The sequence below is a fragment of the Erwinia aphidicola genome, from assembly GCF_014773485.1.
In the GTDB taxonomy this organism is placed as follows: domain Bacteria; phylum Pseudomonadota; class Gammaproteobacteria; order Enterobacterales; family Enterobacteriaceae; genus Erwinia; species Erwinia aphidicola.
In genome coordinates, this window is sequence record NZ_JACXBP010000005.1 from 282,160 (window position 1) to 338,342 (window position 56,183).

At 57.8% G+C, this 56,183-nt stretch carries 57 protein-coding genes, 1 other RNA gene and 1 other annotated feature (2 of these 59 only partly in view); of the genes, 26 read left to right on the plus strand and 32 right to left on the minus strand.

Annotated features, from left to right (window positions below):
* Positions 1-401 carry the 3' end of a 5-(carboxyamino)imidazole ribonucleotide synthase gene (purK, locus tag ID864_RS14220; protein WP_048916861.1) on the plus strand. Its footprint begins 667 nt before the window's first position, so the window shows 401 of its 1,068 coding nt (coding positions 668-1,068); its start codon lies off the left edge, out of view; it ends in the stop codon at positions 399-401.
* A 46-nt stretch (positions 402-447) separates the two neighbouring features.
* On the opposite strand, the gene ybbP is transcribed toward purK, so the two are convergent.
* Together ybbP and ybbA are read right to left on the minus strand one after the other, a co-directional pair.
* Positions 448-2,865: a putative ABC transporter permease subunit YbbP gene (gene ybbP, locus ID864_RS14225; protein WP_048916862.1), complete on the minus strand. Its 2,418-nt coding sequence runs from the start codon at positions 2,863-2,865 to the stop codon at positions 448-450.
* Complete coding sequence (ybbA, locus tag ID864_RS14230) at positions 2,862-3,548, minus strand: putative ABC transporter ATP-binding protein YbbA (protein ID WP_048916863.1); 687 nt, start codon at positions 3,546-3,548, stop codon at positions 2,862-2,864. Before ybbA ends, ybbP begins: the two co-directional genes overlap by 4 nt.
* Between ybbA and tesA the strand changes: the two genes are divergently transcribed.
* The 5 genes from tesA (at position 3,519) to ID864_RS14255 (ending at position 7,600) form a co-directional block, all read left to right on the plus strand.
* The gene (tesA, locus tag ID864_RS14235; RefSeq protein WP_048916881.1) at positions 3,519-4,142 is read left to right on the plus strand and encodes a multifunctional acyl-CoA thioesterase I/protease I/lysophospholipase L1; all 624 of its coding nucleotides are present in this window, start codon (positions 3,519-3,521) and stop codon (positions 4,140-4,142) included. The two genes, ybbA and tesA, sit on opposite strands and share 30 nt — an antisense overlap.
* 31 nt (positions 4,143-4,173) lie before the next feature.
* Positions 4,174-4,947, plus strand: coding sequence for an SDR family oxidoreductase (locus tag ID864_RS14240; protein ID WP_048916864.1), 774 nt, complete (start codon positions 4,174-4,176; stop codon positions 4,945-4,947).
* Positions 4,948-5,019: 72 nt separating this feature from the next.
* A complete protein-coding gene (locus tag ID864_RS14245) occupies positions 5,020-5,877 on the plus strand; it encodes a co-chaperone YbbN (protein ID WP_048916865.1) in 858 nt (285 codons plus the stop codon).
* A gap of 353 nt (positions 5,878-6,230) precedes the next feature.
* On the plus strand, positions 6,231-7,145 hold the full coding sequence (locus ID864_RS14250; protein ID WP_048916866.1) for an SPFH domain-containing protein: 915 nt from the start codon (positions 6,231-6,233) through the stop codon (positions 7,143-7,145).
* Between the two features lie 2 nt (positions 7,146-7,147).
* Positions 7,148-7,600 (plus strand): NfeD family protein, encoded by a 453-nt coding sequence (locus ID864_RS14255; protein WP_048916882.1) that lies wholly within the window; start codon positions 7,148-7,150, stop codon positions 7,598-7,600.
* Here the strand turns inward: ID864_RS14255 and cueR are convergent.
* On the minus strand, positions 7,597-8,007 hold the full coding sequence (gene cueR, locus ID864_RS14260) for a Cu(I)-responsive transcriptional regulator (protein ID WP_048916867.1): 411 nt from the start codon (positions 8,005-8,007) through the stop codon (positions 7,597-7,599). The genes ID864_RS14255 and cueR overlap by 4 nt on opposite strands.
* Positions 8,008-8,103: 96 nt before the next feature.
* Here cueR and copA point away from each other — a divergent pair, with 96 nt between their 5' ends.
* The 3 genes from copA to ybaK all read left to right on the plus strand — a co-directional run bounded on the left by copA (position 8,104) and on the right by ybaK (position 12,153).
* Positions 8,104-10,605, plus strand: a complete 2,502-nt coding sequence (copA, locus tag ID864_RS14265) for a copper-exporting P-type ATPase CopA (protein WP_191149975.1) — start codon at positions 8,104-8,106, stop codon at positions 10,603-10,605.
* A gap of 87 nt (positions 10,606-10,692) precedes the next feature.
* Positions 10,693-11,496 (plus strand): TraB/GumN family protein, encoded by an 804-nt coding sequence (locus tag ID864_RS14270; RefSeq protein ID WP_191150008.1) that lies wholly within the window; start codon positions 10,693-10,695, stop codon positions 11,494-11,496.
* Positions 11,497-11,673: 177 nt separating this feature from the next.
* Positions 11,674-12,153, plus strand: coding sequence for a Cys-tRNA(Pro)/Cys-tRNA(Cys) deacylase YbaK (gene ybaK, locus ID864_RS14275; protein ID WP_191149976.1), 480 nt, complete (start codon positions 11,674-11,676; stop codon positions 12,151-12,153).
* Here the strand turns inward: ybaK and ID864_RS14280 are convergent.
* Positions 12,150-13,016: a LysR family transcriptional regulator gene (locus ID864_RS14280; RefSeq protein ID WP_048916871.1), complete on the minus strand. Its 867-nt coding sequence runs from the start codon at positions 13,014-13,016 to the stop codon at positions 12,150-12,152. The two genes, ybaK and ID864_RS14280, sit on opposite strands and share 4 nt — an antisense overlap.
* A gap of 141 nt (positions 13,017-13,157) precedes the next feature.
* On the opposite strand from ID864_RS14280, the gene ID864_RS14285 reads away from it, so the two are divergent.
* Positions 13,158-13,601 carry a multidrug/biocide efflux PACE transporter gene (locus tag ID864_RS14285; RefSeq protein ID WP_048916872.1) on the plus strand — a complete coding sequence of 148 codons (444 nt, stop codon included), beginning with the start codon at positions 13,158-13,160 and terminating at the stop codon, positions 13,599-13,601.
* Positions 13,602-13,654: 53 nt separating this feature from the next.
* On the opposite strand, the gene ushA is transcribed toward ID864_RS14285, so the two are convergent.
* Positions 13,655-15,400 (minus strand): bifunctional UDP-sugar hydrolase/5'-nucleotidase UshA, encoded by a 1,746-nt coding sequence (gene ushA / locus ID864_RS14290; RefSeq protein ID WP_263575964.1) that lies wholly within the window; start codon positions 15,398-15,400, stop codon positions 13,655-13,657.
* A gap of 185 nt (positions 15,401-15,585) precedes the next feature.
* Here ushA and ID864_RS14295 point away from each other — a divergent pair, with 185 nt between their 5' ends.
* Together ID864_RS14295 and ybaL are read left to right on the plus strand one after the other, a co-directional pair.
* Positions 15,586-16,785, plus strand: a complete 1,200-nt coding sequence (locus tag ID864_RS14295) for an MFS transporter (protein ID WP_048916873.1) — start codon at positions 15,586-15,588, stop codon at positions 16,783-16,785.
* A gap of 216 nt (positions 16,786-17,001) precedes the next feature.
* Complete coding sequence (gene ybaL / locus ID864_RS14300) at positions 17,002-18,684, plus strand: YbaL family putative K(+) efflux transporter (RefSeq protein WP_048916874.1); 1,683 nt, start codon at positions 17,002-17,004, stop codon at positions 18,682-18,684.
* 421 nt (positions 18,685-19,105) lie between these two features.
* Here the strand turns inward: ybaL and ID864_RS14305 are convergent, their stop codons facing one another.
* The 7 genes from ID864_RS14305 to ID864_RS14335 form a co-directional block, all read right to left on the minus strand.
* Complete coding sequence (locus tag ID864_RS14305; RefSeq protein WP_048916886.1) at positions 19,106-20,410, minus strand: inosine/guanosine kinase; 1,305 nt, start codon at positions 20,408-20,410, stop codon at positions 19,106-19,108.
* A gap of 90 nt (positions 20,411-20,500) precedes the next feature.
* Complete coding sequence (hemH, locus tag ID864_RS14310) at positions 20,501-21,460, minus strand: ferrochelatase (protein WP_048916887.1); 960 nt, start codon at positions 21,458-21,460, stop codon at positions 20,501-20,503.
* Positions 21,461-21,588: 128 nt separating this feature from the next.
* Complete coding sequence (adk, locus tag ID864_RS14315; RefSeq protein ID WP_048916888.1) at positions 21,589-22,233, minus strand: adenylate kinase; 645 nt, start codon at positions 22,231-22,233, stop codon at positions 21,589-21,591.
* Positions 22,234-22,326: 93 nt separating this feature from the next.
* Positions 22,327-23,229: a DMT family transporter gene (locus ID864_RS14320; protein ID WP_048916889.1), complete on the minus strand. Its 903-nt coding sequence runs from the start codon at positions 23,227-23,229 to the stop codon at positions 22,327-22,329.
* On the minus strand, positions 23,226-24,095 hold the full coding sequence (locus ID864_RS14325) for a DUF6024 family protein (RefSeq protein WP_048916890.1): 870 nt from the start codon (positions 24,093-24,095) through the stop codon (positions 23,226-23,228). Before ID864_RS14325 ends, ID864_RS14320 begins: the two co-directional genes overlap by 4 nt.
* Positions 24,095-24,493: an NUDIX hydrolase gene (locus ID864_RS14330; protein ID WP_048916891.1), complete on the minus strand. Its 399-nt coding sequence runs from the start codon at positions 24,491-24,493 to the stop codon at positions 24,095-24,097. Before ID864_RS14330 ends, ID864_RS14325 begins: the two co-directional genes overlap by 1 nt.
* Before the next feature lie 58 nt (positions 24,494-24,551).
* Positions 24,552-25,256 carry a hypothetical protein gene (locus ID864_RS14335; protein ID WP_048916892.1) on the minus strand — a complete coding sequence of 235 codons (705 nt, stop codon included), beginning with the start codon at positions 25,254-25,256 and terminating at the stop codon, positions 24,552-24,554.
* 208 nt (positions 25,257-25,464) lie between these two features.
* Here ID864_RS14335 and ID864_RS14340 point away from each other — a divergent pair, with 208 nt between their 5' ends.
* The gene (locus tag ID864_RS14340; RefSeq protein ID WP_048916893.1) at positions 25,465-26,340 is read left to right on the plus strand and encodes a LysR substrate-binding domain-containing protein; all 876 of its coding nucleotides are present in this window, start codon (positions 25,465-25,467) and stop codon (positions 26,338-26,340) included.
* A gap of 134 nt (positions 26,341-26,474) precedes the next feature.
* Here ID864_RS14340 and htpG read toward each other — a convergent pair whose 3' ends face one another.
* The 5 genes from htpG to ID864_RS14365 all read right to left on the minus strand — a co-directional run bounded on the left by htpG (position 26,475) and on the right by ID864_RS14365 (position 32,326).
* Positions 26,475-28,343 carry a molecular chaperone HtpG gene (gene htpG, locus ID864_RS14345; protein ID WP_180276795.1) on the minus strand — a complete coding sequence of 623 codons (1,869 nt, stop codon included), beginning with the start codon at positions 28,341-28,343 and terminating at the stop codon, positions 26,475-26,477.
* A 106-nt stretch (positions 28,344-28,449) separates the two neighbouring features.
* Positions 28,450-29,055, minus strand: a complete 606-nt coding sequence (recR, locus tag ID864_RS14350) for a recombination mediator RecR (protein WP_048916895.1) — start codon at positions 29,053-29,055, stop codon at positions 28,450-28,452.
* Positions 29,055-29,384: a YbaB/EbfC family nucleoid-associated protein gene (locus ID864_RS14355; RefSeq protein ID WP_048916896.1), complete on the minus strand. Its 330-nt coding sequence runs from the start codon at positions 29,382-29,384 to the stop codon at positions 29,055-29,057. The genes recR and ID864_RS14355 overlap by 1 nt, the downstream gene beginning before the upstream one ends.
* Before the next feature lie 51 nt (positions 29,385-29,435).
* Positions 29,436-31,373, minus strand: coding sequence for a DNA polymerase III subunit gamma/tau (gene dnaX, locus ID864_RS14360; RefSeq protein ID WP_048916897.1), 1,938 nt, complete (start codon positions 31,371-31,373; stop codon positions 29,436-29,438).
* Positions 30,039-30,100: a sequence feature (DnaX frameshifting element), on the minus strand. Its footprint overlaps the gene before it by 62 nt.
* 653 nt (positions 31,374-32,026) lie before the next feature.
* Positions 32,027-32,326 (minus strand): hypothetical protein, encoded by a 300-nt coding sequence (locus ID864_RS14365; protein ID WP_191149977.1) that lies wholly within the window; start codon positions 32,324-32,326, stop codon positions 32,027-32,029.
* Positions 32,327-32,776: 450 nt separating this feature from the next.
* On the opposite strand from ID864_RS14365, the gene ID864_RS14370 reads away from it, so the two are divergent.
* On the plus strand, positions 32,777-35,299 hold the full coding sequence (locus ID864_RS14370; protein WP_191149978.1) for an autotransporter outer membrane beta-barrel domain-containing protein: 2,523 nt from the start codon (positions 32,777-32,779) through the stop codon (positions 35,297-35,299).
* Between the two features lie 48 nt (positions 35,300-35,347).
* Here ID864_RS14370 and ID864_RS14375 read toward each other — a convergent pair whose 3' ends face one another.
* The 3 genes from ID864_RS14375 to ID864_RS14385 form a co-directional block, all read right to left on the minus strand.
* Positions 35,348-35,950 (minus strand): Ail/Lom family outer membrane beta-barrel protein, encoded by a 603-nt coding sequence (locus ID864_RS14375; RefSeq protein WP_191149979.1) that lies wholly within the window; start codon positions 35,948-35,950, stop codon positions 35,348-35,350.
* 167 nt (positions 35,951-36,117) lie between these two features.
* The gene (apt, locus tag ID864_RS14380) at positions 36,118-36,669 is read right to left on the minus strand and encodes an adenine phosphoribosyltransferase (RefSeq protein WP_048916902.1); all 552 of its coding nucleotides are present in this window, start codon (positions 36,667-36,669) and stop codon (positions 36,118-36,120) included.
* A gap of 154 nt (positions 36,670-36,823) precedes the next feature.
* Positions 36,824-37,201 carry a DUF454 family protein gene (locus tag ID864_RS14385; RefSeq protein ID WP_133624261.1) on the minus strand — a complete coding sequence of 126 codons (378 nt, stop codon included), beginning with the start codon at positions 37,199-37,201 and terminating at the stop codon, positions 36,824-36,826.
* Positions 37,202-37,266: 65 nt separating this feature from the next.
* On the opposite strand from ID864_RS14385, the gene priC reads away from it, so the two are divergent.
* The 3 genes from priC to rsmS are packed head-to-tail and all read left to right on the plus strand — an operon-like array spanning position 37,267 to position 38,257.
* Positions 37,267-37,803: a primosomal replication protein PriC gene (gene priC, locus ID864_RS14390; protein WP_191149980.1), complete on the plus strand. Its 537-nt coding sequence runs from the start codon at positions 37,267-37,269 to the stop codon at positions 37,801-37,803.
* Between the two features lie 32 nt (positions 37,804-37,835).
* Positions 37,836-38,081, plus strand: coding sequence for a GlsB/YeaQ/YmgE family stress response membrane protein (locus ID864_RS14395; protein ID WP_191149981.1), 246 nt, complete (start codon positions 37,836-37,838; stop codon positions 38,079-38,081).
* Between the two features lie 26 nt (positions 38,082-38,107).
* On the plus strand, positions 38,108-38,257 hold the full coding sequence (rsmS, locus tag ID864_RS14400; RefSeq protein WP_099755085.1) for a pleiotropic regulatory protein RsmS: 150 nt from the start codon (positions 38,108-38,110) through the stop codon (positions 38,255-38,257).
* A 7-nt stretch (positions 38,258-38,264) separates the two neighbouring features.
* Here the strand turns inward: rsmS and acrR are convergent, their stop codons facing one another.
* Positions 38,265-38,903: a multidrug efflux transporter transcriptional repressor AcrR gene (gene acrR / locus ID864_RS14405; RefSeq protein ID WP_062818364.1), complete on the minus strand. Its 639-nt coding sequence runs from the start codon at positions 38,901-38,903 to the stop codon at positions 38,265-38,267.
* 141 nt (positions 38,904-39,044) lie between these two features.
* On the opposite strand from acrR, the gene ID864_RS14410 reads away from it, so the two are divergent.
* From ID864_RS14410 to ykgO, 4 genes are all read left to right on the plus strand, one after another.
* Entirely contained in the window at positions 39,045-40,244 is a 1,200-nt protein-coding gene (locus tag ID864_RS14410; protein WP_099755084.1) for an efflux RND transporter periplasmic adaptor subunit, read from the plus strand.
* Positions 40,245-40,260: 16 nt separating this feature from the next.
* Positions 40,261-43,410 (plus strand): multidrug efflux RND transporter permease subunit AcrB, encoded by a 3,150-nt coding sequence (gene acrB / locus ID864_RS14415; protein ID WP_048916909.1) that lies wholly within the window; start codon positions 40,261-40,263, stop codon positions 43,408-43,410.
* Positions 43,411-43,550: 140 nt separating this feature from the next.
* A complete protein-coding gene (locus ID864_RS14420) occupies positions 43,551-43,811 on the plus strand; it encodes a type B 50S ribosomal protein L31 (RefSeq protein WP_048916910.1) in 261 nt (86 codons plus the stop codon).
* Between the two features lie 9 nt (positions 43,812-43,820).
* Entirely contained in the window at positions 43,821-43,964 is a 144-nt protein-coding gene (ykgO, locus tag ID864_RS14425) for a type B 50S ribosomal protein L36 (protein ID WP_099755082.1), read from the plus strand.
* An 81-nt stretch (positions 43,965-44,045) separates the two neighbouring features.
* Here ykgO and ID864_RS14430 read toward each other — a convergent pair whose 3' ends face one another.
* The 4 genes from ID864_RS14430 to ID864_RS23860 are packed head-to-tail and all read right to left on the minus strand — an operon-like array spanning position 44,046 to position 46,602.
* Positions 44,046-44,924, minus strand: coding sequence for a metal ABC transporter solute-binding protein, Zn/Mn family (locus ID864_RS14430; protein ID WP_048916911.1), 879 nt, complete (start codon positions 44,922-44,924; stop codon positions 44,046-44,048).
* 9 nt (positions 44,925-44,933) lie between these two features.
* Entirely contained in the window at positions 44,934-45,791 is an 858-nt protein-coding gene (locus ID864_RS14435; RefSeq protein ID WP_099755081.1) for a metal ABC transporter permease, read from the minus strand.
* A complete protein-coding gene (locus tag ID864_RS14440; RefSeq protein ID WP_099755080.1) occupies positions 45,788-46,477 on the minus strand; it encodes a metal ABC transporter ATP-binding protein in 690 nt (229 codons plus the stop codon). The genes ID864_RS14435 and ID864_RS14440 overlap by 4 nt, the downstream gene beginning before the upstream one ends.
* Positions 46,477-46,602 (minus strand): hypothetical protein, encoded by a 126-nt coding sequence (locus ID864_RS23860; RefSeq protein ID WP_263575963.1) that lies wholly within the window; start codon positions 46,600-46,602, stop codon positions 46,477-46,479. Before ID864_RS23860 ends, ID864_RS14440 begins: the two co-directional genes overlap by 1 nt.
* A 287-nt stretch (positions 46,603-46,889) precedes the next feature.
* Between ID864_RS23860 and ID864_RS14445 the strand changes: the two genes are divergently transcribed.
* The 3 genes from ID864_RS14445 (at position 46,890) to ID864_RS14455 (ending at position 48,014) form a co-directional block, all read left to right on the plus strand.
* Positions 46,890-47,243 carry a hypothetical protein gene (locus ID864_RS14445; protein WP_048916914.1) on the plus strand — a complete coding sequence of 118 codons (354 nt, stop codon included), beginning with the start codon at positions 46,890-46,892 and terminating at the stop codon, positions 47,241-47,243.
* Positions 47,244-47,386: 143 nt separating this feature from the next.
* Entirely contained in the window at positions 47,387-47,767 is a 381-nt protein-coding gene (tomB, locus tag ID864_RS14450) for an Hha toxicity modulator TomB (protein WP_048916915.1), read from the plus strand.
* A gap of 28 nt (positions 47,768-47,795) precedes the next feature.
* Positions 47,796-48,014 (plus strand): HHA domain-containing protein, encoded by a 219-nt coding sequence (locus ID864_RS14455; protein WP_004156337.1) that lies wholly within the window; start codon positions 47,796-47,798, stop codon positions 48,012-48,014.
* A gap of 64 nt (positions 48,015-48,078) precedes the next feature.
* Here the strand turns inward: ID864_RS14455 and ffs are convergent.
* Positions 48,079-48,175: signal recognition particle sRNA small type (gene ffs, locus ID864_RS14460), an RNA gene on the minus strand.
* A gap of 131 nt (positions 48,176-48,306) precedes the next feature.
* Between ffs and ID864_RS14465 the strand changes: the two genes are divergently transcribed.
* A complete protein-coding gene (locus ID864_RS14465; protein ID WP_048916916.1) occupies positions 48,307-48,621 on the plus strand; it encodes an MGMT family protein in 315 nt (104 codons plus the stop codon).
* A 37-nt stretch (positions 48,622-48,658) separates the two neighbouring features.
* Here ID864_RS14465 and ID864_RS14470 read toward each other — a convergent pair whose 3' ends face one another.
* Positions 48,659-49,216: a YbaY family lipoprotein gene (locus ID864_RS14470; RefSeq protein ID WP_048916917.1), complete on the minus strand. Its 558-nt coding sequence runs from the start codon at positions 49,214-49,216 to the stop codon at positions 48,659-48,661.
* A 227-nt stretch (positions 49,217-49,443) separates the two neighbouring features.
* Between ID864_RS14470 and tesB the strand changes: the two genes are divergently transcribed.
* Positions 49,444-50,304 (plus strand): acyl-CoA thioesterase II, encoded by an 861-nt coding sequence (gene tesB / locus ID864_RS14475; protein WP_048916919.1) that lies wholly within the window; start codon positions 49,444-49,446, stop codon positions 50,302-50,304.
* Between the two features lie 87 nt (positions 50,305-50,391).
* Here the strand turns inward: tesB and amtB are convergent, their stop codons facing one another.
* The 5 genes from amtB to ID864_RS14500 all read right to left on the minus strand — a co-directional run.
* On the minus strand, positions 50,392-51,693 hold the full coding sequence (gene amtB, locus ID864_RS14480; protein WP_099754781.1) for an ammonium transporter AmtB: 1,302 nt from the start codon (positions 51,691-51,693) through the stop codon (positions 50,392-50,394).
* 19 nt (positions 51,694-51,712) lie between these two features.
* On the minus strand, positions 51,713-52,051 hold the full coding sequence (gene glnK / locus ID864_RS14485; RefSeq protein WP_007886947.1) for a P-II family nitrogen regulator: 339 nt from the start codon (positions 52,049-52,051) through the stop codon (positions 51,713-51,715).
* Positions 52,052-52,320: 269 nt separating this feature from the next.
* Entirely contained in the window at positions 52,321-54,084 is a 1,764-nt protein-coding gene (locus ID864_RS14490; protein ID WP_048916920.1) for a SmdB family multidrug efflux ABC transporter permease/ATP-binding protein, read from the minus strand.
* The gene (locus tag ID864_RS14495) at positions 54,077-55,846 is read right to left on the minus strand and encodes a SmdA family multidrug ABC transporter permease/ATP-binding protein (RefSeq protein WP_048916921.1); all 1,770 of its coding nucleotides are present in this window, start codon (positions 55,844-55,846) and stop codon (positions 54,077-54,079) included. The genes ID864_RS14490 and ID864_RS14495 overlap by 8 nt, the downstream gene beginning before the upstream one ends.
* A 46-nt stretch (positions 55,847-55,892) precedes the next feature.
* On the minus strand, positions 55,893-56,183 hold the 3' portion of the coding sequence (locus ID864_RS14500) for an Lrp/AsnC family transcriptional regulator (protein WP_099754779.1). It continues 183 nt past the right edge of the window; the window shows 291 of its 474 coding nt (coding positions 184-474); its start codon lies beyond the right edge, outside the window — the gene reads right to left on this strand; its stop codon occupies positions 55,893-55,895.

Here is a 56,183-nt window from a genome sequence, read left to right on the forward strand (position 1 = left end):
TGGCGATGGAGTGCTTTGTGGTGCCGGAAGGTCTGCTGATCAACGAGCTGGCCCCGCGCGTGCACAACAGCGGCCACTGGACGCAGAACGGCGCGTCTATCAGCCAGTTTGAGCTACACCTGCGGGCGATTCTTGGCCTGGCGCTGCCCACGCCAGTGGTCAGCACCCCGGCGGTCATGGTGAACCTGATCGGCACTGACCTGAACCTCGACTGGCTGAACCAGCCGCTGGTGCATCTGCACTGGTATGAGAAAGAGGTGCGCGCCGGGCGCAAGGTTGGCCACCTTAATCTGGCGGACGTCAGTCCGGCGGCGTTAAGCGCAGCGCTGAATGCGCTGGTACCGATGCTGCCGCCGGAGTACGCCAGCGGCATTGCGTGGGCGGTGGAAAAACTCGGGTAATCATCCGTCTTAAGTAGGGGAGAGGCATGCCTCTCCCTTCCGTGCTTTATTCCGCGTAATACCCTCTGAACAAGGCCTTGCCCTTCAGCAGACGAATACCCAGCCAGCCGCCGCAGATCGACAGCAGCAGCGCACCGGTTAACGGCAGCGCCCCCCACAGCACGTAATCCGGCTGCCACGGGAAGTCGAATACCTTGCGCTGCAGCCCCCACAGCGCCGCTTCCGCACCGATGGCGGCCGCCACGCCGGAAACCAGACCGAGTAGCGCAAACTCGCACCACAGCGTGCCGCGCAGCAGCCTCTTGCTGGCGCCGAGCGTGCGGTACACCACCAGCTCCTGACGGCGCTGACGCATCCCGACCTGGATCTGCGCCAGCAGCAGCAGCACGCCACAGGCCGTCACCAGCACCACCATAATCTCCAGCGCCTGGCTAACCTGCGCCAGCACCTGCCCTATCTGACGCATAATGCTGCCGATATCTAGCAGGCTGAGCGTCGGGAACTGGCGGTTGAGCTGGGCCAGCAGCGCGCTGTTATTATCAAGGCGGAAGCTGGTCAGCCAGGTCTGCGGCTGGCCGTCGAGCGCGCCCGGCGGGAAGATAAAGAAGAAGTTAGGCTTCAGGCTCTCCCAGTCGACTTTACGCATGCTGGTGATCCGGGCGCTGAACTCTTGCGTATCGCCGGTAAAAGTCAGCGTATCCCCAAGCTTCACCCCCAGCCGCCCGGCCAGCTCCTGCTCAATCGACACGTCACCGCGCTGCGGCGGCCAGCTGCCGGAGGTCAGCGGATTATGGTCCGGCAAATCTTTTAGCCAGGTGAGATTCAGCTCGCGATTCAGCGAATTATCCATTTCAGGATCGGCGGGCTGGTGGTTAATCCCGGTCAGGCGCACGCGGGCAATCGGGTAGAAGGTTTCCGGCTTCACCTGATGCTGTTCAAGGAAGGCCTGCACCTGCGGCACCTGCTGCCCGGTGATGTTCAGCAGGAAGTAGTTCGGGCTGCCCGGCGGCATCTGCTGCTGCCAGCGGTCCAGCAGATCGCCGCGCATTACCAGCAGCAGGGCCAGCAGCATAAACGACAGCGAGAACGCCGCCAGCTGGCTGAGGGTCGTCCACGGCTGGCGCAGCAGGCGGTTAACCGCCAGGCGGAAGGCCAGATTGCGCAGCGTCAGGCGGCGCAGCAGCAGCAGGCCCCCCCAGCCGATGGCACCCAGCAGCAGCGAGAGCAGCACAATGCCCGCCACCAGCGCCCACAGCAGCTTACTGCCGCCGACCAGCAGCGCCAGCAGGCCAATCACCACCAGCGCCATCAGCGGCAGGTAGATCTTCAGCGGCCAGATATCGGCGACCGCATCGCGCCGCAGCACGCGCAGCGGCTGGGTTGCCAGCAGCAGGCGATACGGGCGCAGGCCGACCAGCAGCGAAATCACAAACAGCGATCCCACCGCCCACAGCCACGGCCAGGCGCTGGCGGCAGGCAGTTCGCCGGGCAGCACCGGGCGCAGCATCTGTAGCAGCAGCGCTTCAAAGCCGAGGCCAATGGCGCTGCCGACGATCGCCGCCAGCAGCAGCACCGCCAGCCACTGGCCGACAATCAGCCGCCGCAGCGCCCCTCGATTGGCGCCCAGGGTTTTCAGCACCGCCACCAGATCGTAGCGGCTGCGGCAGTAGTGGCTCATGGCGACCGCCACAGCGGCGATGGCCAGCATCAGCGTCAGCAGCGCCGACAGCAGCAGGAACTGCTGGGCGCGCTGCATCGATTTACCCAGCGCATCCTCCGAGTTCTCCACGCTTATCCAGCGCTGTTCCGGGGTAATCCGCGACGCGATATAGCTGTCGTAGCGCGCCAGCTGCTGCGGAGTACCGGAGAATTTATAGCGCCAGGTGACGCGGCTGCCGGGCTGAATAGCACCGGTCTTCGCGACGTCGGCCAGGTTCATCAGCAGGCGGGGCGCGGTCTGGAACGGGTTAAAGCCGGCGTCCGGCTCCTGAATCACCTCGCCGGCAATGCGCAGCGTGGTATCGCCAACGTCGAGGTTATCCCCGGCTTTACGCTCGAGCAGCGCCAGCAGTCGCGGTGCGGCCAGCACCGTGCCCGCCGCCGGTTTTAACCCGGCTGGCGCAGTGCTCAGCTCACCAAACATCGGGTAGAGATCGTCAACCGCCTTCACCGAGGCCAGCTGGGGCGTATCGCCCGCGAACGTCATGGTCATAAAGGTCAGCTGGCGCCCGACCTGTAAGCCGTCGGCACGCGCCTGCGTCAGCCACTCCTCCGGCACTTCTTTGCCGCTGCGCAGCGTGCGGTCGCCGGCCATAAAGTCGCGGCTCTGCTGGCTCAGCCCTTTCTCCATGCGGTCGCTAAGCGAGCCGAGCGCCAGCACGCAGGCCACCGCCAGCGTCAGTGCCAGCCAGACAATCAGCAGCGAGGGCGACTTCCACTCGCGCCAGAACCAGCGCCAGATCATGCTTCCTCCCACAGCTTGCCGTCGCGCAGGCGCAGGCGGCGGTCGCAGCGGGCGGCCAGCTGTTCATCGTGGGTGACGAGGATCAGGGTGGTGGCGAAGTCGCGGTTCATGGAAAACAGCAGGTCGGCAATACGGTCGCCGGTTTTGCGGTCGAGGTTGCCAGTCGGCTCATCGGCAAACAGCAGCGCCGGGCGGCCGTTAAACGCGCGCGCCAGCGCCACGCGCTGCTGTTCCCCGCCGGAAAGCTGCGCGGGCAGGTGAGTCATGCGCTCGCCTAACCCCAGCTGGGCCAGCAGCGCGGCGGCCTGTTCGCGGCTCTGGCGGTCGCTGTCGCCGCGCAGCAGGGCGGGTAGCTGGACGTTTTCCTGCGCGTTAAGGGTCGGCACCAGCATAAACGACTGGAACACGAAGCCGACGTTTTTCGCCCGCAGCGCCGCCCGCTGCTCTTCGTTCATCTTGTGCAGTGGCTGGCCGAGCATCAGCACTTCGCCTTCGCTGCCGTCGTCCAGCCCGGCCAGAATTCCGAGCAGCGTCGACTTGCCCGATCCCGACTCGCCGATCAGCGCGAGGGTTTCAGCCGGTTTGACAACCAGCTCAACTCCGGTAAGGATGGAAAGATGATGATCACCCTGACCGACGGACTTACTAAGACGATGAACTTCAAGAATGTTTTCCGCTGGCATTACCCTGTCCTGTTATTATTAGCCTTGATGACGCTGCGTGCGACGGCGGCAGATACGCTGCTGGTGCTGGGCGACAGTCTGAGTGCCGGTTACCGCATGTCCGCCACGGCCGCATGGCCTGCGTTACTCAATGATAAGTGGCAAAAGTCGCCGTTGATTGTTAACGGTAGCATAAGTGGCGATACCGCGACGCAGGGACTGGCACGTCTGCCGGCGCTGCTGAAACAGCATCAGCCGCGCTGGGTACTGATTGAGCTGGGGGGCAACGACGGTTTACGTGGTTTCCCGCCGCAGCAGGTAGAGCAGGATCTGAACCAGATCATTAGCCAGGTAAAGGCGGCAAACGCGCAGCCGCTGCTGATGCAGGTGATGCTGCCCGCCAACTACGGCAAACGCTATACGCAATCCTTCGCCGCCATCTATCCCAAAGTGGCAAAGCAGTATTCAATCCCGCTGGTGCCGTTTTTTATGGAGCAGGTCTACCTGAAGCCGGAGTGGATGCAGGATGACGGGATCCACCCGAATCCGGCGGCGCAGCCTTTTATTGCCGAACTGATGGCAAAAGAACTGGCCCCCCTAGTTAAGCATGAGTAACCCGGCGTTGGGCGCCATAGCAGGTAAAGAAATGCAAAAATCGATAGTGATTACCGGGAGTTCCAGCGGTATCGGTCTGGTATCCGCCAACGATCTGCTGCGGCGCGGCTACCATGTGATTGCCGCCTGCCGTAAACCGCAGGATGTAGAGCGCATGAACCAGCTGGGTTTCAGCGGCGTGCTGCTCGACCTCGACGATGCTGCCAGCGTTGAGCGGGCCGCCGCGCAGATCCTCACTCTGTGCGGGGGCGATCTCTATGGGCTGTTTAACAACGGCGGCTTCGGGTTGTATGGCCCGCTGCAGTCGATCTCCCGCCAGCAGTTGGAGCAGCAGTTCGCCACCAATCTGTTTGGCACCCACCAGCTCACCACCCTGCTGCTGCCGGCTTTGATCAACGGCGGCAGCGGGCGCATTATTAACACCAGTTCGGTGATGGGATTGATCTCTACGCCGAAGCGCGGGGCTTACGCCGCCAGTAAGTATGCGCTGGAAGCCTGGTCCGATGCGTTACGCATGGAGCTGCACGGCAGCGGCGTGCGCGTCAGCCTGATCGAACCTGGCCCGATCCACACCCGCTTCACCGATAATGTCCATCAGTCGCAGCAGGACCAGCCGGTGAAGAACCCCGGCATTGCCGCGCGGTTCACGCTGCCGCCGGAGGCGATTCTGCCCAAGCTGCGGCACGCGCTGGAGAGCCGCCACCCGCGCCTGCGCTATCCTGTGACGCTGGTCGCACACGCGCTCAGCGCGTTACGCCGTTTACTGCCGGGCTGGATGATGGATCGGTTATTACGCCAGAATTAGCCTGCGGCCCTTGAAGCTGCGGCCTCTGCCCCCATACAGTTAGCAACATCAGTCATTAAAGAGATGAAATTCATGTCACCACAAGCCGCGATCGTCGAGATTAACGAAACCAACCTGCACCAGACGCTGGAACAGTCGATGCAGATCCCCGTTCTGTTCTACTTCTGGTCCGGCCGCAGCCAGCACTGTGAGCAGCTGACGCCGCTGCTTGACCGCCTGGCCCAGGAGTACGCCGGACAGTTCATTCTGGCGCGCCTGGATTGTGACGCCGAGCCGGCCGTAGCGCAGCAGTTTGGCCTGCGCTCGATTCCGACCGTGTACCTGTTCCAGAACGGCCAGCCGGTTGACGGCTTCCAGGGCCCGCAGCCGGAAGAAGCGGTGCGCGCCCTGCTGGAAAAAGTGCTGCCAAAAAAAGAGCAGCTGTTAGCGCAGCAGGCGATGCAGCTGATGGACGAAGGCAAGCTGATTGATGCGCTGCCGCTGCTGAAGGATGCATGGGCGCTGAGCAATCAGAATAGCGAGATCGGCTTCCTGCTGGCGGAAGTGCTGATTGGCCTCAACCGCAGTGAAGAAGCCGAAGCGGTGCTGAAAGTGGTGCCGCTGCAGGACCAGGATACCCGCTATCAGGGGCTGGTGGCGCAGATTGACCTGCTGAAGCAGGCGGCGGATACGCCGGAAATTCAGCAGCTGCAGCAGCAGATTGAAGCCGAGCCGGATAACGTCGAGCTGGCCACCCAGCTGGCGCTGCAGTTCCACCAGGTCGGGCGCAATGAAGAGGCGCTGGAGCTGTTGTTCAGCCATCTGAAGAAAGATCTCGGCGCGGCCGATGGGCAGGCGCGTAAGATGCTGCAGGAGATCCTCGCCGCGCTGGGGACCGGCGATGCGCTGGCCGCGAAATACCGCCGTCAGCTCTATTCTCTGCTGTACTAAGAGCGGGACGACCGAAAAAGAGGGTCGTCCCCTACAAATGATTCACATACCGGACGACCGAAAAAGAGGGTCGTCCCCGACAAATGATTCACATACCGGACGACCGAAAAACAGGGTCGTCCCCGACAAATGATTCACATACCGGACGACCGAAAAAGAGGGTCGTCCCCTACAAATGATTCACGCACCGGACGACCGAAAAACAGGGTCGTCCCCCACCGTTGCGCAAAGCATGACCCCGTAGGGGTTGACCCTCTTTTCCGGTCAACCCTCCACGGTTGGCACAGGTGCCAGACAGGGGCGGCAGGTAACGCCATCAGCCCCTACAATAATAACAATCCGGAGGTTATTTTATGTTTACTGTGATTCCCGTCATTATCGTTCTGGCACTGATCCTTGTCTGGTCCGGGATAAAAATTGTTCCGCAGGGCTACCAGTGGACCGTGGAACGTTTCGGTCGCTACACTAATACGCTGCAGCCTGGCCTGAACCTGGTGGTCCCGTTTATGGATCGCGTAGGTCGTAAAATCAATATGATGGAACAGGTGCTGGATATCCCCTCACAGGAGATCATCTCCAAAGATAACGCCAGCGTCACCATCGATGCCGTGTGCTTTATCCAGGTGGTCGACCCGGCGCGCGCCGCCTATGAGGTCAGCAACCTTGAGCTGGCGATCATCAACCTCACCATGACCAACATGCGTACCGTGCTTGGCTCGATGGAGCTGGATGAGATGCTGTCGCAGCGCGATAACATCAATACCCGCCTGCTGCATATTGTCGATGAAGCCACCAACCCGTGGGGCATCAAAATCACCCGTATTGAGATCCGCGACGTGCGCCCGCCTGCCGAACTGATTGCGTCGATGAACGCGCAGATGAAGGCCGAGCGTACCAAGCGCGCCGATATCCTCGAAGCGGAAGGGGTACGTCAGGCGGCAATCCTGCGCGCCGAAGGCGAGAAGCAGTCGCAGATCCTGAAAGCGGAAGGCGAGCGTCAGTCGGCATTCCTCGCGGCCGAAGCGCGTGAACGCGGGGCAGAAGCAGAAGCGCAGGCTACCAAAATGGTGTCCGAGGCGATTGCCGCCGGGGATATTCAGGCGATTAACTACTTCGTGGCGCAGAAATATACCGACGCGCTGCAAAATATCGGCTCCTCCAGCAACAGCAAAGTGGTGATGATGCCGCTGGATGCCAGCAGCCTGATGGGCTCCATCGCCGGGATCGGTGAATTGCTGGGCGAAAGCAAAGCGGAGCGTAAACGTTGATGCTGCTGGATGAGCTGTTAGCCAATCCGTGGTGGCTGTGGCTGACGCTGGGCGGCCTGCTGCTGGCCGCCGAGATGCTCGGGGCCAGCGGCTATCTGCTGTGGAGCGGCGTGGCGGCAGTGCTGGTCAGCCTGCTGGTGTGGCTGGTGCCGATGCCGTGGGCATGGCAGGGGCTGAGCTTCGCCGTGCTGACCATTCTCGCCGCGCTGTGGTGGTACAGCTGGCTGAAAGGCCGCGATCGCCACCAGCCCCCCTCCACCTTGAACCAGCGCGGGCAGCAGATGGTTGGCCGTCAGCTGACGCTGGATGCGCCGCTGGTCAACGGCTTCGGCCATGTGCGCATTGGGGACGGTAACTGGCGCGTGCAGGCGGAGGAAGATTTGCCTGCGGGAAGCGACATTGTGGTGGTGGCGGTGGAAGGGATCACGCTGCGCGTCGTGCGCCGCGCTGGCTAACTACGTTGCGCGCTGTGGCAGCAGCCCGCCAGATGATCGATGATTGGGCAGTCGGCCCCGTCATCACCGGGGCAGCTGGCTGCCAGGTCTAACAGCTTCTGGCGCATCAGCTGCAGCTCGGTGATATGCGCTTCAATCTCCGCCACTTTGCTCAGCGTGCGCGCTTTGACATCGGCGCTGTGGCGCTGCGGGTTGTTGAACAGGCTGACCATTTCACGGCACTCATCCAGAGTAAACCCCACCTGGCGGGCCTGGCGCAGCAGGGTCAGCTCCTCCAGCTGTTTGGCACTGTAGCTGCGATAGCCGTTTTCCGTCCGCAGCGGCGGCGTCACCAGCCCTTTCTCCTCGTAGAAACGAATCGCTTTACTGGTTAAGCCGGTTTTTTTTGCCACGTCGCTAATGTTCATTATCGCCCCCTTGACCTTCCCCTTGATGGAAGGTTTAACCTCCATAACTAATGCAAAAACAGTTCCGGGTCAAACCGGATTAACAGGAGTGATGATATGTCGCAAATAACCTTACTGGCTCTCGACGGTCTGACCTGCGGCCACTGCGTGAAGCGGGTGAAAGAGACGCTGGAAAAACGCCCGGATGTTGAACTGGCGGAAGTCAGCATTGATGCCGCGCGCATTTCCGGCGACGCCAGTGCCGATCAGCTGATCGCCACGATTGAGCAGGCGGGCTACCATGCCCGCGTGGCGCAGGACGGTTCGCACCCAAAGGCTGATCCGCTGACAGACTCAGAAACTCAGCCGGAAGCGCTGACAGCGGATGATGCCACGCTTCCGGCAGAGAGTTTTCACCTGCTGATTGACGGCATGAGCTGCGCCAGCTGCGTCAGCCGCGTGCAGCATGCGCTGCAGGAGGTGGACGGCGTTAGCCAGGCGCGGGTGAACCTGGCCGAGCGCAGCGCGCTGGTGCTGGGTTCGGCGCAGCCGCAGTCCCTGATTGACGCGGTGACGCGTGCCGGCTATGGCGCAGAAATCATCGAAGATGACGTTAAGCGGCGGGAAAAGCAGCAGCAGAGCGCGCAGGCCGCAGTGCAGCGTTTTCGCTGGCAGGCGGCGCTGGCGCTGGCGCTCGGTATTCCGCTGATGCTGTGGGGCATGGTCGGCGACAATATGATGTTGAGCGCCACCAACCGCAGCGGCTGGCTGATGGTTGGCGTAGTGACGTTGCTGGTGATGGCGATTGCCGGTGGGCACTTCTACCGCAGCGCGTGGAAAAGCCTGCGCAACCGTACGGCAACGATGGATACCCTGGTGGCGCTCGGCACCGCGGCGGCCTGGCTTTACTCCATGGCGGTCAACCTGTGGCCCGACCTGTTCCCAATGGCCGCCCGCCACCTCTACTATGAAGCCAGCGCGATGATCATCGGCCTGATTAACCTTGGGCATATGCTGGAGCAGCGCGCGCGCCAGCGCTCGTCGCAGGCGCTGGAAAAGCTGCTGGACCTGACGCCACCGACGGCGCGCGTGGTCACTGACCGGGGCGAGCAGACCCTGGCGCTCAGCGCAGTGACGCTGGGGATGACGCTGCGGGTCAACACTGGCGATCGCGTGCCGGTTGACGGCACGATTATCCAGGGCGAAGCCTGGCTGGACGAGGCCATGCTGACCGGGGAAGCGGTTCCGCAGCAGAAATCCGCAGGCGATACGCTGCATGCCGGAACGGTGATGCAGGATGGCAGCGTGCTGCTGCGGGCCGATGCGATTGGCAAAAATACCACCCTGTCGCGCATTATCCAGCTGGTGCGCCAGGCGCAGAGCAGCAAGCCGGCGATCGGCCAGCTGGCGGATAAGATCTCGGCGATCTTTGTTCCCACCGTGGTGGTGATTGCGCTGCTGAGCGCCGCCGTCTGGTATCTGTTCGGCCCCGCCCCGCAAATCGTTTACACGCTGGTGATCGCCACCACCGTGCTGATCATCGCCTGCCCCTGTGCGCTCGGTCTGGCCACGCCAATGTCGATTATTGCCGGCGTCGGGCGCGCCGCCGAGTTTGGCGTGCTGGTGCGCGATGCCGATGCACTGCAACGGGCCAGCACCCTCAGCACGCTGGTGTTCGATAAAACCGGCACCCTGACCGAGGGCAAGCCGCGCGTGGTGGCGATTCAGTTGTTTAACGGGGCCGATGAGCCGTCGGTATTACGCCAGGCTGCCGCGCTGGAGCAGGGTTCCGGCCATCCGCTGGCGCAGGCAATCGTCGCGCGTGCGGGCCTTAGCTCCCTGCCGGACATTGCGCAATTTCGTACAATACCGGGCCAGGGCGTCAGCGGCATACTCGACGGCATTCCGCTGCTGTTGGGTAACCCCGCGCTGATGGCGCAGCAGCAGATTGCCACCGATAGCGTGCAGCAGCAGATGGATAAGCTGGCAGAGACGGGGGCTACTCCGGTGCTGCTGGCCGCCGACGGCCACATTGTCGCCCTGTTTGCCATCCGCGATCCGCTGCGCCAGGAGAGCGTCGGCGCGCTGCAGCGCCTGCACCAGCGCGGTTATCAGCTGGTGATGCTGACCGGGGATAACCCAATCACCGCCTCTGCCATTGCGCGCGAAGCCGGGATCGACAGGGTGATTGCGGGCGTATTACCGGCGGGTAAAGCCGCAGCGATCGCCCACCTGCAGCAGCAGGGTCAGCAGGTGGCGATGATTGGCGACGGCATCAATGATGCCCCGGCGCTGGCGCAGGCCGATGTCGGCATTGCCATGGGCGGCGGCAGTGATGTGGCGATTGAAACGGCGGCGATTACCCTGATGCGCCAGGATCTGAATGCGGTGGTCGATGCGTTATCCATCGCCAAAGCGACCCTGCGTAATATGAAACAGAATCTCCTTGGGGCGTTTATCTATAACGCGGCGGGGATCCCGATCGCGGCCGGGGTGCTCTACCCGCTGACCGGCACGCTGCTCAGCCCGGTGGTGGCTGGCGCAGCAATGGCTCTCTCTTCGATTACCGTGGTCAGCAACGCCAACCGCCTGATCCGCTATCGTCCGCCGCAGCACTGAATCCTCGCGGCTGCGCTTCGTTTTGCCCTGTCCGTCAGCGAGTTATCGCGTTAGCATGGTGGCACTAAACGGATGAGGCGGGAAATGATGAGGAATCTTGTGCAGGTACTGCGGGCGCTACGCGACAGGTTCTGGCCGGTGAACTACAGCTATCCGGCGCTGGACGTCACGCTGGGCGATTGCCGGCTGCATCTGGTCGGCAGTATTCATATGGGCACGCGCAATATGCTGCCGCTGCCTGCCGTGCTGATGGCGCGTTTACGCCAGGCCGACGCATTGATAGTGGAGGCCGATATTACCGCCGGTGGCTCGCCGTTCAGCGACAGCGCAGTCTGCCCACCGCTGGCAGAGCGCCTCAGCGCTGAGCAGCTCAGCCCCCTGCAACAGCGGGCGGCAGAGCTGGGGATCTCCCCGGAGCGCATCGACACGCTGCCCGCCTGGCAGGTGGCGCTGATGCTGCAGGCGCAGCAGGCTCAGCGCCTTGGGCTGCACGCCGACTGCGGCATCGACTATCAGCTGCTGCAGGCCGCGCGCGGGCTGGAAAAAAAGGTGATTGAGCTGGAGGGGCCGGAAACCCAGCTGGCACTGCTGAACTCCCTGCCGGACAACGGACTGCCGCTGCTGGAGGACACGCTGGAGCACTGGCACACCAACGCCCGCCTGCTGCAAACTATGGTCAGCTGGTGGCTGGAAGCGCCGCCGGGCAGCCTCGGCAAGCTGGAGCTGCCGAACACCTTCAGCAGCAGTCTGAACGACCTGCTGATGCATCAGCGCAATCAGCAGTGGAGCCAGCTGCTGCGCCAGCTCCCGCCGGGACGTTACGTGGTGGCGGTCGGCGCGCTGCACCTTTACGGCGAAGGCAACTTGCCCGGCCTGCTGAAAAAAGCATAAAAAAAAGGCCGATGTTGAAATCGGCCCGTCAATAACAACATTTTTATGATTTTTGTTATCGTCTCAGCCCTCGGGCTGACGCGGGCCAGATTGTCGCTCAAAGCGCAAAATTTCGCCAGTTTTTTATTCATCAGAGGTTCACTCTTTTATCATATCGCGCAAAGAAGGTGAGTGATTATGACACCCGCAGTAAAACTGCTTGAAAAACAAAAGGTCACATTTACGCTGCACCCTTACGAGCACGACAGCAGCGAAACGCATTTTGGCGATGAGGCGGTGCGCAAGCTCAATCTCAATGCGGATCAGGTGTATAAAACGCTGCTGATCGCACTAAATGGTGACAATAAGACGCTGGCCGTGGCGGTCACCCCGGTTGCCGGACAGCTGGATCTGAAAAAGGTGGCGAAAGCGCTGGGGGCGAAAAAGGTCGAAATGGCCGATCCGCAGTTTGCGCAGCGCAGCAGCGGTTATCTGCTGGGCGGCATCAGCCCGCTGGGGCAGAAAAAACGCCTGCCGACGGTTATCGACCAGCTGGCGCAGCAGGTTGCCACCATTTATGTCTCCGGCGGCCGCCGCGGGCTGGATATCGAGCTGGCCCCGCAGGATCTGGCGCAGCTGCTCGACGCCCGCTTCGCCGATATCGCCAAACGCGATTAGTCCGATCGCTGGGCAATCAGCTGATCGATCATCCAGCGCCCTGCCGGCCCCGGCGGCGCCCGGCGTGACCAGACGGCATCCACCTGAATATTCTGCGGCCAGCCCGCCACCGGCAGCTCGCGCAGCAGCTGATGACCAAACTGTTCGGTGAGCCAGCGCGGCAAAATACTCCAGCCAAAGCCCTGCTCGGCCATCTCCAGCAGCAGCAGATACGACGGTGCCAGCCACACTTTTCCGGCCGGTGCGGGCTGCTGCTCCACCCAGGTATTGAGCCGCAGCTGGCGCAGCTGTTTTAACTCCGCTTCACTGACCTGCGCCTGCTGCGCCAGCGGATGATCCTGATGCAGATAGATCGCCATCTGCGCTTCAACCTGCAAGCGCTGCACGCAGATATCCACCGGGTAGTGCTGCTGCACCCGCACCACGCCAATGTGCGCACGGCCATTTTGCAGCAGATCGATAACGTCGGCATCCTCGGCAATCATGCACTCAAACTCAATGTCCGGGTAACGCGCAGAGAGGCGCTGCAGCAGCGATTCATGATAATCGGCCTGCCAGAAATCGGAGATCGCCAGCCGCAGACAGGGTTCCACCTCCCCCGCCAGGCGCATTGCCAGCTCATCCAGCTGTGATGACGCCGCGAGGATCTCTTTCACCTGCGCCAGCGCCCGTTGGCCGTTTTCGGTCAGCACCGGGGTGCGCGCCTCGCGGTTAAACAGCGTGAAGCCAAGATCGCTTTCCAGATTGGCCACCGCCGTGCTGACGGTGGACTGGCTTTTGCGCAGCGCACGCGCCGCCGCCGAGAACGAACCGCTTTCTACAGTCTGAACGAAGGCTTCAAGAGATTCCGGGGAGTAGCGCATAGATATATCGCTTTTATCGATGGATAGTCATTTTATCTTAGCAAAAAAACGGCGGATAATGACCAACATATTTGGGCCAGGCATGCCAGGCCCCAACGGCAATTTACTAGCCCTGTTTTACTGAAAATAATGGAGTTCACTATGTCTGGTCGTTCCCTGAAAGAACGGTTCTTTCACGCCGCAGGTTTTGAGGTTCTGGCGATTGCGATTGTTTCGCCGCTGGCCGCGTGGGTGATGGATAAACCGTTATTCCAGATGGGCGCGCTGGCAATTATGTTGTCAACGGTAGCAATGGTCTGGAACATGATTTATAACGCCGGTTTTGACCGCTTGTGGCCGCGTAATAAGGTTAAGCGAGGAGTGGGATTACGCGTGCTGCACGCGCTGGGCTTCGAGGGTGGATTTATTCTTATCGGCCTGCCGATTGCAGCCTGGATGCTGGGCATTTCGCTGTGGCAGGCATTCCTGATTGAAGTGGCGTTTTTCCTGTTCTTCCTGCCTTACACCATGTTGTATAACTGGCTGTACGATAAAGTGCGCGAACGGATTTGTCGGGGCGGCCCCTCTGTTTCGGTCCGCCCGTAGGCTGACGTTTGGGTCGACCCAAAAAGCGGCCGACCCCTGGAGAAAAAAATCCATTAACGCATGACAGTATCGATTTTCGCCTGGCGCCATTTCTTCGGTGCCAGCGGCTTCTCATCCTCTACCGGCTTTGCACTCTCGGCCGGTTGCTCTCCGCCCTTTTGATAGACAATTTCTCCGGCAGGCTGGTATTTCGCCACGTCGAGCGGTGAGTGGCTCTCAATGTACTGTTTCAGCACTTCCGCATCGACAAAGCCGGTATTCACGTAGCCCGGCAGCTTATCAATCACCGGGTAACCGTCACCGCCTGTGGCGTTAAAGCTTAGCGTCGCCATGCGGTAGGTTTTCTCCGCATCCAGCGGCTGACCATTGATCTTCACCGCGCTGACGCCCGTACCGTCGGCCACCAGGCTGACGCGGGCAAACTGAGCGTAAGCCCCGGAATCCACCTGCTTATTGGCCACCACCGCCAGATATTTTTCCACCTCGCTGCCTTTCATATCGACATACACCAGCGTGTTGCCAAACGGCTGCACCTTGAGCACGTCTTTATAGGTTATTGCGCCCTCTTCAATCGAATCACGCACGCCGCCACCGCTCATCACCGCGAAATCGGCTTTGGTGCGGTCGATCTGCCCTTCAAGGATCAGGCGTGCCATGTTGGTCTGTACAAAGCGTACCTTGCTGCGATCCCCCTCCAGATGGCCATTGACGCTGCCGATTTTTACGCCGAGCTGCGCTTCGCCTTTTTTCTGGAACGGCGTCAGCAGTTTCTGCATCGCGCTGTTTTTGACAATTTCAGGCGTGTAGTTCACCCAGCTGCTGCTGCCGTCAGCATTGGTAATCTTATGTTTCAGGTTGATCGGCACCAGTTCGTAGTGCTCCAGCGTCAGCTTGCCGTTCAGGAAGGTAAAGTCGGCGCGGCCAATATATTTGCCCCACTCGTGCGCCTGCACAATCCAGGTGCCGTTCTGGCGGTCCGGCGTACAGGGGGTGCCCGGTACATAGTCGGCCTGCTTCACATTCTCTTTCGCCATACACACCGGGTCCTGCGAGTGGCCGCCGACGATCATATCGAGATAACCGGCAGGCAGCTCGCGCGCCATCTCCACATCGCCCGGGGCGTTGGAACCGTGCTGACCGTTGTCATAGTGCCCCATATGGGTGGCAGCAATAATCACGTCAGGCTTCTCTGTTGCACGCAGCTCTTCCACCACCGCTTTCGCTTCGGTGGCCGGTTTATGGAACAGAATGTCGGTAAAGTTCTCCGGGTTGCCGATCTTCGCCGTGTCATCGGTGGTCAGGCCGATCACCGCAATCTTCAGGCCCATGCGGTTGAACAGTGCATAGGGCTGGAACAGGCGCTTGCCGGTGCTTTTCTGATAGATATTGGCGGAAAGCAGCGGGAACTTGGCCCATTTTTGCTGCTGGCGCAGGACGGAAAGCGGGTTATCAAACTCGTGATTGCCAATCGCCATGGCGTCGTAGCCAATCAGGTTCATGCCGCGAAAATCCGGTTCGGCATCCTGCAGGTCCGATTCCGGTACGCCGGTATTGATATCGCCGCCGGAGAGGATCAACGTCGCGCCGCCGTGCGCCTGCACTTCATAGCGGATCTGGTCCATCATGGTTTTTTGCGCCGCCAGACCATACTCATCATGCTCGTTTGGCCAGAAGCGCCCATGGTGATCGTTGGTGTGCAGGACGGTAAATTTATAGGTGCGATCTTTCACCCACGCCTGCGCCATCAGCGGGGTGGATAACAGCGCTACCGTCAGCACGCTGATTAAACTTTTTTTCAGTACTGGCACTCTGCCTCTCCTTGTTGAACAACTGCATTAGGTAACAAAGTTTTAATTTTTTGTGACTTCCGGCTGATTATGCAGCAGGATGAGGTCTGAAGGGTAATCTCTCCGTCTTATATTGCAGGCAGGGGCACACCCTTGAACTTCTCTAATAAAAACAAATTTCGATGACAGGTTAATTTATGGCAAGTAATGACACCCTCGCTTCAGCGAATCTGCCGGTGAAGCGTACCGCTTTTGGCATTCTCGGCGCGATCAGCGTTGCCCATCTGCTAAACGATATGATCCAGTCGCTGATCCTGGCGATTTACCCGCTGCTGCAGAGTGACTTCTCGCTGAGCTTTGTGCAAATCGGCATGATCACCCTGACCTATCAGGTGACCGCCTCGCTGCTGCAGCCGCTGATTGGCTATTATACCGATAAACACCCGCAGCCGTGGTCGCTACCGATTGGCATGGGCTTTACCTTGTCCGGGCTGGTGCTACTGGCGATGGCGAATAACTTCCCCATGGTACTGGTCGCGGCGGCGCTGGTGGGTACTGGCTCGTCGGTGTTTCATCCCGAGTCGTCACGCGTGGCGCGCATGGCATCCGGCGGCCGTCACGGCCTTGCGCAGTCGCTGTTCCAGGTGGGCGGCAATCTGGGTAGCTCACTCGGCCCGCTGCTGGCCGCGCTGATCATTGCCCCTTACGGGCGCGGTAACGTCGCATGGTTCTCGCTGGCCGCGCTGCTGGCGATTGTGGTGCTGTTGCAGATCGGCCGCTGGTATCAGACTCAGCATCGCGCCAGTAAAAGCCATGCGCAGAGTGCCGTTAGCCCGCTGCCCCGCCGTCAGGTGGCGTTGGCCATTTCGATTCTGCTGGTGCTGATTTTCTCCAAATACTTCTATCTCACTAGCCTGAGCAGCTATTACACCTTCTATCTGATGCACAAGTTTGGCCTGACGGTGCAGAGCGCGCAGCTGCACCTGTTCGCGTTTCTGTTCGCCGTGGCGGCCGGGACGGTGATTGGCGGGCCGATCGGCGACCGTATTGGCCGCAAGCGCGTGATCTGGGTGTCCATTCTCGGCGTGGCGCCGTTTACGCTGCTGCTGCCGCACGCCAACCTGTGGTGGACCGGCGCGCTGTCGGTGGTGATTGGCTTTATTCTCGCCTCAGCCTTTTCCGCCATTCTGGTGTATGCCCAGGAGCTGATGCCAGGGCGTATCGGCATGGTTTCCGGTCTGTTTTTCGGTTTTGCCTTCGGCATGGGCGGGCTGGGCGCGGCGGTACTGGGCCTGGTGGCTGACCACAGCAGCATTGATGTGGTCTATCAAATCTGTGCTTATCTGCCGCTTCTTGGCATCCTGACTGCTTTCCTGCCTGATAACCGCCGTAAATAGTCCCAGCCCGGTGCGATAACTGTATTTCGCGCCGGGTTACTCTCCTGCAAAGCCTGCTCCGCACACTGATAAGTGGGATAAATCGCACTTTCTGGCGACTTCATCTCAATGATTCAGATTTTTTGCCGTTATTACCAATTATGACAAGCGCCCCGTCAGAATTTGCCATACACTAAAAACTTACAATCGGACACATTTCCATTCAAAGGAGAGGATATGCACCACACCACACCGCTTATCACCACGATTGTCGGAGGCTTAGTCCTTGCGTTCCTCTTCGGTATGCTGGCGAATCGCCTGCGCATCTCTCCTCTGGTCGGTTATCTGCTGGCTGGCGTGCTGGCCGGGCCATTTACCCCGGGTTTTGTCGCCGATACCAACCTGGCGCCAGAGCTGGCCGAGCTGGGCGTGATCCTGCTGATGTTTGGCGTTGGTCTGCACTTCTCGATGAAAGATTTGATGGCGGTAAAGTCGATAGCCATCCCGGGGGCGATTGCGCAGATCGCCGCCGCCACGCTGCTCGGAATGGGGCTGTCGTGGGCGCTGGGATGGCCAATGATGACCGGGCTGGTGTTTGGACTCTGCCTTTCCACCGCCAGCACCGTGGTGTTGCTGCGCGCGCTGGAAGAACGACAGCTGATTGACAGCCAGCGCGGACAGATTGCGATTGGCTGGCTGATTGTGGAAGACCTGGTGATGGTGCTGGCGCTGGTGCTGCTGCCTGCGGTGGCCGGGCTGTTTGAAGAGGGCAAAGCCAGCGTCGGTATGGTGCTGTTCGACCTGCTGATCACTATTGGTAAGGTGGTGGCGTTTATGGTGCTGATGATGGTGGTGGGCCGGCGCGTGGTGCCGTGGATCCTCGCCCGCAGTGCCGCCACCGGCTCGCGCGAGCTGTTTACCCTGGCGGTGCTGGCGCTGGCGCTGGGTATCGCCTTTGGCGCGGTAGAATTCTTTGATGTCTCCTTCGCGCTCGGTGCCTTCTTCGCTGGCATGGTGCTGAATGAATCGGAGCTGAGCCACCGGGCGGCGCACGATACGCTGCCGCTGCGCGATGCGTTTGCGGTGCTGTTCTTTGTCTCGGTCGGGATGCTGTTCGACCCGATGATCCTGATCCAGCAGCCGCTGGCGGTGCTCGGCGCACTGGCGATTATCGTACTGGGCAAATCGCTGGTGGCGCTGCTGCTGGTCAGCATGTTTGGTCACTCAAAGCGAACCGCGCTGACCATCTCCGTCAGCCTCGCACAGATTGGTGAGTTCGCCTTTATTCTCGCCGGGCTGGGGATCTCCCTGAATCTGCTGCCGGACAGCGGGCGCAACCTGGTGCTGGCGGGAGCTATCCTGTCGATTATGCTCAATCCGATTCTGTTTGCTCTGCTGGAGAAGTATCTGCAAAAAACCGAAAGCATCGAACAGCTGACGATGGAAGAGGCCGTAGAGGAAGAGAAGCAGATCCCGGTGGATTTGTGCAACCACGCGGTGATTGTCGGCTTTGGCCGCGTTGGCAGCCTGCTGGGTAGCCGCCTGATGGCAGCCGGCGTGCCGATTGTGGTGGTGGAGAACAGCCGCCCGCGCGTGGAAGCCTTACGCGAGCAGGGCATCAAAGCGGTGCTGGGTAACGCGGCGCGCATCGATACCATGGAGCTGGCGCGTCTCGACTGCGCACGCTGGCTGCTGCTGACTATTCCGAATGGCTATGAAGCGGGGGAGATTGTGACGGCAGCGCGTGAGAAGCGCCCGAACATTGAGATTATCGCCCGTGCGCACTATGACGATGAAGTGGATTACATTATGGAGCGCGGTGCGGATCGCGTGGTGATGGGCGAACGTGAGATTGCCAATAGCATGTTGAATTTACTGCTGCTAAACACGGAAGAAGCCCCCCAGGAGTGCCCGATTTAATCCGCCGGGATCTTATGGAACGACCGTTAACCCATTTCACCATTGCGGGCTGACCGAAAAAGAGGGTCAGCCCCTACCAGGCCGGGACCAGTTGTAACCCGTAGGGGTCGACCATTTTTTCCGGTCGACCCGAAATAATGACACCGCTGCGGGCTGACCGAAAAAGAGGGTCAGCCCCTACCAGGCCGGGAGCAGTTGTAACCCGTAGGGGTCGACCATTTTTTCCGGTCGACCCGAAATAATGACACCGCTGCGGGCTGACCAAAAAAGAGGGTCAGCCCCTACCAGGCCGGGAGCAGTTGTAACCCGTAGGGGTCGACCATTTTTTCCGGTCGACCCGAGATAATGACGCCGCTGCGGGCTGACCGAAAAAGAGGGTCAGCCCCTACCACGCCGGGAGCGGTTGTAACCCGTGATGAATTTACCGCTCCCAGTATGACTCTTCCAGGCTATCTTCCCGCTCCGGCAGGCCGCGCGTCAGGCGCGGTGAATGCTGATTCAGCACCTGATAGCTGACGCGGTTGGCGTATTTACACACCTGCGCCAGCGAAGAGTAAGTCAGGTAACTGCGCGCATGCTTGCTGGAGTTCGGCACGTTCACCCGGTGGAAGTTGTTGGCGGTGATGTCGTGCAGCAGCGCGGCCAGTGCGCCATCCCCTGCCCCGTTAGTGTTCATAATCTTCTCCGGCCCGCCCATGTACGGCGCGATATGCGAGAAAATACGCAGCGGCTGGGTGCAGTCCTGATGGCGCATGGCGCGGCTGAACTCATACTGGTTAAACTCCGGAATGGCCCCCGGCAGCAGCGGATGCTGGGTCACGCGCTTGCCGGACTCTTCGGTAAACGCCGCCATATACAGGCCGTTTGGCCCGGCGGTGCACAGCACCAGATCCACCCAGTCGAGGGCGATATTCGCCGCCTGTAACGGGTCGCTCTCTCCGGTCAGCTCAAACGCCTCATCCTCATTCATCGCCACTACCGAAACATGCTCGCGCAGGAAATCGCGCCAGAACTGTGGGTTATCGGCGATCACGTATTTGGTGCCGAGCGTCAGTACCACCGGGACATCATGCTTTTTGGCATAGCTAATCGCCTGCATGGTGGCGGCGGGCATCGGCTCGCCCGGCTTGCAGCGCACCAGATAGGAGGTCAGCACCAGCGCAGATGCTCCGGCGATCACCTCTTCCGGGATGCTCTCCGGGCGCAGCTGGTTCATCATGCCCGGGCTGATGGCGAAGGTGCGTTCACCGTTATCACCAATCAGCGTAAAGCAGCGGCCAATCGCCCCCTCCACGCCCTGCAGATAGTTCAGGTCGGTGCGGCTGGAAGTGTTGCACAGGTAACGGTAGGCATAGCCACCGATCTGCACGTTTTCACACATCACGCCGAGCAGGACCGAGCGGTCATCCGCCAGTACCGAGTAGTTATGCAGGGTGTTGCCAATGGTGCCGCCGGCAAACTGATGGGTGATCAGGTTTTCGCGGTGCAGCTCGGCGTACAGCGCTTCCGCCACGTCATCTTCAATGACCAGCGAGTGCCCGAGGCTCAGGCCGTAACGGGCCACAAACTCGTCGTCCACTTTGGCTTCAATATCCACCAGGATCTGATCGATACCGACGATCCAGCTGTTGGCGGCATCATTGACCGGCTGAACCGGCTGCAGCAGCGGATCGCGCGCGCTGACGGGGAAATAGTGTTTGGATTTACGCTTACCGGGGAATTTCATATTTGCGGACTACGGGCAGGGGATCAGAGCGCAATGATAACATAAATGCGCTCTGAGACGATCGCTGTGGGGCGTTACCGCCCCGTGGGATTAGCGATACTGATTCACCAGTTCCATCATCATGGTGATGTGGGCTTCATCATCATTCAGCGCCGGGATGTACTCAAAGCGCGTGCCGCCCGCGTGCAGGAAGATTTCGCGGTTCTCGCCGTTGATCTCTTCCAGCGTCTCCAGGCAGTCAGACGAGAAGCCCGGGCTCATGATCTGCACATGCTTCACGCCTTTCGCCGGCAGGGACTTCATCGTCTCATCGGTGTAGGGCATCAACCACGGCTCGCGGCCAAAGCGTGACTGGAAGGTGAGCATCGCCTCACTGCTGCTGAGACCGAGCGAGCTTTTCAGTGCCTCAAAGGTGTCATGGCAGCGCTGCGGATAGTCGTCACCCTCATTAGCAAAGCGCTGCGGGATGCCGTGGAACGAGCCCACCAGCAGATCCGGCTTGCCGTGCTTAGCAAACGAACGCTCAACCGAGGCTTTCAGGGCGGCGATATAGGCCGGGTGCTCAGCATAATCGCGGATAAAGTTTACCGACGGCAGACTGCGGTAACCGGCAAACACGCTGGTGATCCCGTCCCACACCGCGGCAACGGTAGAGCAGGAGAACTGCGGATACAGCGGCAGTACGATCAGGCGGTTAACGCCCTGCTCCATCAGGCTGTCGATGGCGCTTTTCAGGCTCGGATTTCCGTAGCTCATTCCCAGTGCCACCGGCATATCCAGCCGTGCCGCCAGTGCCGCACGCTGGCGCTGGCTATACACCATCAGCGGTGAACCTTCGTCCATCCATACTGAAGCATACAGCTTTGATACGCGCGGTGAACGAAGCGGCAAAATAGCGAGATTGAGAATCGGCCACCATAGCCAGCGCGGAGTATCGACCACGCGCTTGTCGCTGAGGAATTGCTTAAGGTAACGTTTTACGGCTGGTGTGGTCGGGGCATCAGGTGTGCCTAAGTTAACCAACAGTACGCCGGGCTTATCTTGCCTCATTGTTATTCCTTGATTTCAGGCATGGTGCGAAATGCAAACGAGACTTATTTTAGCGGAAAAAGACGGGGGAGAAACCAATTGCTGCAATTGAGCCAGGTTTTCCTGGCTCAATGAGCACTAACCAGGGATTAACCGAGGATTTTAGCCAGTTCAGCGCTGACTTCAGACACTTTACGGGTGCCGTCGATCTTGTGGTAAGCGGTGTTACCTGCTGCGGCTTCTTTGCTGTAGTAAGCAATCAGCGGAGCAGTCATCTGATGATATTCCACCAGACGCTTACGCACGGTCTCTTCCTGGTCATCTTTACGCGTGGTCAGCTCTTCGCCGGTCGCGTCGTCTTTCCCTTCCACTTTTGGTGGATTGAACGTCACATGGTAAACGCGGCCAGACGGCGCGTGTACGCGGCGACCAACGATACGCTCAACGATCAGTTCATCAGGTACCGCGAACTCCAGCACGTTGTCGACTTTGATGCCCGCTTCCTTCATGGCATCAGCCTGAGGAATGGTGCGCGGGAAACCGTCCAGCAGGAAGCCGTTGCGGCAATCTTCCTGGGCGATACGCTCTTTAACCAGTGCGATAACCAGTTCGTCGGTAACCAGTTTACCGGCGTCCATAATCTCTTTGGCTTTCTGACCCAACTCCGAACCGGCTTTCACCGCGGCGCGCAGCATGTCACCCGTGGAGATTTGCGGAATACCGTATTTCTCCATAATGAACTGAGCCTGAGTCCCCTTACCTGCACCCGGAGCTCCGAGCAGAATAATACGCATTGCGTAAATCCCCTTGCGAATTGCTTAAATGATCACGTTATCCAAGGGCAAGAACATACCATTATGGCCCGGTATCCACAAGGAAGGGAGCGGTTAACCCGCACCCGCGTAGTCCTGTAACGCCACCTGGCGCCGCGCATACAGCGACTGCGAAATCACCGCGATGATAATGATGGCCCCACCAATAACTGCATGAATTGTCGGCACTTCCCCAAGGAACAGATACATCCATAGCGGCGCAAGTGCGGTTTCCAGCAGTAAAAACAGGCCCGCATTCGCCGGGGAGACAAAACGGGTCGATAAGGTGATTAAACCCATAGCCAGCGGCATGATCAGCGCCCCTTCGGCAATCACCCAGCCATATTGCGCCAGCGATAACACTTTCAGACTATCGACCATGTTAGCGTCCGGCCACAGCATGATGATGAGCGAAGCCAGCATCGCGCCGAGCGAAGGCAGGCCAGCACTACCGCCGCTAACGCGTGAGGTGAAGATAAACGCCAGCGCCATCGATACGGCGGTGGCCAGCGCATAAAGATTGGCCACGCCATCGCCGCTCAGCCCGCGTCCTGACATCACAATCGCGACGCCGGCAATCCCCGCCAGCGCCGCCAGCATCACGCTGCGATCGATAGCGACTTTGAACAGCAGGCGCGAGATCAGCGCGGAGATAAACGGCGTGGAGGAGATAATCACCAGCACCGTAGCGACATTGCCGCGGTTCAGCGCGTTAACGAAGCAGGCAGAAGCGATGCAGAAAAACAGCGTCGACAGGATATTATCCTTGGTCAGCCAGGGCGTACCAATGGTTGACCGGCTCTGACGCCAGAAGGTCCAGATTAGCAGGCAGATCCCCCACATGCAGATACCGCGCAGCGCAACGATCAGCCAGGAGTTCTCGATGCCCATCATGCGGATAAACACCGAATCGGTGCTGAGGATCAGCCCACCGAGCAGGCCAATCATGTTGCCGTTTAAAGCGAAGCCGTTTTTCATTTTGCCTCCCACAGGGTGTGGAGATGACGTTCGACCTGTTCGGTCATGTCCACCGATTGCTGCCCGTCACCGCGCGCCCAGCACGACACACGCAGCGTTTTGGTCTGCGGGAAATAGCTGGCACCGGCATCTTTGACCTGTTGCTGCAGGTTTTCGCTGAGCGCAGGCACCGGAAAACAGCTGAACGGCAGGCCCGGTTCGCTGATGGAGGTAAAGTCCATGCCCGCCACATCTTTCAGCGCTACCCTGCTGACCTGCGCCACGTTGTACGGCTGCCAGCTTTTGCTGCGCACGTTTTCCAGCGCCTCTTCCAGCGGCTTAGCCGAAGAGGTCGAGTCCTCAAACAGCCGCAGTTCGCTGCGCATCAGCGTGCTGAAATGCTCCGGGCGCAGCGCAATAATTGCCAGCCCGACGGTCAGAGAGGCATGTTTATGCAGCGGCGCGACAAAGATCGAGCTGTCCTGCGTCAGTTCCGCGTGACGGGTGGTGGCAAAACTGTGGGAAGCATCGACCACCCCTTTTCCTTTGCAGTCTTTCAGACTGTTCACTTCGCCAGTGTAGGGGTTGACGTGGGTGATAATCGGCACGCTCCCCGGCCCGGTTTGGGTCGCCATGCTGAACAGTTCACTGATGGGCTGGTAGTGAGCGTGTTTCGCCAGGCACAGCGTGGTTTCCTGTTTATGGAACAGGTGCGACAGGATCACCAGCCCGACGCGCACCGACTGCACAAAGAACAGATCGTAGTTCTGCAGTTGGTACACCTCGGTCAGTTCATCGCGCAGTTCGTCTCTCAGCATATGCACTCGCTTGTAGAATCGATCGCCGTGGATCTGCTGTAGCTGGGGGGAAAGTGAGGATGCGTCCATTAGTTAATCAACTCTTGCTGGAAAAGCAGTGGCATAACGTTATCGCGGAAGATGGAGCCAACCGGGATTTCACAGGGAGGCTTGCGGTAATTCACCCACGCAATCTCCTCAATTTCGCTTCCGGCACGCGGCTGCCCGGCGATCTCCACGTGATAAACGTGGTTCTCAATGGCCATGGCTTCAAACTCGGCGCGGCCGTGAAACAGGCCAAACGGCCGGAAGCTTTTAATCTGTACGCCCAGCTCTTCCTGAAGTTCGCGCTTCAGGCAGCTGAGGTGATCTTCACCGGGCAACGGCTTGCCACCGGGGGAGATAAAAATCTCTGTACCGCTTTTGCGGGTCAGTAATAGCGAACGCTGATTAATGATAATGGCCGCACACTTAACGATTATTTTCATCTCAGGCTCCGAACGGGCGACGCAGCCCGCAGGGCGCGTCACCGTTGCTTATTCAGTTTCAGGCGGCGGCGCTGGTTTTCAGCACTGGCGTCATCAGGGTTTCACCCGACAGGAAGCGCACGATATTCTGTGCCAGCGGCGCCTTATCGCGCAGATAAGCGAGGATCACCTCATCATTCGGCGTGGAGAAGCTGTCGGCAAAGATGCTGATCCCCTCGAGTGATTTGGTGGAGATCCCCAGCTGTAACAGGCGATATTTCACATCGTCCGCCGACTGGGCAAATTCATAGATTGGTGACTGATAGTTGATGTCGTACTGCGCCATCATTTCCATCAGGAAGGTTTTTGCCACCTGGCGCTGCTCCGGGAACTCCATCTGATAATGGGTAATGCCATCGTTAATAGTGTTGATGTCGTTGCGGTGGCAAAAATCCACCAGATGCGCGTGGATAGCCAGTTTCTCCCCCAGCAGCACCAGGTTTTTGCGGTATTTCAGGATGTCGGTTTCCAGATGTTCGATAGCAATAGAGCGGAACGCCCCGCTGATGTCGGCAATGGTGTGACCGACAACGAGATCCCCAAACCGGTTTTTCAGTTCTTCAACGCGGTGCGACAGGATGCCGCGATGCAGTGAACATCCACTGTTTCCTGACCAGAGGTGTACAGGGATACCCTGTAACATCAGATAACAAGCCGCCAGGGTGCTATCTCGACCGCCGGTAAACATGACGAGCTGTGGTTTGATGGAGTGCTGGTTTGTCATTTTCCTTTCCTTCACATAGCAGTTGTTCGTTATTGTGGGCTGACAAGAGGAAAATACGGCTGTGTCGCTGGAGCCTCAATCCTGGGGTGTCCGCTGGTCGCTGGCAGGACAACGCTCCCGACTCCGCAGCCAGAGTAGGGAAATCGTGCTGGACTTTAAAATGATATAAACAGACACTTGCTGTTAGATTTTCTCACAGGGTATTTTTATGTCCGGCCTCCCTTCTCTGCGCGCTTTACGCTATTTTCATCAGGCAGCCCTGCACCAAAGCTTTAGCCTGGCTGCACAATCACTGAACGTGACGCATAGCGCAGTCAGCCATCAAATCAAGCAGCTTGAGGAGTGGTTGGGCAAGCCGCTGTTTCTGCGGGCAAATGGTCGGGTTCAGCTAACATCCGACGGCGAGCGCCTTAAGGTTTGCTGCATGCAAACCTTTCGTGAAATTGAAGTAACCTGTGAGAAAATCAGGGCCAGAAATTTGCACAGCCTGACGATCTCCTGCGCGCCGAGCTTCCTGGCGCAGTGGTTGATTCCACGCATCAGCCGCTTCACCGAACGCCACGCCGAAATTGCCCTCACCTTTCAAACCCATGTGGATATTGAACGGGTGCGTAATGAGTACACGGATATTTTGATCGTCAGCCACGAGGAGTCGCTGCAGGAGGACATTGCCGCTACGCTGATCACCGTCGACTATATTGGCCCGGTCTGTTCGCCGCTGTTCGCTAACCGCTTCAACTACGAGACCGATTTTTCTACTCTGCCGCTGCTGCATGCCGATACTAAACTGCACGCCTGGGCCGAATGGGCGAAGAAAACCGGCGCGCGCGGCGATTTCTGGGCAGGCAGGCATTTTGATAATCTGACGCTGGCGATTCAGGCGGCGCGTAATGGACTGGGAATTATTATGACGCCGCAGATCCTGGTGAAAAAAGAGATCCGGGACGGATCGCTGATTGCACCGCTGGGCTTTGCCGAAGTGGACCGCGCCACCTGGATGATGGTGAAAGCGTCGCGTAAAGAGGAAACCGAGATCGACCTGTTCCGCCGCTGGCTGTTAGAGGAAGCATCGATCGCGGGTTAATGAGGGGCCGGGCGTGCTGCGGGTCGGCGAGTTTGCGGGAATAAAGCAGGATAAAAAAAGGGTCAGGCACTTGCCCGACCCTTACTGCGATCTGCCCAGCTGCGAGGCATACCTCGCCCGTTGGACAGAGGCGATTAACCCAGCAGCAGCTGGTTCATGCGGCGGATAAACTGGTTAGGATCGTCCAGCGTGCCTTTCTCGGCGAATAGCGCCTGGTCCAGCAGCAGCTCAACCCACTCGGCAAAGCGGGCTTCATCCTGCGTATCGGCGGCGCGTTTCACCAGAGCGTGATCCGGGTTCAGCTCAAACAGATACTTCACTTCCGGCACGTCCTGGCCAGCAGCAGCAAACAGCTTCGCCATCTGGGTGCTCATTTCGTCCGCTTCGGTGGTGACAATCGCCGGGGTGTCGGTCAGACGATGCGTCAGGCGCACCTCTTTCACGCGCTCACCCAGCAGCGTTTTCACGCGCTCCACGAACGGCTCCAGCGCTTTCTCCGCTTCTTTCTGCTCTTCGGTCTCTTCATCGGCCAGTTTGCTCAGCGCGTCATCCGCTTTGCTCACCGACTGGAAAGACTTACCGTCGAATTCGGTCAGATAGCTCATCATCCATTCGTCGATGCGGTCGGAGAGCAGCAGCACTTCGATGCCTTTCTTACGGAACAGCTCCAGATGCGGGCTGCTTTTCGCCGCGGCATAGCTGTCGGCAGTGATGTAGTAAATCTTCTCCTGCCCTTCCACCATGCGGCTGACGTAATCTTCCAGCGACACGGTCTGCGCCGGACCTTCGCTGCTGGTGCTGGCAAAACGCAGCAGTTTGGCGATAGTCGCCACGTTGCCGCTGTCTTCTGCCGGGCCTTCTTTCAGCACCAGACCAAACTGCTGCCAGAATTTCTGATATTTCTCTTCATCATCCTTCGCCACTTTCTCCAGCATCTGCAGGGAGCGCTTGGTCAATGCGCCGCGCAGGGTCTGCGTGATGCGGCTGTCCTGCAGGATTTCACGCGAGACGTTTAGCGGCAGGTCGTTAGAGTCGATCAGCCCTTTGACGAAGCGCAGATAGTTCGGCATAAACTGCTCGGCGTCGTCCATGATGAACACGCGCTGCACGTACAGTTTCAGGCCGTGCTTGTGATCGCGGTTCCACATATCCCACGGCGCCTGCGCCGGGATGTAGAGCAGGCTGGTGTACTCCTGCTTGCCCTCAACGCGGTTGTGGCTCCACGTCAGCGGGTCGGTATAGTCATGCGCGACGTGTTTGTAGAACTCTTTGTATTCATCTTCGCTGATATCAGACTTATTACGCGTCCACAGCGCCTGCGCTTTGTTGATCTTTTCCCAGCTGGTGGTGTTGTCTTCTTCGTTATGGCTTTCAATCTCTACCGGCAGGGCAATATGGTCGGAATACTTGCTGATAATGCTGCGCACGCGCCATGCATCAAGGAACTCATCTTCGCCTTCGCGCAGATGCAGCGTGATTTCCGTGCCGCGATCTTCTTTATTGATGTCGGCGATCGTGTATTCGCCCTCACCGGCAGATTCCCAGAACACGCCTTCATCGGCGGCAGCGCCGGCTGCGCGGGTGCGGACTGACACTTTATCGGCCACGATAAACGCCGAGTAGAAACCAACACCAAACTGGCCGATCAGCTGGCTGTCTTTCGCCTGGTCTGAACCCAGTGATTCAAGGAAGGATTTGGTGCCTGACTTGGCAATGGTACCGAGGTTTTCAATCACTTCGTCACGACGCATCCCGATACCGTTGTCGCTCAACGTCAGGGTGCGTTTTTCCTTGTCGACCGAAACCCGTACGCGCAGCTCGCCGTCACCCTGGTAAAGGTCCGGGGTGGATAACGCACGGAAGCGCAGCTTGTCGGCGGCGTCAGAGGCGTTTGAGATCAGCTCACGCAGGAAGATTTCTTTATTTGAATAGAGGGAGTGGATCATCAGGTGCAGAAGTTGTTTTACCTCTGACTGGAAGCCACGGGTCTCTTGTCCTTTCATGGTCATTGCTACCTCAACTAAGAACAGGTTGATGAACGTTGAGGATATAAGTGGGGGGATATTTGGGGATTTCAAGACGGCACGATCAACTCGTGCCGTTGATTGTTCAGAATTTAATCTTGAGGCGCCCGGCCAGAGAGTGCGACAGCGTGGTGCCGTCGACCATTTCCAGCTCGCCGCCCACCGGCACGCCGTGCGCGATGCGGCTGGCGTCCACACCATACTGTTCACACAGGCTGGCAATGTAGTTGGCGGTAGCTTCGCCTTCAACCGTCGGGTTGGTGGCGAGGATCACTTCCTGAATTGACTCTTTTTCCAGCCGCTGCTCAAGGCGATCGAGGCCGATATCATTCGGTCCGATGCCATCCAGCGGCGACAGATGGCCCATCAGCACAAAGTAGCGCCCGGCAAACTGCCCGGTCTGCTCAATGGCGTGAATATCTGCCGGGCTCTCCACCACGCAGATCAGGCCGTTCTGCTGACGCCGGGGATTGGCGCAGATGGTGCAGGTTTCCTGCTCGGTGAATGTCCGGCAGTCGGCACAGTGACCAATCTCCGACATCGCCCGCGTCAGGGCCTGCGCCAGTCGCATACCGCCACTGCGGTCGCGCTGTAACAGCTGGAAAGCCATGCGCTGTGCCGACTTCGGCCCGACGCCCGGCAGGCAACGCAGCGACTCCATCAGTGCTTCAAGGAGCGGGCTGGTTTGCATCAGAATGGCATCTTGAAGCCAGGTGGCAGAGACATTCCGCTGGAAACGGCCGCCATTTTCTCTTTCTGGGTTTCAGCAACGCGACGTGCGGCATCATTGAATGCCGCAGCAATCAGGTCTTCCAGCATGTCTTTGTCATCTTCCAGCAGGCTTGGATCCACTTCCACGCGGCGGCAGTTGTGCGCACCGTTGATGGTGACCTTGACCATGCCAGCGCCAGATTCACCGGTCACTTCCATCGCAGCGATCTCTTCCTGCACCTGCGCCATTTTGTCCTGCATTTGCTGGGCCTGCTTCATCAGGTTGCCCAATCCGGCTTTACCAAACATAAGTTCTCTCTCTTCAGCTCAGGCCACATCATCACGTGATAATGCGGCGGGTTAAACAGGTCGGATACTCTCTTCGTCTACGTCAGCGTCGAAAAATCGCTGCAGCGTCTGGATATGAGTATCCGTGATAATCGACTGACGCGCCTGCGCCAGTTTCTCTTCGTAAATTTTTTGCCGCCACTCCAGCGGGGTCAGCACCGCCGGATTATCATCTTCCACCACGGTTAATTCAATGGGGTGTGCGGAAGCAGCATTCAAGGCATCACTCAGCGCTTTCTGCGCCGAGGGCGAATTCAGATGGCGCTGGCTGGAGCGCAGATGCAGGCAGATGCCGTTTTCGGTCGGCTCTTTCCAGGCGTTGAGCGCCAGCTGCTGCACCAGTTTTGGCATCGTAAGCGCAGCGATCTCGGCAGCCCAGGCATCACGCTGTAATGACTCAGCAACCAGCTTCGCCACCAGTTCCGGATGTTTTTCCAGCTCAAGTGCGGTGCGCAGCGCTTTTGGCGTGGCGACCTTTTCCGTTTTTACTTCTGTCGGATTGAGCGCTTTCCAGCGGTAGGCCTCTTCCTTTACCGGCGCGGCGGGTTGCGCTGCGGCCTGCTGCAGGCGCTGCTGCCCGCGTTCGGTAACGGCGGCCAGGCGCTCCAGTGCCGAGCTTGCCGGCCGCGCACCCTGCGCCGCCGGCTCACTCTTTTTTGGCTTACTCGCCCCCTGATGGCGCAGCAGCTGCGTGCGCGCCTGAAGGAGCTGGCTGGTGGTATCCGGTAATCCCTGCGGTGGCGGGGACTCCACGGTATGCGCTGCAGGCGGGCTGGACGGCGGCGCGGCATCCGGTGCAGGCATCACCGCAGCAGTCGCCTGTGGCGTCATGGTCGGGCGTGCAACCGGTTCAGCAATCACCGCTTTCGGATGAAAAGCCAGCGCGCGCAGCAGCGTCATCTCGACGCCCATGCGGCGATCCGGCGCCAGCGGCAGCTCTTTGCGCCCCATCAGCAGCGTTTGATAATAGAGCTGCACATCTGCCGGTGGCAGCACCCGCGCCAGTTCACGCAGCCGCTGTTCAATCGCGGCCATGTCATCACCGAGCGCTGAAGGCAGCAGTTGGATCATCGCCACGCGGTGCAGCAAGGTAAGCATCTCCACCAGCAGCGCTTCCCACTCCACGCCACGCGATGCGGCCTGAGTCAGCAGCGCCATCACCTGTTCACCGTCGGCATTAACCAGCGCTTCAATCAGCGCCAGCGGCTGTTCGTCGTCAAGGGTGCCGAGCATGTCATTCACCGTGGCGGTGGTCACCTGCCCCTGCCCCATGGCGATGGCTTGATCGGTCAGGCTCAGCGCGTCGCGCATACTGCCGTCTGCGGCACGCGCCAGCAGCTGCAGTGCACGCGTTTCCGCAGCAATCTGTTCGGCCTTCAGCACGTGCTCAAGCTGGCCGCGAATCTGTTCCTGATCGAGCGCCTTGAGGTGGAACTGCAGGCAGCGCGACAGAATGGTCACCGGCAGCTTTTGCGGGTCGGTGGTGGCTAGCAGAAATTTGACGTGCTCCGGCGGCTCTTCCAGGGTTTTCAACAGCGCGTTAAAGCTGTGGCGCGAGAGCATGTGAACTTCATCGATCAGATAGACTTTAAAACGACCACGCGCCGGAGCGTACTGGACGTTATCCAGCAGATCGCGCGTGTCTTCCACTTTAGTACGGGAAGCGGCATCGATTTCAATCAGATCGACAAAGCGCCCCTGTTCGATTTCACGGCAGTTGTCACACTGCCCGCACGGGGTAGCGGTTATGCCGGTTTCACAGTTCAGCCCCTTTGCCAGCAGGCGGGCAATGGTGGTCTTACCAACGCCACGGGTGCCGGAGAAAAGATAGGCGTGATGGATGCGGCCAAGGGACAAACCGTTAGCCAGCGCGGTCAGAACATGTTGCTGACCGACAACATCAGTAAACGCTTGCGGACGCCACTTGCGGGCCAGTACCTGATAGCTCATTAAGACTTCATCATTGTTTTTTAGTCGAGGGTAAACCTAAACAGTGAGAAACCGTAGTTTAGCCTGTTAATGGATATCGGCAAAAACGGCCGGTTAGCGGCAGTTCAGCGGATTAAGGAGAGGTACTATAACAGATGGCCTGGCTGTCGCCATGCTGTTGGCCGCTTTATTTTGTCTTCAGGCACCCTATGATTTTTATTCGACCTGACAACCAAAAACCAGCACATTACTATGGATAAATTACGAAAATCAGCATTAAACACCATGATTAACACGATCTGTTCATTTGCGGCAAAACGATTATGTCAGATTGAGCGCGCGATTCACTTCCAGGGCACATGAGGTGCCTTTCCCCGGCATACAAGGAACGACAGTGCCTAATAATCCGATTATCCCCTGATAAAACCAATCTGCATCTCAATGTACCGAAGAGCGATGCCGCCTGTTTTTCATCCAGTTGCTGCATCACAAGGATTTCACCGATAAAGGATTAATTTATGAAACAGACAACGATTGGACAACTCAGCAATATCCCGTTTAGAAAGTCTCGTCTGGTCAATTCTCTTCCTGCGCTTGTACTGCTCTCACTGCCTGTTTTCAGCACTTATGTCTCAGCAGCGGGTAATCTCCCCGCCGCGAACGAACCCCCTGCCTCAAGCCAGACCATCACCCTTGGCAGCAAAGGCGGAAGTGGTGAAGATGGAGAGAATGCGGGCCTCAGCGCCAGCGCAGGAAATGGGGGGAGCGGGAATAAGGGCGCTAATGGAAGCCGGGGTAACAACGGCGGCTCGGGCGGCATCGGGTTTAACGGCGATAACGGTAGCAACGGGGTTGCAGGTGCTGCTGCCGCTGCGGCTTTGAATGGCAGCAGTGGCAGTAGCGGCCGCTTGGGCGCTAAGGGTGCCGCCGGGCAGCCCGGCGCCTCGGAAACGCTCTCCATAGACAAGGATCATGGCTCCTTTAGCACTATTGCGCTCGGAGCTAACGGCGGGAATGGCGGTGCAGCAGGCGTCTCTTCCGCTGGCGCAGCGGGTGGAACAGGCGGTGATGGCGGAGCCGGTGGCGATGCGGGCAATGGCGGCTCGGGTGGCGATGCCGGTAGCGGTTCATCCGGCGGCAATGGCGGTAATGGTGGCAACGGCGGCAACGGAGGCAGCGGTGCGTCAGGCGGCCACGGAGCTAACGGCGCTGCAGGTTCTCGCGGGGGTGACGGGGGTGACGGCGCTACAGGAGGGAATGGAAAACTCAGCCTCAACGGAGGTGATTTTAGCGCTGATAATATCATCCTCGGCGGTAGTGGCGGCCAGGCTGGTGCCGCCACTGAGGGGACTGCCGGTGGCCAGGGTGCTGATGGTGGTCTGCAAGGAGCAAGGGGGCAGAGCGGCTCAAGCGGTGCCAGCGGGGTGGATGGTACTAAAGGTTCTGGCGGCGAAGGCGGCTGGGGAGGCAGCGGCGGTAGCGGCGGCCCAGGTGGCAACGGCGGTCATGGCGGCGCGGGAGCAGCAGGCGCCAACGGTGGCAACGGCGCACAGGGAGGTCATGCTTTATTGAGCCTCAACCACTCGCGCCTGACAGTCAATAACCACTTGCAGGCCGGTGGGGCTGGCGGTGAGGGTTCCCGTGGCGGCAACGGTGCGCAACAGGGCAACAATGGAGTGACCTATTCCGGCAAGGGTGGCGAGGGCGCAAATGGTGGCATGGGCGGAGCCGGTGCTGCTGGAGGGAATGGCGGCAATGCTCTTATCCATGTCACTGACAGTACCCTAAGCCTTCACTCAATCACGCTAGGGGGTGATGGCGCCAGCGGCAGCCAGGGCGGCGATGCTGCGCTGAATGCGCCTGGCGGACTGGGTGGTGCCGGCGGTCACGGCGGTCACGCTAGCCTGAGATTTGAGAACAGCAAGATCCTGAACGGCGGAATTATGCAGCTGGGCGGCAACGGCGGTAAAACGGGTAGCGACGGCAGTGACGCCGGCGCGACTGCCGCAGGACGCGGCGGCCAGGGCGGTAACGCTGGCAACGGCTATGCGCAGTTCAATGGCGGCAGTGGACAGATCGCCACGGATATCCAGCTTGGTGGTAAAAATGGCGGCGCAGGTCAGGCTGGCAGTGGACAGCTTACGATTACTGCGGGGAGCTTCAGCGCAAACAGTCTATCCATAGGCCAGGCAGACACTCAAAACAGCTGTGACAATCAGTATCTGCAAACCGGGGGGATCTTTACCACCGAACGTAGCGCGCTTCACGCCGGGGCGCTGCGCATTGACGGCGGGCTGTATGCCAGCAGCTTGCTCGATGCTTCACGGGGTCTGATTGAGGTAACAAAGCAGGCAGCGGCGATCATTGGTACGCGCCAGCTGAATGCGGAACGCTGGCAGCAGGGGGCTGAATGGATGGCTCAGCAGCAGGCTGCGCCATTTGACGGCACCCTGGTGATTGCTGCTGGTCAGAGTGCCAACCTCTCCAGCGCGGATGTTGGCTGGAGTGTAGGCAGCAATGATCATCAGCAGCATTTTGCTGGCTCATCGCTGACGGTCATTTCTGCCAAACCGTATGTTGGCCAGCGTTCAGCCCCCCTTCTGACCGGCGAGGGGCGCATAGACACCAACGCCAAAATGATGGTGATCGCAGATGATAATCTGAAAACCACTGAAGCTTTCACCGCCAGCCTGGGCGGTAGCGCCCGGGATGGATTCTGGCAACAGCAGAACATTGTCAGTACCAGCCGACTGTTAAATATGATCGCCAGCAGCAGTGGCAATGCCCATCGCCTCAGCGCGGAGCAAGCGGCACTCCCGCTACTGCCGCAGTACACTGCCGATCTGCTGGCGGATATGGCGAAACAGCAGGGGGTCAATACCCACTCTGCCGATGCCAGCCAGCGTTTTGTTTCGCAGGTAATGGATATCCGCTTCATTCGTGACAGGGTGGTGGCCAGCCGGGTGGTGCAGTCTGCCCTGCATATGGCTTCGGTGATTGGCGTTCAGCACACGACCTTTATGGCGCTGTCAGCCGCGGAACAGGCGGTTGCCCGCCATCTCGCCTCTGACCTGCATGACAGCAGCAGCGGGGGTAATCTGTGGGCCACGCTATTGTCAGATAACAGCAGTTCCCATGGATTCTCTTCGGGAGAGTGGCAGGCGCGTGCCGCCACTCACCTCGGTGGAGTGGCGCTGGGCAGTGATTACCGGACAGATGGCGGCGATTATGGAAGTTTAACCAGCGGTATAGCGCTGAATGCTGGCGGGGGGAAAAGTTCCAGCCGGGGGAATGTCAGCCCAACGCGGAATGACTTCAATTTCTGGGGGACCACGCTTTACAGCAGCTGGCAGCTGGATGCGGCGAGTGTGATGGCAGATGTTAGCTACACGGGCAGCCATAACCGGCTGAAACAGCAAACTCCTGCGGGCGTTGATGGCTCGGCGCTGCGTGCGGGTGTGAACAGTTGGGCCGTTAGCAGTGGTATCAAGGTAAATTACCTTTGGCAGAGTGGCCTGGCGGATGTAGAACCACACGCTGGAGTGCGCTACACCCTGCTTAAGAGTGAAGGTTTTAAAACGCATAATGAGCTGGGTAACCTGTTCGATACCGCTAGCGGTTCACAAAGTATCTGGTCATTCCCGCTGGGCGTTTCGCTGTCTAAAGCGTTCACCACCTCAGCTGGCTATCAGATTAAACCCACTATTGACCTGACGTGGACTGGGAATAGTGGCGATGTAACAGCAAAGAGCCGTAGCTGGATGCCTGGTGAGGAAGGCAGTTCTTCAACGACACACTCAACTATCACTGACCACTCAGTGTTTAGCGGTAACGTAGGTATTGAGCTGTCGCACCAGCAGCTGGGGTATAGCCTCAACTATCAGTTGAACGAGTCATCCCATACCTCCGACAACATTATTCAGGCGGGAGTTAAGTTCTCATTCTGATAACACAGGGGCAGCATTCGCTGCCCTTTCCACGTTCTGTTGAACAAATCAGAAACGATACCCCACGCCAACGTTGAAGCCGTGACTGGACGTATTCTGCAGGTGACCGCCCTGATAACCGACGTCCAGCGCCAGGTTATCAATCAGGTTGAACTGCATTCCCGCCCCCCAGGCAAAACGCGAACGGGCCCTTTTTTTGCGCCCGGAATGTTCACCAGCAGCATCTCGAAGGTGAGTGATGTTGGTGCTGCTTTCCCAACCCGGGCCAGCCAGCGCGTAGAGACTGGCCCAATGGCTGATGCGATAAGCCGGCCCCACCATCAGCGAATAGTAGCGCACGCGATGGTATTTATTCTCTGAGGCGCCATCAAACTGTGCAAACTGGCTGCCGCGCCCGTTCATCCAGGTGAGAGACACCATCGCGCTGAGCGGCAGCTGAGGGATTTCGTAGCGATATTTAAGGTTAAGACCTTTGATATTGTTGAAATGCTGAATGTGGCTCTGGGCGTATCCCAGCGTGAAGGTGTGCAGCCCGCTGATATCTTTTGTCCGGTACTGATAATCAACAGGGGCCTTAGTCTGAGCGGCGTTTGCGGCTGTGGCACCCGCCAGTACGGCGAGGAGAGTAGTAACGGTAGCGATTTTGTTCATCCCGAACTTCCTTTATCACGGTGACGGCTGCATTTTGCCGCACAAGTGTAAGCATCAGGGGGGATGAATCGCTGCTTTTTGTGCCGAACAGCGGCTGAAGGCATTTGGTGTACAGGGAGAGAAGCAGATGAGGAGAGATCGGGGCGGACCAGCCGCCCCGCAAAATCTTAGTGACCGGGGAAGTTCACCAGACTGTAGCTTTCAATGCCCTGCGCCTTCAGGCGTGATTCGCCGGTGAGGTCAAACAGATTAATGATGAAAGCGGCATCTTTCACGGTGCCGCCCGCGCGGCGGATCAGCTTCACGGTGGCCTCAATCGTGCCACCGGTCGCCAGCAGATCGTCAACCACCAGCACCACGTCACCCGGCTGGATAGCATCACAATGCAGCTCTAACTGGTCGGTGCCGTACTCCAGCTCGTAGCTTTCGGCAAAAGTTTTACGCGGCAGCTTGCCGGGTTTACGCACCGGTACGAAGCCCACGCCCAGCCCAAGCGCAACCGGTGCGCCGAACAGGAAACCGCGCGCCTCAGTGCCCACCACCTTGGTGATGCCAGCGTGACGATAGCGTTCAACTAACAGCTCAATGCTCAACGCATACGCTTTCGGATCTTCCAGCAGGCTGGTGACGTCACGAAAGAGAATGCCCGGTTTTGGGTAGTCCGGGATGCTTTTGATACTGTTTTTAAGGAATTCAAGCTGCTGCGCAGTCGCGGTCATAGTGTTGTGCCTGGTAAATACAAATCTGACTCACGCGGCTTGCTTCACGCACGACGATAAAGCCGGGTGAAATTCAAACACTGGGGGAAAGCCGCGCACGAAAACGACCAAATCTAGGCAAAACGCCGGACAATTGCAACCGTGTTTAGCGAAATCAGCGCTTTTCCTGCTCTTCGTCAACCACTGGCAGGCGGATCATAAAGATCAGCAGGCAGCAGAGTATCGCCAGCAGCAGCAGGCGTACCCAGAGAATTTTGACCATCCACAAGGAAAAGGCAAAGGTCAGCAGAATAAACAGGATCGCCCTGCCCTTGGCGCCCGGTGGCATTGCCCGATGCTGCTGCCAGTGACGCAGGTAGCGCCCGAATACCGAGCGGTGCAGTAGCCAGTGATGGAAGCGCGGAGAAGACCGGGCAAAGCACCAGGCCGCCAGCAGTAAAAATGGCGTGGTTGGCAGCAGCGGCAGTACCACGCCGAGCGTGGCCAGTACCACCGCCAACCAGCCAAGAGTAATAAGAAGATAACGTTGCATGGCGTACCCGAAAAAATTGGCTCTAAACAGGGTATCATAGCCGCAATACTGCCCTGGAGAACACGATGAAAAGCGCAGCTTTACTGCAACAACTGGAAACGCAGCTGGAACAGCTGGCGCTGGCTGTCGAGCCGCATGCTAATAAACGTAATGCGCAGGCGCGCTTTGACCATCAGTTATTTCACAGCCACTCTACCCGCCTGGGCGATTATCTGCAGGAAGTCAGACAGACCATGGCGCTGTTAAAACAGAGCGTGAGGGATAATCGCCCGGAAAGCGTGGCATGGATGGCCGAACGCGTGGTGCTGCAGATGAGCGCCATGCAGCGCGAACTGGCAACGCTCAAGATGCGCAGCAGTGAGACCCGCGCGACGCCGGTGCGCGAGAACCTGTATGAAAAGCTGGCCGAACATCAGGATTTTGAGCGCCGCCTGCGGGCGATGATTCAGGACCGGGAAAGTCTGCTGGCCGTGCAGGAAACGCTGGCACAGCAGCAGCAACTTCAGCGTGAGGTGGCTGCACTCGAAGGGCGTTTGCAGCGCTGCCTGCAGGCGTTGAAGCGAATTGAGCGCGGCATCGAAAATCGCGAGCGCGGGCTATAATCGGATGATAACTCGCTGAAAGAGAGGCCGCTATGGGGCTGATTAGCTGGATGGTAACCGGTTTGCTGGTGGGCGTTATTGCACGCCGTTTTTCCCCCGGCCGCCCCGGCGGCCTGATGCCAACGTTGTTATTGACTGCAGTGGGTGCCTTGATTGGCGGCTATGTCAGCAGTTATTTTGACTACGGGACGCTGGCAATCTTCCACCCGCGGGCGCTGCTGGCCGCGTTTGCCGGCGCGCTGGTCATGGTTGGCATGGTCAGAATGCTGCGCATCTGAAATTTTTATTACTATAAGGAAGACGTATGTCGCTGGATACTGCACCGGAAGAGGTCAAACTGGCCGTAGATTTGATTATGCTGTTGGAAGAGAATCAGATAGCGCCAGAAACCGTGCTGGCAGCGCTGGCGATTGTGCAGCGAGATTTCGAGCAGAAAGTCGCCGCACGTTCATAATTTCGCGCTATGCTGGCTTGCGCAAGGTTGGGCACCCGATCAGCATCTCGATCAGCGTGTCCACCAGCTGCGGCGCGTCGGCGGCGAGGTCAAAGCTCTCCGGCATAAACAGCCAGTTTTCCATGATGCCGCTGATGTAGCCACGCATCACTACAGCGACGCGACGCGTGTTAAGATTTTCCGGAAGTTGCTTTGCATCAATACACTGTTGTAAAACCTCTTCTATCTTCTCATAACATTCAAGATAGAGATTTTGCTGCATTAGCTGGAGGGTAGTCATTTCACCGACGAACTCACATTTATGGTAAATAATTTCCATAAGTGCACGTCTTCTCGGATCAGTGGCTGCCGCGTCAAGGACATACAGCAACATAGCTCGCATAACAGAGAGTGGATCCGCCGGGTATTTTGATTGATACTCAAGCTCCAGGTCTGCCATTCCGGATTCGGACTGTGCCCAAATCTCATTGAGCAAATCCGTTTTATTTTTGAAATGCCAGTAGATTGCACCCCGCGTCACGCCAGCACTTGCGGCAATATCAGCCAGTGACGTTTTAGAAACGCCATGCTCAGAAAAGCGCTCAATAGCCGCATCTATGATGTGATTTCGCGTTTCCTGAGCTTGTTGTTTGGTATTTCGTGCCATGAGGGTGTTTTTTACAAAGCGTTAGACTTACATACATTTCCGAATGTATGTACCATAGCACGACCATAATTTAAACGCAGCAATGGGTTTATGGGTTTGTGATCCATTGAACAATCGATATCGGACACTCGAGGTTTATTTATGAACAAAAACAGAGGGTTAACGCCTCTGGCGGCCGTTCTGATGCTTTCAGGCAGCTTAGTGCTAACAGGATGTGATAACAAAGATTCTCAGCAGGCCGGTCAGCAACAGGCCCCTGAAGTGGGTATCACGACGCTAAAAAGCGCGCCGCTTAAAATTACCACCGACCTGCCGGGTCGCACCTCATCGTTCCGTATTGCAGAAGTTCGCCCACAGGTTTCCGGCATTATTCTGAAACGCAACTTCGTTGAGGGTAGTGATATCAAGGCTGGCGAATCCTTGTATCAAATTGATCCGGCCACTTATCAGGCCGCTTACGACAGCGCCAAAGGTGACCTCGCACAGGCTCAGGCCAACGCGCAGATCGCCGCTTTAACCGTAAAACGCTACAAGCCTCTGCTGGGTACTAAGTACATCAGTCAGCAGGATTACGATACCGCGGCAGCCACCCAGAGCCAGACCGCTGCCGCCGTTCAGGCAGCACAGGCAGCCGTTGAATCTGCCCGTATTAACCTTGCCTATACCAAAGTGACCTCGCCTATCAGCGGACGCATTGGTAAATCCTCAGTCACCGAAGGTGCGCTGGTGCAGAGTGCTCAGACGACCGCTCTGGCAACTGTGCAGCAGCTGGACCCGATCTACGTTGACGTAACCCAGTCGAGCGAAGACTTTATTCGTCTGCGCGACGAGCTGAAATCCGGCCAGCTGCAGCAGACCAACGGCAAAGCTGAAGTCAAACTGTTAACGCAGGATGGTAAAGAATACTCGCAGAGCGGAACATTAGAATTCTCTGATGTCACCGTCGACGAGACCACCGGCTCCATCACACTGCGTGCAGTGTTCCCTAACCCGGACCACAACCTGCTGCCAGGCATGTTCGTACGAGCTCGCCTGGATGAAGGCACCAACCCAAATGCATTGCTGGTTCCTCAGCAGGGCATCACCCGCACGCCAACTGGCCAGGCGACTGCCATGGTTGTCGGTGCGGATAACAAGGTTGAAGTGCGTAATGTGACAGCCGATCAAGCTTTCGGCGACAAATGGCTGGTCACGTCCGGTCTGAAAGATGGCGATCGTGTGATCACCACCGGTCTGCAGCGTGTGAAAGCCGGTGCGGCGGTGACCCCACAGGAAGTTAGCGACGACAGTGCCAAAGAAGCCCCTCAGTCTCAGGCACAGTCTGAACAACCGAAGTCTTAACAGGAGCCGCTGATACATGGCTAAGTTCTTTATCGATCGCCCCATCTTTGCCTGGGTTATCGCCATCATTATTATGCTGGCGGGTGCGCTGTCGATCCTGAAACTGCCGATTGAGCAATATCCTAACGTTGCTCCACCGGCAATCGAGATCACCGCCACCTACCCGGGTGCCGATGCGAAAACTTTGCAGGACTCCGTCACGCAGGTTATCGAACAAAACATGAACGGCATCGACGGCCTGATGTACATGGGTTCAAGCAGCGACTCTTCGGGTACGCTGCAGCTGACTCTGACATTCCAGTCCGGTACCGATGCTGATATCGCGCAGGTGCAGGTTCAGAACAAACTGCAGCTGGCGATGCCGTTGCTCCCGCAGGAAGTACAGCAGCAGGGGATTAAAGTTCAGAAATCCTCCAGTAGCTTCCTGATGGTTGCCGGTTTCATCAACGATAACGGCACCATGACGCAGAACGACATCTCCGACTACGTGGGTTCTAATATTAAAGATCCCATTAGTCGTGTCTCCGGCGTGGGTGATACCCAGCTGTTCGGGGCGCAGTATGCGATGCGTATCTGGATGGACCCGCATAAACTCAACAACTACTCACTGACGCCGGTCGATGTGATCAGCGCCATCAACACCCAGAACGCCCAGGTGGCGGCCGGTCAGCTCGGTGGTTCACCACCGGTGAAAGGCCAGCAGCTGAATGCCTCGATCATCGCGCAGACGCGTCTGACCTCGGCTGAAGAGTTCGGTAAGATCCTGCTGAAAGTGAACAGCGACGGTTCGCGTGTCCGTCTGAGCGACGTGGCGCATATCGAGCTGGGTGGTGAGAACTACGAGATTATTGCACGCTATAACGGTCAACCGGCCTCGGGTCTGGGGATCAAGCTGGCAACCGGTGCTAACGCCCTGGATACCGCTGCGGCGGTAAAAGCTGAGCTTGCCAAACTGGAGCCGTTCTTCCCGGCCGGCATGAAAATCGTCTATCCGTATGACACCACGCCATTCGTTAAGATCTCGATTAACGAAGTTGTAAAAACACTGGTCGAAGCTATCGTGCTGGTGTTCCTGGTGATGTACCTGTTCCTGCAAAACTTCCGCGCCACGCTGATCCCAACGATTGCGGTGCCGGTTGTCTTGCTCGGCACCTTTGCGATTATCAGCGCGTTTGGCTACTCGATAAACACCCTGACGATGTTCGGGATGGTGCTCGCCATCGGCCTGTTGGTGGATGACGCCATCGTGGTGGTCGAGAACGTCGAGCGCGTCATGGCCGAAGAGGGCCTACCGCCCAAGGAAGCCACGCGTAAATCGATGGAGCAGATCCAGGGCGCGCTGGTCGGTATTGCGCTGGTGCTGTCAGCGGTATTTATTCCAATGGCCTTCTTCGGCGGGTCTACCGGGGTTATCTATCGTCAGTTCTCGATTACTATCGTTTCCGCGATGGTGCTGTCGGTTATCGTCGCGCTGATCCTGACCCCGGCACTGTGTGCCACCATGCTGAAGCCGATTGCGAAAGGCGACCATGGCAAAACCACCGGTTTCTTCGGCTGGTTTAACCGCCTGTTCGACAAAAGCACCAATCACTACACCGACAGCGTGGGCCACATCGTGCGCAGCACCGGTCGTTATCTGGTGATTTATCTGGTGATCGTGGTGGGCATGGCCTATCTGTTTATGCGCCTGCCAACCTCCTTCCTGCCGGAAGAAGACCAGGGGGTATTCCTGACCATGGCACAGCTGCCAGCAGGTGCCACGCAGGAACGTACACAGAAAGTGCTGGACCAGGTGACGGATTACTACCTGAATAAAGAGAAAGCGAACGTTAACTCGGTGTTCACCGTTAACGGCTTTGGCTTTGCAGGTCGTGGTCAGAACACCGGTATCGCCTTCGTCAGCCTGAAACCGTGGGATGAACGTTCGGGTTCAGATAACAAGGTGCCGGCGATTGCCGGGCGTGCCATGGGCGCGCTGTCAGCGATCAAAGATGCGATGGTGATTCCGTTCAACCTGCCGGCGATTGTTGAGCTGGGTACGGCGACCGGTTTTGACTTCCAGCTGATCGATCAGGGTGGCCTTGGCCATGAGAAACTGACCGCAGCACGTAACCAGCTGCTTGGCATGATTGCTCAGCATTCAGATACCCTGGTAGGCGTGCGTCCTAACGGTCTGGAAGATACGCCACAGTACAAACTGACTATCGACCAGGAAAAAGCGTCGGCGCTGGGGGTATCGCTCTCCGATATCAACACCACGCTGGCGGCAGCCTGGGGCGGATCCTACGTTAATGACTTCATTGACCGCGGCCGCGTGAAGAAAGTGTACGTGATGGGCGATGCGCCTTACCGTATGTTGCCAAGTGATATTGGCAACTGGTATGTGCGTGCCAGCAGCGGTGAAATGGTGCCGTTCAGCGCCTTTGCCTCTGCACAGTGGGTTTACGGTTCACCACGACTGGAGCGTTATAACGGCCTGCCGTCGATGGAGCTGTTAGGACAGCCAGCACCAGGTAAGAGCTCGGGTGAAGCAATGAATCTGATGCAGGACCTGGCGTCGAAACTGCCTACCGGTATTGGTTACGACTGGACGGGGATGTCCTATCAGGAACGTCTGTCCGGTAACCAGGCTCCGGCACTGTATGCCATCTCGCTGATTGTGGTCTTCCTCTGTCTGGCCGCACTGTACGAGAGCTGGTCAATACCGTTCGCGGTAATGCTGGTCGTACCGTTGGGTGTGGTCGGGGCGCTGATCTTTACCACCCTGCGCGGGCTGAGCAACGACGTGTACTTTGTGGTGGGGCTGCTAACCACCATAGGGCTATCGGCGAAGAACGCCATCCTGATCGTCGAGTTCGCTAAGGACCTGATGGAGAAGGAAGGCAAAGGCCTGGTGGAAGCGACTCTGGAAGCGGTACGTATGCGTTTACGTCCAATCCTGATGACTTCTCTGGCGTTTATCCTCGGGGTTCTGCCGCTGGCTATCAGTACCGGTGCGGGTTCCGGTGCTCAGAACGCCGTAGGTACTGGCGTGATGGGCGGGATGGTCACCGCGACTATCCTGGCGATCTTCTTCGTTCCAGTGTTCTTCGTGGTGGTTCGCCGCCGCTTCAGTAAGAACAAAGAAGAGCTGGAACATAGCCACCCAGTCGATCATCATCACTAATTCACGCAAGTTAATGTGAACCAGAGGCCGCTTAATGCGGCCTCTTTTTTTTGTCTTTTTTCCAGCGTACGCGCAGTTGCAATTTGCTCACCTGCGGCGCATACTATTGTTATAGTATAACATAACAAGTGGAGTAACAGATGAAACAGAGTATTCATCCAACCTATCGCCAGGTGGTGTTTCATGACACCACGGCAGATGCCTGGTTTGTCGTGGGGTCGACCATCAAAACCGATCGCACGATTGAGCATGAAGGCAAACAGATGCCTTACGTGACGCTGGATGTCTCTTCGGCCTCACACGTCTATTACACCGGCAAGCAGAAAGATTTTGCCAAAGAGGGCAGCGCCGCACGCTTCAACCAGCGCTTCGGCAGCTTCCTCGGCGCGATGAAAAAGTAAGGAGCCATCATGCAGGTCTTAAGCTCTCTGGCCTCGGCCAAAAAACGCCACAAAGATTGTAAAATCGTCCGCCGTCACGGCCGCGTATTCGTCATTTGCAAAAGTAACCCACGCTTCAAGGCCGTACAGGGCCGGGGTGGCAAGAAGCATTAATTGATGACTCTCAAGCATGCAACACAAGGGGATAGCCGCGGCTATCCCCTTTTTTATGCAGCTTAATCACCGGCTGGACGCTTATTTCATGCTGCTGACCATCGCATTGACGTTATGTTTGAAAGCATTAATGTAGCTGTCTGCTTCACCGCCCTGCCCGGTCAATGCTTCCGGATACAGCTCGCCGCCCGGCTGCGCGCCGCCGGCAGCGGCAATCTGTTTAACCAGGCGCGGATCGGTCTGATTCTCGATAAAGTAGGCATGGATCTTCTCCTGCTTCAGCTGAGCGATCAGCGCGGCGACGTCGGAAGCGCTGGCCTCAGATTCGGTGGAGAAACCGACCGGTGAGAGGAACGTCACCCCGTATCGCTGGCCGAAGTAGCCGAAAGCATCATGGCTGGTCAGCACCTTACGTTTGCTCTGCGCAATAGCGCTGAACTCTTGCTGCGCCCAGCTATCCAGCTGCTTAAGCTGTGCGATGTAGGCGCTGCCGTGCTGACGGAAATAATCTGCATCCTGCGGATCGGCGGCGATCAGCGCATTCATCACGTTAGTGGCATAGATAACACCGTTCTGCATGCTGTTCCACGCGTGCGGGTCGGTAACCGTTTCTCCGTCCTCTTCCATTTTTCGCGTGTTGATCCCGGCTGAAGCCACTACCGTCTCTCCCTTATAGCCCGATGCGGCGATCAGACGATCCATCCACCCTTCCATTCCCAGTCCGCTAACAAACACGACATCGGCATGCGCCAGCGCCTGGCTATCTTTTGGCGTAGGTTCAAAGCTGTGCGGGTCGCCATTTGGCCCCACCAGGCTTTTCACCACGACGTGTTCGCCGCCAACGTTTTTTACGATATCCGCCAGCACGGTAAAACTGGCAACCGCTTCAACGGTTTTCGCCATTGCAGCAGGTGCGGCCAGCAATACGGACAGCGCCAGCGCCACAGGTAACTTCTTCATACTTACTCCCTATCTGATTGCCAATGGTTTACGCCCGGCAAAAATGCCGCCGCAGGGACCGATTAAAATGGAAAGAAAGAACAACAGTGCCGCACTCAGCACCACGGCGGGCCCGGCAGGTAACGAGAGGTAAAACGAGGCGTAAAGCCCGCTGAAACTGGCCAGCGTGGCGATGATCATTGCCGCCGCCAGCGTCCCGGCGAGATGACGGCTCCAGAATCGGGCACTGGCCGCAGGCAGCATCATCAGCCCGACGCTCATCAGGGTGCCAAGCACCTGAAAGCCCGCCACCAGGTTGATGACAACCAGCACCAGAAAAATGGCGTGCACCAGCGGTGAGGTCCAGCGGTTCTGGGCGCGCAGAAAGCTCGGGTCAAAGGCATCAATGGTCAGCGGGCGGTAGATCAGCGCGAAGATCAGCAGGGTGACCGCACTGATACTGCTGACCAGCACGATGGAGGGCGTATCGACCGCCAGCAGCGAGCCGAACAGGACATGCAGAAGATCGACGCTGGAACCGCGCAGCGACACCAGCGTGACGCCCAGCGCCAGTGAGCCAAGATAGAAACCGGCAAAGCTGGCATCCTCACGCAGCGGCGTATAGCGACTGACCGCGCCTGACAACAGAGCCACCGTCAGACCGGCAATCGCTCCGCCAATGCCCATCGCGACCAGCGAAAGTCCGGAGAGTAAATAGCCGATTGCGGCACCGGGAAGCACCGCGTGCGACAGCGCATCGCCCACCAGGCTCATGCGGCGCAGTAGCAGGAAGACGCCGAGCGGCGTCGCGCTCAGCGACAGCGCGACGCAGGCCACCAGCGCCCGGCGCATAAATCCAAATTCGATAAATGGCTGGATCAGCATCATGCGCTGGCCCCCCCACGGCGACTAAAGCTCAGCCCGGTCACGCCGCAGCCGCGGCAGGTCCATTCGCTGTGCTGCTCTTTCAGGCGTAACACCTGCGGGAAATGCTGCGCCACCGTAGCCATGTCGTGCAGGACAACAATCAGTGTCGCCCCGGCCTGATGCCGCTCCGCCAGCAGCGCCAGCAGCAGTTCGGTGGTATCGCTGTCGACGCCGGTAAAAGGCTCATCCAGCAGCAGCAGTTCTGCGTCCTGTATCAGCAGCCGGGCAAACAGCACGCGCTGCAGCTGCCCGCCGGATAAGGTTCCCGGCGCGGCGGCAGCGAACGGCAGCATATTGACGCGCTGCAGTGCCGACATGACCTGCTCACGCTGCTGGCGGTTTAAGCCTTTAAACCAGCCACTCTGACGCCAGAAGCCCATTGCCACCAGATCGAAAACGGTCAAAGGGAATGTTTTCTCCAGCTCAGCGTGCTGGGGCAGCCAGGCAACGGTCGGTCGTGGCGCAGAGAGGCTGACCGAACCACTGACCGGGGGCAACATCCCGCACAGCGTCTTCAGCAGCGTTGATTTTCCGCAGCCATTTGCCCCCACGAGGGCCGTCATGCTGCCGCGTGCAAACTCACCATTTAACTGCGGCGTCACCGCACGATGCTGATAGCCAACCACCAGCTGATTAAGTACGATCATCAGAGTGCCGCCCACCAGGTGAGCGCCGCCAGCGCGCCGACCAGGTGTAAGGTCAGCACCATACGCAGCCATGCCGGGCAGCTGAGCAAGGTGCCGATGCGAATAAAAGCCGGAGAGGTGTTCATTAAAAAGCCACTTAAATGTTATAACATAACAATAAAGTAGCGTGGATGGAGGCAGGACGGATATCATTAAAATGTATCTAATTATTACGTTGGAGCCGGATGGCTGAAGCGTTTTTTATATAAAAAAAACTCAACATGGTGATGGTTTTATGCGGAAGCATGCCGGTGCGAGTAAAATAATTAACTGTTAAATCATCAATATAGGCTACACTAAATTTATAACCTGGCTTATCCACTCGGCTACAGCAATTAAGCTGATAAGCAAAATTTAACTCTGAGAGGGAAAAATGCGCAAAACTTTACCATTAAAATATCGTCAAACTAACATTGAACCACTAGAATTAATGCATGAGATCGAACAGATAATTCCCAAAATAGAAGATGACCTGATTGGTTCATTGGAATGGTATTCACAAAATGCGCGATATGTTCCCGAAAGTCTGAAAATTATTTCCCTGGAATATTTGCAACAATCACGTTATAAAATGAACTACAGCTTCCGCTGGAACGTATTCAATGCCTGTCTGGATATTGATGCGAGTGAAACAACCCATCAGTCGGTCAATTTTACCCTTACTCCTGATGCGCTGGTGTTTGATTTCATTGATAACGATCGCCACAACATGTCCGATGAATTGTAATATTTGGTCAGTCGAGCGGCAGGTTAATTTAAATAAGTTATATTTTGTTTAGATGTTACATAGCATAGTAATTATCACTTCCTGGCACCCATGTTTAAAGTGCGGTTTAATGGCCTGTTTCGCAAGCTTAGGAGGGGAAAAAGATGGACGAATACTCACCGAGAAGGCATGATATTGCCCAGCTGAAATTTTTGTGTGAAAACCTGTACGATGAAAGCCTGGCTACGTTAGGCGACAGCCACCACGGCTGGGTTAACGATCCTACCTCTGCTGCCAATCTGCAGCTTAACGACCTGATCGAGCATATTGCAGCATTCACCATGAATTACAAAATTAAGCACATCGAGGACAGCGATCTGATAAGTCAGATTGATGAATACCTGGATGACACCTTTATGCTGTTCAGCAATTACGGCATTAATGTTCAGGACTTACAACGCTGGCAGAAATCCGCCAAACGACTGTTCAACATTTTTGCAGAGGAATGTGCAACAAGCCTGACACAGGCCAGCCATTCGTTTTAGCAACCCATTACTCATTTACGGTTTAATAATGACAGACAAACTTTTAACAAAAACTGATTATCTGATGCGCCTCAGACGCTGTCGTTCCATCGACACGCTTGAGCGCGTCATCGAAAAGAACAAGTACGAATTATCTGATGATGAACTGGCTGTATTCTATTCCGCTGCCGATCATCGTCTGGCCGAACTGACAATGAATAAGCTTTATGACAAAGTGCCCGTTGCAGTATGGAAGTTTGTTCGCTAACTAATGATGTGTGATTTGAAACGAATGAAGTCGTGAGGGCTGGTGAGGCAGAATTGGGTGGGGGCCCTGCCAGCTACATCCCGGCACACGCGTCATCTGTTACGGCTGCTTCCTTCCGGACCTGACCGAGTTCACAAATTAGCATTGCGGGAGAACCAACCGGGCCCCCATTGAGTGCCCTGGGTAACCAGAGCGCAGGCATTATCAATGATGCCCCCGGCAATTGCAAGCCGCCCCCTGGTGACCGTTGGTTTCTTGCACGATCTGCAGATTATTTCCTCGCTATAGGCTTATGACCATCGAACAGGACAGTTTTCAACAGCGTATTTATCAAATTGTTGCCGCGATCCCTTATGGCAGCGTCACCACCTATGGCGAAGTGGCCCGGCTGGCCGGTTCATCGCGCGCGGCGCGTCAGGTTGGCGGCGTGCTGAAGCGCCTGCCTGAAGGCAGCAAACTGCCGTGGCACCGGGTGATTAATCGTAAAGGTGAAATTTCGCTGACGGGTGACGATCTCAGCAGACAGCGTAAAGCACTGCAGGCGGAAGGGATTGAGGTATCGCGCGAGGGGAAAATCGACCTGGTGAAGTATCGCTGGCACTGGTAATGCAATTTTCGGGCGCGGATGCCGCGCCCGACAAACGTTACATCGACGTTGGCGCAGGAACGGCGCCTGATGGCGTTACCAGGGTAGGCGAAGTGGAAGGCACGGTTGCTGGTGCCCCACTGGTGGTTGGCATCGCCATTTCAGGCACAGGCACCAGCGTCAGGTCCTGACGCGTTCCGCCCGTGGTGACCACCTGTTTCACCGTATCGGTGATAAACATCAGTTTGCCATCCACGCTTACCGCCGCACTCAGCAGAATGCGTGCTTTTGGCTGGATATCCGCCGGGTTAAACGGCAGGGTAAACTGGAACGGCGCCTGCTTACCTTCCGTGCGCACCACGCGCTGCGCCAGCACTTTAGACGGTGCATCAGCCAGCGAAGCATCCGACAGCGTCACGGTCAGCACCGCATCCGGTGGCAGCGCCACTTTCTGACGGATCCACACGGTCCCGCTCACGTTCGGTTGCCTAATCACCCCCTGCTGACCTTCTACCTGCGATCCCAGCGTTGGGGTCGGCACATCTTTGCTTTTGTCAGCACACCCTGTAATTACCACAGCCAGAGCCGCGCCACTTAATACATGCCAGATTTTCATTGATAACTTCTCCTTCCAATGAATGATTACGACAGCCAAATTACCGCGAATAGGCAGAGCTTTCCTGCCTGCGTAAGCTTAATTCTGGCACAACTTACTGATTTTTTCCTGGAAGCGCCGATTTTTGCGCATTTCCCCCTGACGCCACAGATTGCAAAAACAGTCATTGACGATAACTGGTCGGATTTCGCAAACTGAGGGCTGAAATATTACTGAGGATGCGTTTTATGAGCCAGGCGCTGCAAAATTTACTGAATCTGCTGGATCTGGAAACCCTGGAAGAGGGGCTGTTTCGCGGGCAGAGTGAAGATCTGGGGCTACGCCAGGTATTTGGTGGCCAGGTGGTGGGCCAGGCGCTGTATGCCGCAAAACAGACGGTGCCACAGGAACGCATTATCCATTCGTTTCACAGCTACTTTCTGCGCCCGGGCGACAGCCAGAAAGCGATTATCTACGACGTGGAGAACCTGCGCGACGGCCAGAGCTTTAGCGCCCGCCGGGTAAAAGCCGTACAGAACGGTAAACCGATCTTTTACATGACCGCCTCTTTCCAGGGCCCGGAAACCGGCTTCGAGCATCAGAAAACCATGCCGCAGGTTGTCGGCCCGGATTCTCTGCCTTCCGAGCGGGAGATTGCCCAGCAGCTGGCGCAGTATATTCCAGAAAAGGCGCGCGATAAGTTCCTCGCGGAGAAGCCTTTTGAAATCCGTCCGGTGGAGTTTCATAACCCGTTAAAGGGCCATACCAGTAACCCGGTGCGCTATACCTGGCTGCGCGCGAACGGCATCATGCCGGCTGACAAGCGTATTCATCAGTATCTGCTCGGCTATGCTTCCGATTTCAACTTCCTGCCGGTTTCGCTACAGCCGCACGGTAAAGGCTTTCTGGAGCCGGGCATGCAGGTGGCGACGATTGACCACTCCATGTGGTTCCACCGCCCTTTCGATCTCAATGACTGGTTACTTTACAGCGTGGAGAGTACCTCAGCCTCCAGCGCGCGTGGATTTGTGCGCGGTGAATTCTGGAACCAGCAGGGCGTCCTGGTTGCCTCAACGGTGCAGGAAGGGGTGATCCGTCAGCGTTCTTAATCATCAGCCATAAAAAAGCGGGCCTGAAATGGCCCGCTTTGTCATTGTTTTTAGCGCACTACTTTTCTTATCAGTGTCAGCTTCAGCTTAGTTGTTGTAAGCATTCTCGCCGTGGCTGTTGACGTCCAGACCTTCACGCTCCTGATCTTCCGGTACACGCAGGCCAACAATCATATCCGCCACTTTAAATCCGATGAAGGCAACAACAGCAGTCCAGACAATGGTCAGGCCGACGCTGAACAGCTGTACCCAGACCTGATGGCCCATGGTTACGCCCTCTGCATAACCCACGCCACCCAGTGAAGAGGAGGCAAAGATGCCGGTCATAATGCAGCCAACGATGCCGCACACGCCGTGCACGCCGAATACGTCACAAGGGTCATCAACGCGCAGCCATTTTTTCAGTGACGTCACGCCCCACAGGCCTGCAAGCCCACCGACAAGGCCGATGATCAGCGCACCACCCACCCCCACGTAACCGCAGGCTGGGGTAATAGCGACCAGACCGGCAATCACACCTGAGCTCACGCCCAGCAGAGAAGGTTTGCCGCGCAGCGCCCACTCACCGAAGGTCCAGGTCAGCATTGCCCCCGCCGTGGCGATCACGGTGTTGAGGAAGGCCAGACCGGCGATTTCGTTAGCCGCACTGGCAGAGCCGGCGTTGAAGCCGAACCAGCCGAAGTACAGGATCGCAGTACCGGTAAATACCATCGGCAGGTTGTGCGGTTTGAACGATTCTTTACCGAAACCGGCACGTTTACCCACCAGGTAAGCCCCCACCAGGCCAGCAACGGCGGCGTTGATATGGACAACGGTACCGCCCGCGAAGTCCAGCGCGCCATCCTGAGCCAGGAAACCGCCCGCCCACACCATATGTGCGATAGGCAGGTAGGCAAAGGTCAGCCAGATAACCACGAAGATCAGCACCGCAGAGAAGCGGATACGTTCAGCAATAGCGCCGACGATCAGACCCACGGTGATACAGGCGAAGGAGGCCTGGAACGCGACGTGGATATATTGATAGAAAGAGCCCATCAGCGCGGTCGGGGCGATATTTTTCAGCATCGCCCAGTTAAAGCTACCAAAGAAGGCGTTACCTTCGCTGAAGGCCAGCGAGTAACCGTAAACCATCCACAGTACGCATACCATCGCGAAGGTCATCGCCACCTGGGTCAGCATTGACAGCACGTTCTTGGCGCGGATCAGGCCGCCGTAGAACAGCGCAATACCCGGGATCGTCATAAACAGCACCAGCGCGGTGCAGATCATCATAAAAGCGTTATCGGCTTTATCAGCTACCGCAGGCGCGGCTGCCATGGCCAGCGACGGTAAAAGAGTCACGCCGGCGAGGCCAAACTTAGCGAGTTTTTTCATTTTATCCCATCCCATCACAATTCTTAGCCCCGAATTACAGTGCTGCTTCGTCAGTTTCACCGGTGCGAATACGGATGACACGCTGCAATTCTGCAACGAAGATCTTCCCGTCACCAATTTTGCCGGTATAAGCGGCTTTGCTAATCACATCAACCACTTCATCCAGCTGGTCATCTGCAATCGCAATATCGATTTTTACTTTTGGCAGGAAGTTCACGCTGTATTCAGCACCGCGATACAATTCTGCATGCCCTTTCTGGCGGCCAAAGCCTTTGACTTCAGTCACAGTCAGGCCCTGAATACCGATAGACGACAGCGCTTCACGCACGTCTTCCAGTTTGAACGGTTTGATTACCACGGTAACCAGCTTCATACGATCCCCTCCAGGTATAAAAACGGTTGTTTTGCCGACACGAAATCTATTAAGCAAACGCTGTGCCATAGTTCAAAAATCTGAATTTTTCAGACGATTAGTCAGTGCTGGTCTGAGTCGCGACTGGGAGGAAGATCGCCGTGAAAATCACAGTACGGGATTGAGCACAAAAAAAACGCACCATTACGGTGCGTTGTGCGTTAGTGCAGTGCATTTGAGGGAATGCAGGCCGTTATTCGCCTGCATTTGGTGCAGCGCAGCGGCGCAGATTACTGATTTTCCGCCGCAGCCAGCTCTTCACCTGCCAGCTGTAGCTGGTACATTTGCCAGTAGCGCCCGCGTGCGGCCAGCAGTTGCTGATGGCTGCCGCGCTCGACTGCCTGCCCACGGTGCAACACTAAAATGGTATCGGCTTCGGTAATGGTTGAGAGGCGGTGCGCAATCACCACCAGCGTGGTACGTTCGCGCACGGCGCGCAGCGCCTTCTGAATCGCCTGCTCGGTACCGGAGTCGATGTTCGCAGTGGCCTCATCCAGAATCAGGATCTGCGGCGTGGCAACCAGCACGCGCGCCATCGCCAGCAGCTGCTTCTGACCGACGGAGAGGTTATTACCCTGCTCCCCCAGCCGGGTATAAATGCCATCGCTCATTTCACGCGCCAGCCCGGCCAGCTGCACCGTTTCCAGCGCCTGCCACACCGCATCCTCACTGACATCCCTTCCTAAGGTGACGTTGGCAAAGAAGGTATCGGCCAGCACCACCGGATCCTGCTGTACCATCGCCACGCTGTCGCGCAGGGCGGCATGGCTGAGCGTCGGTAGCGAGCGTCCGTCCAGCAGGATCTCCCCCTTGCTCAGCGGGTAATAGCCCATCAGCAGGTTCGCCAGCGTGCTTTTGCCGCTGCCGGTGTGCCCGACCAGGGCAACAAAATTACGCGATGGCACCGAGAGATTGATATCGCTCAGCACCGGGCGCCCTTCACGATAGGCAAAGGTCAGGTCACGGATCTCAATACTGCCGCTTTGCAGCGGCTGAACATCCTCACCATAGGGCTGGCGCGGTGCATCCATCAGTTCGAAAATCCGCTCGCCGGCCACCACCGCCTGCTGCAGCATCGACTGCTGAGTGGTGAGTTCGATCAGCGGTTCATTTAAGCGCCCGAGGTAGTTGATAAAGGCGTAGAGCACGCCGACCTCGATAGAACCGACCGAGGAAAAGCCAAACAGCAGCATCAGCCCACAGAGGATCAGCGCGGAAAACAGGCTGAGCAGCGGCCGCAGCAGGAAGCCGTCGAGCCGCAGGGTCTGCATGCGCGCCAGATAGTGCGAATGGCTGGAATCCCGCATGCGTTCGCCAAAGCGTGCCTGCTGACGGAACTGCTGGATCACGCTCATGCCGTTGATCACTTCGTTGAAGCCGTTATTAATCTCCGCCAGATAACTGCGCACCCGGCGTACAATCGGCGTGCTGTAACGCTGGTAGATCAGCATGACAACAATCACCGCCGGGAAGATTGCAATCGCAATCAGCGCCATGCGCCAGTCGAGGCTAAACATCGCCACCAGCATGGCACCCACCAGCGCCGCACTGCGCAGCACGGTCGCCACCACGGTGACGTAGAGGTCACGCACCACTTCGGTGTCATTGGTGACGCGTGAAATAATCTGGCCTACCGGCTGGGTATCGAAGGCGCTCAGCGGCTGACGCAGCGCCGCATCCATCACGTCGGTGCGCAGGCGCTGGACAACGCCCACGGCGGCCTGGTTGAACAGCAGCGCCTGCCAATAGTGCAGTCCGGCGGCCAGCAGTTGCAGCAGCAGAAAACTGACCACCAGCCCGACAGCGATCCCGACCGGCATATGATGTTTTGCCACCATATTGTCGATGAAATAGCTGACCAGCACCGGTCCGAGCACTTCTGCCGCTGCCGCAATCCACAGCATCACTACGGCCATGCCGAGGGATTTGCGCCACGGGCTGCCGTAGGAGAGCAGCCGTTTAATTGTCGGCCACTGATGGGTTACTCTAGCCATGCGGCACTCCCTGTTCGATCTCGTCGTCATCCAGCGCCGCTTCCAGCTGCTGATAGCGGTACATATCGCGATACCAGCCCGGGCTGCTGGCGAGCTGTTCATGATTGCCGCGCTGAGCCACTACGCCGTGCTGCAGCACCAGGATTTCACTGGCCTCAGTCAGCGCAGACAGACGATGAGCACTAATGATCACCGTGCGCCCTTCTCCCCAGCGCCGCAAGTTATGCAGAATTTGATGTTCAGTACGGCCATCGACCGCTGACAGGGCATCATCCAGAATCAGGATCTCAGCATTCATCAGCAGCGCCCGGGCGATGGAGATACGCTGTTTTTGCCCGCCGGAGAGCATCACGCCACGCTCACCGACTTCGGTTTCATAACCTTCCGGAAGGCGCAGAATATCGTCATGGACAAACGCCAGCTGTGCAGCCTGTTCAATCTCGCTCTGTGTCGCACCCGGGCGGCCAAGGGCAATATTGTTGGCGACGCTGTCGGAAAACAGGAAAGGCGTCTGGCTGACTACCGCCAGACGGCTGCGCCAGCTGTCCAGCCGCAGCTGCGGCAGCGGGATAGCGTGGTAGCGAATATCCCCCTGATCGATATCAAAGTGGCGCTGTACCAGACTCAGCAACGTGCTTTTTCCCGAGCCGGTCGGGCCACATAATCCGAGCATCTGCCCCGGTTTGATATTGACGTTGAGGTTGCGAAGCGAAGGCTGCTGCGCCCCCGGATAGCAAAACTCGCGCACCGCGATTTGCAGCAGGCCCCGCCCTTCCGGCACCTGCTTGCTGCCGTCGGTGACCGCGGGCGCTTCCGCCAGCAGCGACTGAATGCGGCTCCAGGCCGCGCTACCGCGCTCGACGATATTAAACATCCACGCCAGTGCCAGCATGGGCCAGATCATCAGCCCAAGGTACATAACAAAACTGGTCAGCTGGCCGAGGGTCAGCGTGCCGTGCCACACCATCCAGCTACCCCCGCCGATCGCCAGCAGATTAGAGAGCCCGATGGCGATATAGATGGTTGGGTCAAAACGCGCATCAACGCGCGCCACGCGCAGGTTTTTCTCGCCGGTGTCTTTGGCGATAGCAGCAAACTGCCCGGACTGGTGATCTTCCAGACCAAAAGCTTTGATCATGCGAATGCTGGTCAGGCTCTCCTGCGTCTGATCGTTGAGCGAGGAGAACGCCGCCTGCGCCAGTTTGAAGCGCTGATGGAGTTGGTCGCCATAGCGCTTGATCACCAGCGCCATCACCGGCATCGGCAGCAGTGCCAGCAGCGTCAGCTGCCAGCTGATCTGAGTACTCATGACGATCAGCACCGCCAGCCCCATCACCAGCGAATCGACCAGCGTCAGCACGCCTTCACCCGCCGCAAATACCACGCGGTCCACATCGTTGGTGGCGCGGGCAATCAGGTCACCGGTGCGGTGGCGCAGGTAAAAGCCGGGATGCTGGCGGCTGAGCTGGCGGTAGAAATCTTCGCGCAGCTCCACGGCCAGCTGGTAAGAGGCACCAAACAGCAGCACGCGCCAGACATAGCGCAGCAAATAGACCACCACGGCGGTGAGCAGCATCGCCCCCACCCACAGCAGGAGCTGAGCGCTGCTCATACCGTCACGGCTGACGCCATCAACGATTTTTCCCACCACGTGCGGCGGCAGCAGTTGCAGTAAGGCAATCACGATCAGCAGCAGAACCGCGCCGAGATAGCGGCGCCATTCGCGCAGAAAATACCAGCTTAATTGGCTAAAAAGTCGCACAAAAACATCCTGATCATCGATCGAAGAGAGAGAGCGGTCAGCCTCACTAGGGGGCAACCGGCAATGCGGTAGTGTATTTTATCTCTTCCATGGCAAAACTCGAAGTGACATCGATTAGCCCCGGGACGCCGTTCACCAGGCGTTTATAAAAGCCGTCGTAGCTTTTCATATCTGCGACCTGAACGCGCAGCAGATAGTCATACTCCCCGGCCATACGGTAAAAGCCCATTACTTCCGGCATCGCCTGCACCAGCTCGACAAACTGCTGAAACCAGCTGCTGCTGTGCTGCTGAGTTTTGATTAATACGAAGGCGGTCAGACCAAGGCCGAGTTTCTC

Coding starts and splice junctions, on each gene's coding strand:
- ybbP (WP_048916862.1), bottom strand. CDS start 2,865: ATGATCTGGCGCTGGTTCTGGCGCGAGTGGAAGTCGCCCTCGCTGCTG.
- tesA (WP_048916881.1), top strand. CDS start 3,519: ATGAACTTCAAGAATGTTTTCCGCTGGCATTACCCTGTCCTGTTATTA.
- ybbA (WP_048916863.1), bottom strand. CDS start 3,548: ATGCCAGCGGAAAACATTCTTGAAGTTCATCGTCTTAGTAAGTCCGTC.
- ID864_RS14240 (WP_048916864.1), top strand. CDS start 4,174: ATGCAAAAATCGATAGTGATTACCGGGAGTTCCAGCGGTATCGGTCTG.
- ID864_RS14245 (WP_048916865.1), top strand. CDS start 5,020: ATGTCACCACAAGCCGCGATCGTCGAGATTAACGAAACCAACCTGCAC.
- ID864_RS14250 (WP_048916866.1), top strand. CDS start 6,231: ATGTTTACTGTGATTCCCGTCATTATCGTTCTGGCACTGATCCTTGTC.
- cueR (WP_048916867.1), bottom strand. CDS start 8,007: ATGAACATTAGCGACGTGGCAAAAAAAACCGGCTTAACCAGTAAAGCG.
- copA (WP_191149975.1), top strand. CDS start 8,104: ATGTCGCAAATAACCTTACTGGCTCTCGACGGTCTGACCTGCGGCCAC.
- ID864_RS14270 (WP_191150008.1), top strand. CDS start 10,693: ATGAGGAATCTTGTGCAGGTACTGCGGGCGCTACGCGACAGGTTCTGG.
- ybaK (WP_191149976.1), top strand. CDS start 11,674: ATGACACCCGCAGTAAAACTGCTTGAAAAACAAAAGGTCACATTTACG.
- ID864_RS14280 (WP_048916871.1), bottom strand. CDS start 13,016: ATGCGCTACTCCCCGGAATCTCTTGAAGCCTTCGTTCAGACTGTAGAA.
- ID864_RS14285 (WP_048916872.1), top strand. CDS start 13,158: ATGTCTGGTCGTTCCCTGAAAGAACGGTTCTTTCACGCCGCAGGTTTT.
- ID864_RS14295 (WP_048916873.1), top strand. CDS start 15,586: ATGGCAAGTAATGACACCCTCGCTTCAGCGAATCTGCCGGTGAAGCGT.
- ybaL (WP_048916874.1), top strand. CDS start 17,002: ATGCACCACACCACACCGCTTATCACCACGATTGTCGGAGGCTTAGTC.
- ID864_RS14305 (WP_048916886.1), bottom strand. CDS start 20,410: ATGAAATTCCCCGGTAAGCGTAAATCCAAACACTATTTCCCCGTCAGC.
- hemH (WP_048916887.1), bottom strand. CDS start 21,460: ATGAGGCAAGATAAGCCCGGCGTACTGTTGGTTAACTTAGGCACACCT.
- adk (WP_048916888.1), bottom strand. CDS start 22,233: ATGCGTATTATTCTGCTCGGAGCTCCGGGTGCAGGTAAGGGGACTCAG.
- ID864_RS14320 (WP_048916889.1), bottom strand. CDS start 23,229: ATGAAAAACGGCTTCGCTTTAAACGGCAACATGATTGGCCTGCTCGGT.
- ID864_RS14325 (WP_048916890.1), bottom strand. CDS start 24,095: ATGGACGCATCCTCACTTTCCCCCCAGCTACAGCAGATCCACGGCGAT.
- ID864_RS14330 (WP_048916891.1), bottom strand. CDS start 24,493: ATGAAAATAATCGTTAAGTGTGCGGCCATTATCATTAATCAGCGTTCG.
- ID864_RS14335 (WP_048916892.1), bottom strand. CDS start 25,256: ATGACAAACCAGCACTCCATCAAACCACAGCTCGTCATGTTTACCGGC.
- ID864_RS14340 (WP_048916893.1), top strand. CDS start 25,465: ATGTCCGGCCTCCCTTCTCTGCGCGCTTTACGCTATTTTCATCAGGCA.
- htpG (WP_180276795.1), bottom strand. CDS start 28,343: ATGAAAGGACAAGAGACCCGTGGCTTCCAGTCAGAGGTAAAACAACTT.
- recR (WP_048916895.1), bottom strand. CDS start 29,055: ATGCAAACCAGCCCGCTCCTTGAAGCACTGATGGAGTCGCTGCGTTGC.
- ID864_RS14355 (WP_048916896.1), bottom strand. CDS start 29,384: ATGTTTGGTAAAGCCGGATTGGGCAACCTGATGAAGCAGGCCCAGCAA.
- dnaX (WP_048916897.1), bottom strand. CDS start 31,373: ATGAGCTATCAGGTACTGGCCCGCAAGTGGCGTCCGCAAGCGTTTACT.
- ID864_RS14365 (WP_191149977.1), bottom strand. CDS start 32,326: ATGATCCTTGTCTATGGAGAGCGTTTCCGAGGCGCCGGGCTGCCCGGC.
- ID864_RS14375 (WP_191149979.1), bottom strand. CDS start 35,950: ATGAACAAAATCGCTACCGTTACTACTCTCCTCGCCGTACTGGCGGGT.
- apt (WP_048916902.1), bottom strand. CDS start 36,669: ATGACCGCGACTGCGCAGCAGCTTGAATTCCTTAAAAACAGTATCAAA.
- ID864_RS14385 (WP_133624261.1), bottom strand. CDS start 37,201: ATGCAACGTTATCTTCTTATTACTCTTGGCTGGTTGGCGGTGGTACTG.
- priC (WP_191149980.1), top strand. CDS start 37,267: ATGAAAAGCGCAGCTTTACTGCAACAACTGGAAACGCAGCTGGAACAG.
- ID864_RS14395 (WP_191149981.1), top strand. CDS start 37,836: ATGGGGCTGATTAGCTGGATGGTAACCGGTTTGCTGGTGGGCGTTATT.
- rsmS (WP_099755085.1), top strand. CDS start 38,108: ATGTCGCTGGATACTGCACCGGAAGAGGTCAAACTGGCCGTAGATTTG.
- acrR (WP_062818364.1), bottom strand. CDS start 38,903: ATGGCACGAAATACCAAACAACAAGCTCAGGAAACGCGAAATCACATC.
- ID864_RS14410 (WP_099755084.1), top strand. CDS start 39,045: ATGAACAAAAACAGAGGGTTAACGCCTCTGGCGGCCGTTCTGATGCTT.
- acrB (WP_048916909.1), top strand. CDS start 40,261: ATGGCTAAGTTCTTTATCGATCGCCCCATCTTTGCCTGGGTTATCGCC.
- ID864_RS14420 (WP_048916910.1), top strand. CDS start 43,551: ATGAAACAGAGTATTCATCCAACCTATCGCCAGGTGGTGTTTCATGAC.
- ykgO (WP_099755082.1), top strand. CDS start 43,821: ATGCAGGTCTTAAGCTCTCTGGCCTCGGCCAAAAAACGCCACAAAGAT.
- ID864_RS14430 (WP_048916911.1), bottom strand. CDS start 44,924: ATGAAGAAGTTACCTGTGGCGCTGGCGCTGTCCGTATTGCTGGCCGCA.
- ID864_RS14435 (WP_099755081.1), bottom strand. CDS start 45,791: ATGATGCTGATCCAGCCATTTATCGAATTTGGATTTATGCGCCGGGCG.
- ID864_RS14440 (WP_099755080.1), bottom strand. CDS start 46,477: ATGATCGTACTTAATCAGCTGGTGGTTGGCTATCAGCATCGTGCGGTG.
- ID864_RS23860 (WP_263575963.1), bottom strand. CDS start 46,602: ATGAACACCTCTCCGGCTTTTATTCGCATCGGCACCTTGCTCAGCTGC.
- ID864_RS14445 (WP_048916914.1), top strand. CDS start 46,890: ATGCGCAAAACTTTACCATTAAAATATCGTCAAACTAACATTGAACCA.
- tomB (WP_048916915.1), top strand. CDS start 47,387: ATGGACGAATACTCACCGAGAAGGCATGATATTGCCCAGCTGAAATTT.
- ID864_RS14455 (WP_004156337.1), top strand. CDS start 47,796: ATGACAGACAAACTTTTAACAAAAACTGATTATCTGATGCGCCTCAGA.
- ID864_RS14465 (WP_048916916.1), top strand. CDS start 48,307: ATGACCATCGAACAGGACAGTTTTCAACAGCGTATTTATCAAATTGTT.
- ID864_RS14470 (WP_048916917.1), bottom strand. CDS start 49,216: ATGAAAATCTGGCATGTATTAAGTGGCGCGGCTCTGGCTGTGGTAATT.
- tesB (WP_048916919.1), top strand. CDS start 49,444: ATGAGCCAGGCGCTGCAAAATTTACTGAATCTGCTGGATCTGGAAACC.
- amtB (WP_099754781.1), bottom strand. CDS start 51,693: ATGGGATGGGATAAAATGAAAAAACTCGCTAAGTTTGGCCTCGCCGGC.
- glnK (WP_007886947.1), bottom strand. CDS start 52,051: ATGAAGCTGGTTACCGTGGTAATCAAACCGTTCAAACTGGAAGACGTG.
- ID864_RS14490 (WP_048916920.1), bottom strand. CDS start 54,084: ATGGCTAGAGTAACCCATCAGTGGCCGACAATTAAACGGCTGCTCTCC.